Below are 57,088 nucleotides of genomic sequence, written 5' to 3' on the forward strand. Positions count from 1 at the left end.
GCCGATAATGACATGGGTCGCGCCTGCTTCTTTCAGCATTTCAGCCGAAATATCACCGGTATGTGCGCCGGAAACCTTGAAGTGGCTGTCCTGTCCGCCGAGGCCGACCGTGGTTTCGCCAGAGAGCGTTTCGGCAGCGCGTGACAACAAAGTGGCAGGTACGCAGATCACCGCATCGAGTTTTCTGCCGAAATCGGAGCTCAGACCGGCTGCAATCGCGCGCAGTTCGGTAAGAGATTCTCCCGTGCCATTCATCTTCCAGTTGCCAGCGACCAACGGACGGATACCCGGAGTCATTGCGTTCTCCTCGCCTTTCATGAGCATAATCCGACCGGAGTGAAACGAGGATCGATAAGATTATGCGTCGAACTGAACATTCAGAGCGTCGATCCGATCCATTCGGATCGAAACACGCTCTAAACGGCAGGCGCTTCCAGCGAATAACGCATGGCTGCGCCGAATTTTGCCACTGACTAAGCATATTCGTGTCGCAATGCAAATGTTCTTGGTTGCAGAGCCTCAATGAGACCTTGCATATGGGGCTTGCTTGGGGTTATCCCCTGAACGGTTCAATTCAACGACTGGCTCAACTCAACCAAAGCCGAGCTTTATTTCATAATCGAAGGGTTTCCCATGCTCGACAGCCTGCGCTCTGCCTCTCGCTCCTGGATCTCCAAGCTTCTGCTTGGTGTGCTCGTCCTGAGCTTCGGCGTCTGGGGTATTGCGGATGTTTTCCGCGGTGGCATGACAGGTAACGCCGCACTGACAGCAGGCGGCTCCGAAGTCAGCGCAACTGACTACCGCTTCGCTTATGAACAGCAGGTGATGCGCCTGTCGCAGCAGTTCCGCCAGCGGTTGACGCGTGAACAGGCAAAATCCATCGGTGTTGAAAATCAGGTTCTGGCGCAGCTCGCAGCCGGCGTTGTGCTCGACGAAGGCGCACGCAACATGCAGCTCGGCCTGTCAAAGGACGGCATCGCCCGTCTGACGGCGGAAGACCCGGCATTCCAGGACGCCAGCGGCAACTTCAACCGTGCGCAGTTTGATGCGGTTTTGCGCCAGTCCGGCATTCGCGCGCAGGATTATCTCGATAATCGCGCCAAGGTTGCCCGTCGCCAGCAGATGGTGGAAGCAGCGACCGACGGCATCAAGATGCCTGACGCCATGCTCAAGGCACTGGCGCTTTATCAGGGCGAAAGCCGCAGCGTCGACTACATCACCATTCCTGTGGAAAAAGCGGACGCGATCCCTGCCCCGTCGGATGATGCCCTCAAGGCCTATTTCGATGCGCATAAGGATGAATACAAGGCGCCCGAATACCGCAAGATCAGCTACGTCAAGCTGGAGCCTGCCGACATTGCCGATCCGGCAGCCGTGACGCAGGAAGAAATCAACGAGTATTACGAGAAGAACAAGGCGCGCTACGGCACAATCGAACAGCGCACCATCGAGCAGATCAGCTTTGCCGATGAAGCCGCTGCCAATGCCGCGCAGGAAAAGATTGCCGCAGGCACCAGCTTCCTCGACATCGGCAAGGAACAGGGCAAGACCGAAGACGATCTCAAGCTCGGCACTTTCGAGAAAAGCGCTATTCCTGACCAGACCATCGCCGACGCAGCCTTTGCGCTCGCCGAAAACGGCGTAAGCCCTGTCGTCAAGGGTGGTTTTGGCCCGGTCATTCTGCGCGTTACCAAGATCGACCCGGCGCATGTTAAGCCGCTCTCGGAAGTCGAAGGTGAAATCCGCACGACCCTTGCCAACAACATCGCGGCAAGCAGCATCAGTGGAATCCACGATTCCTATGAGCAGCAGCGCTCCGATGGCGCGTCGATGGCCGACGTCGCCAAGGGTCTGAGCCTCAAGACCGTCACCGTCGATGCCGTCGACGCCGAAGGCAACGATCCATCCGGCAACCCGGTTGAATTGCCGAACGGACAGGCGCTTCTGGCCGCCGCTTTCCAGGCGGAACAGGGCTTTGACAATGACGCACTGACCATGGGCAATGTCGGCTATCTCTGGTACCAGATCGACGGTATGACCCCTGCCCGAGACCGCACCCTCGACGAAGTCAAGGACAAGGTTGTGGCCGCATGGAAGGGCGAAGAAGCCGTCAAGCGCCTCAATCAGCGTCTGGAAGACCTGAAGAAGCGTCTCGATGGCGGCGCGACGCTCGATGCGATTGCATCAGAGCTTGGCCTTGAAAAGCAGACCAAGCGTGGCGTCACCCGCTCGACAAACGACGCGGATATCGGCTCGGCTGCGGCAGCGCAGATTTTCCGTGGTCCTGACGGTTTCACCGGCACGGCTGCAGCGCCTTCCGATGATGCGCAGATTCTCTTCAAGGTGACGGAAGTGACCGAGCCTGCAAGTGCAGGTCCGGACGCGATTCCTGAACAGCAGCGCAACTATCTGGCAACCGCCCTTTCCGACGATGTGCTGGAACAGATGGTTGGCGAGCTGCAGAAGCAGTATCCGGTGAAGATCAACCAGACCGTCATCAACAATGCACTTGCGTTCTAGGTTCTGCTGAACAGCTGAACGCGAGAATTCACATAAACAAGCGGCAGAAAGAAAATGGCTGATCTGAAACCATACATCGCGAAAGCGGCCTCCGGCGAACCACTGAGCCAAGAGGATTCCAAGGCCGCGTTCGACATCATGATGTCCGGTCAGGCAACGCCTTCGCAGATCGGCGGCTTTCTGATGGCTTTGCGCGTGCGCGGCGAAACCGTGCCGGAAATCGTCGGCGCGGTCGCTTCCATGCGGTCGCGCATGCTGCCGGTCGTCGCCCCGGCAAACGCCATCGACATTGTTGGCACCGGCGGCGATCAGTCCGGTTCCTATAATGTTTCGTCCTGCTCGGCCTTTGTCGTGGCTGGCGCTGGCGTTCCGGTTGCCAAGCACGGCAACCGCGCCCTGTCCTCGCGCTCCGGCGCTGCAGACACGCTTGCCGCACTTGGCGTCAATATCGAAGCCGATGCGGAAACCATTGGACGCAGCGCCCGGGAAGCCGGTCTCGGCTTCATGTTCGCCCCGATGCACCATTCCGCCATGCGCCACGTCGGCCCTTCCCGCGTGGAACTTGGAACCCGCACGATCTTCAACATACTCGGCCCGCTCGCCAATCCGGCAAGCGTGAAGCGCCAGCTTTTGGGCGTATTCGCGGCCCAATGGGTTGAGCCTCTGGCGCATGTGCTCAATGAACTCGGCATGGAGGCCGTCTGGGTCGTTTACGGGGATGGTCTGGATGAGATGACCACCGCAGGTACAACGCAGATCGCAGCGCTTGAAAACGGCACCGTCCGCACATTCACGATCACGCCTGAGGAAGTCGGTTTGCGCCGCTGCAAGCCGGAAGAGCTTAAGGGTGGCGATGCTGCGGAAAATGCCAAGGCCCTGATCGCCGTTCTCGAAGGCGCCAAGAACGCCTATCGCGATATCGTTCTTCTCAACTCCGCCGCAGCACTCGTGATCGCAGGCAAGGCCGAGGATCTGAAGGACGGCATCGCTCAGGCAGCCCATTCCATTGATAGCGGCGCGGCATTGGCCGTTTTGCAAAAAGTAATCGCTGTCTCAAACGACAAGACAGTCTGACGAGAGGAAGCGCATCATGTCCACCGACATTCTCCGTAAGATCGAAGTCTATAAGCGCGAGGAAATCGCTGCTGCCAAGGCGCGTCACACGGTTGAAGACCTGAAGGCGCGCGCCAAGGATCAGGCCGCACCCCGCGGTTTTCTCAAGGCGCTTGAAGCCAAGCGTGCAGCCGATAAATTCGCACTGATCGCCGAAATCAAGAAAGCCAGCCCTTCCAAAGGTCTGATCCGCCCGGATTTCAACCCGCCAGCGCTGGCAAAGGCCTATGAAGATGGCGGCGCTGCCTGCCTTTCGGTTCTGACGGACACGCCATCCTTTCAGGGTGCGCCGGAATTCCTGATGGCAGCGCGTGCTGCGTGCAATCTGCCCGCTTTGCGCAAGGATTTCCTGTTCGATACCTATCAGGTCTATGAAGCGCGCAGCTGGGGTGCGGACTGCATTCTGATCATCCTCGCAAGCGTCGATGATGATCTGGCCAAGGCGCTGGAAGAAACCGCATTCGAACTCGGCATGGATGCGCTCATCGAAGTGCATGATGAGGCCGAAATGGAACGTGCGCTCAAGCTTTCCTCGCGTCTGCTGGGCGTCAACAATCGCAACCTACGCACGTTTGAGGTCAGTCTGACCGTTTCCGAACGTCTGTCGAAAATGGCCCCTGCCGACCGTCTGCTGGTTGGCGAAAGCGGCATCTTTACCCACGATGACTGCCTGCGTCTGGAAAAATCAGGCATTGGCACGTTCCTCATCGGCGAAAGCCTGATGCGCAAGGACGATGTGGCCGCCGCCACACGCGAGCTTCTGACCGGCAAGGCGTAATGGCATGACCTCGGACGCGGCCAAGCTCACCCATCTCGATCAGTCCGGCGCTGCCAATATGGTGGATGTCGGCGCCAAGGACGAGACGGAGCGTCAGGCCGTTGCCGAAGGCAGCGTGACCATGAAACCGGAAACACTGGCGCTCATTCTGGCGGGCGATGCAGCCAAAGGCGATGTAATCGGCACAGCGCGTCTTGCAGGCATTATGGCTGCGAAAAGAACCGCCGACCTCATTCCGCTTTGCCATCCACTCATGCTGACCAAAGTAGCGGTCGATATCACACCGGACCACGCATTGCCCGGCCTGCGCGTGCGAGCGCTTGCCAAGCTGAAAGGCCGCACCGGCGTTGAAATGGAAGCGCTGACAGCAGTTTCCGTGACCTGCCTGACGATTTACGACATGGCCAAGGCTGTCGATCACCATATGGAAATCGGCAATATTCGCGTTGTCGAAAAGAGCGGCGGCAAATCTGGCGACTGGAAGGCCTGAAGCGGCCTCACAAAACTGAGTTTGAGAGGAAATACGATGTCCCTTCTCCCGGTCGAAGATGCTCTGGCGCGTATACTCTCCTCCGCAGAACCGCATGGCCTTGAAACTGTTACGCTGAACGAAGCAGGCGGGCGCGTCGTTGCCCGCGCCGTTGAGGCCCGTTTCCTGCAGCCGCCTTTCGACTGCTCGGCCATGGATGGCTATGCGCTGATAGCGCCTGCGGAAACCGCCTATCCGTGTCAATTGACCGTTATTGGTGAGTCCGCTGCTGGAAAGCGCTTCGAAGGCGCCTTGCAGCCCGGACAGGCTGTGCGCATTTTCACCGGCGCTCCGATGCCTGAAGCTGCCGATACGATCGTCATTCAGGAACATACCGAACGCTCCGGCGATCAGCTGACCATTCTGGAAGGCATGGAACCCGGTCGTCACATCCGCCGGGCTGGTCTCGATTTTGCTCCCGGCAAGACCGTCATATCGGTCGGTCGCGAACTGGACGCACCCGCGCTGTCACTGGCTGCCGCGAGCGGCAATCCAACGCTCGATGTGTTTTGCAAGCCGCGTATATCCATATTGGCGACCGGCGATGAGCTTGTCCCTCCCGGAGCGGAGCCCGGACCGGACCAGATTGTCGCCTCAAACAGTGTCGGCATTGCCGACATCGTGCGCCGCGCTGGCGGCAAATCCGAAGATATGGGAATCATCCCGGATGATCCCGCACAGATCGAAGCGGCTATTGCTACCGCTCTGAACCGAGGAATTGATGTTCTGGTGACCATCGGCGGCGCATCGGTCGGTGATCGCGATTATGTACATAGCGCTTTGCGCAATTGCGGTGTCGATCTCGACTTCTGGAAAATTGCCATGCGCCCCGGAAAGCCGCTCATGTATGGGCGCAAGACGGTCGACAGCAAAACTGTTCACGTGATCGGCCTGCCCGGAAACCCGGTTTCAAGCCTCGTCTGCAGTCTCGTTTTTCTCCGCCCGCTCATTGCGAAGCTCGCCGGCACCGATCTGACAGCAGATATCCGCCCGGCGAAACTCGGCCAGCCGATGCCTGCCAATGACCATCGGCGCGATTTTGTGCGTGCCACGGTCGAATCACAAAGCGATGGAACACTGCAGGCGACACCGTTTCCAGTACAGGATTCGTCCATGCTGACAGCACTCGTCGGTTCCAATGCATTGCTCATTCGTGACGAAAACGCCCCGGCAGCAGATGAAGGCAGTTCGTGTCGCGTACTCATGCTACGTTAAAACCCAGCTGTGTGAACGCTTGCGCTTCTTAGAAACAGAACAAAGCAAGCGCTGTAATGAATTGAAATAAAAACACTTCATTGAATCTCAGATGCCGCGTTAGCCCGCCCTGTGAACATTCCGGCAACGAGCTGGCCGCCCGTTAATCATTTTAAAACCATTGCAGAACAAGACTGGAACATATAGTGTTCGTTCTGGTTTTGTTTTTCTCGATTCTTATCTGGCCGGAGGGTGTCGCGCATGTTGACCCGTAAGCAGCACGAGCTTCTGCTGTTCATTCATGACCGTCTGAAAGAAACAGGTATTCCGCCCTCTTTTGACGAGATGAAGGAAGCGCTCGACCTTGCTTCCAAGTCGGGCATTCATCGACTGATCACCGCTCTGGAAGAACGCGGCTTTATTCGCAGGCTACCGAACCGTGCGCGCGCGCTGGAAGTACTGCGTCTGCCGGATTCGATTGCACCCGGACTGAACGCGCAGAAGAAATTTGCGCCGAGCGTTATCGAAGGCAGTCTGGGCAAAGCACCTCCTGCGCCTGTGCAGCCATTACGCTCTGCGCCTGTTGCGACCAATGATGATGTGTCTGCAACGGTATCGGTGCCGGTCATGGGCCGCATCGCCGCTGGTGTGCCGATCTCAGCTATCCAGAGCCAGACGCATTCGCTCAGCCTCCCTCCGGAGATGATCGGTGCTGGCGAACATTATGCGCTTGAGGTCAAGGGCGACTCGATGATCGAGGCCGGAATTTTCGACGGCGATACAGTGATCATCAAACGCGGTGACATTGCCAATCCGGGTGAAATCGTTGTCGCGCTAGTCGATGATGAAGAAGCGACCTTGAAGCGTTTTCGCCGCAAGGGCGCATCGATTGCACTCGAAGCCGCAAATCCCGCCTATGAAACACGCATCTTTGGCCCAGACCGCGTTCGCGTGCAGGGCAAGCTGGTCGGATTGATCCGCCGGTACTGATCGTTAGGTCCGAAAATGGAACCGCGTTTTCGGACGGACATGCGTGAAAAGACGGCTTGATCCGCCGACTAATTGAATCGCAACGCGCTCAAAACACTATTATCATTCGCATCTGCCCGGCTCCTGATCGTCAGTGGCCGGGCATTGCGTTTCTGCCTTTTGAGCAGGCTGCTTCTTCTTATATTCCCGATCAGGTAAGCCACGTGCCGCGCGTGAATAGAGCCTGAACAGATGCCATGGACGCCGTGGCTCATCGATGGCGAAGGCTAGCCTGTCGTCAAAATGCGGATCGGTAAAATTATGCCGCTGAGGCGTGCTGTTGTTTACGGACGTCAGATCGCCAGCGAGAGCCGTGAAGGAAGTGCCTGTCGGGTCCTTCTTATCGCCCAGCCTCATTTCGACGGTGCCTCGCAATGCCAGATCACGGCGGTTGATGACGAGCTTCTTCTGATGCGCACATCCCGGTGTTTTTCCGGCTATCGCGAGGATAACGATATCGCCGACATCGCAGGCGACGTCCTGAACGGCAGGGTCAGCCGTATAGGCCAGTACACGCCCATCGCGTAATGTGATCGTGCATAATTCGTCTTCGCAGATAAAGCCGTCGGTCGGAATTCCCCGCATCCTGTCTTTTGCATGCTGCGGTATCAGAAATTGCGTTGCGAGATAGGCGGTTTTCCAGTTGTCGACGGTGAACTTCGACGGTCTGTCGCGGTTCATAGCAAAGCGGCCATCGGGCAGACGAACGCCAACCAGCTTTGCATCTTCCGAGATCACCACATCCGGGAATGGCTCATGCAGGAAGGCGATAAATCCCGCTAAAACAAATGGTAGTGCCAGAATTTTGAGTCGCGTTGTGAACAATACCGCGATCACGAGTGCTACGGTCCAGAGGGTTAGAGCCACGACCGGCATTGCTCCGGGATTGCCATCAGGCGACCAGGACGCGATGACACCCGCAAGAGCGCGGACGATCCAGATACCAGATCCGGCGATTGTCAGAGGCAGCCAGTCAAGGCCGAGCGGCATCAACACGAGGCCCAGAACCGAGAATGGCATCACCAAAGTTGCGATTACCGGATCGGCCAGCACATTGCCAATCAGCCCGAACGGTGCGGTATTGTTGAAATGATAGGCGGCGAATATGCCGCTCGCAATTCCGGCTACCAATGACGTTCCGGCAGCAGCAACGGCTGATTTAACGATCTTCGTTGGCAAACCAACCGTTGGCGAAGCCGCGCGCCTCTCCACATCCTGCGATTTTTTGGCCCTACGCATCCCCCACCAGGCATAACCGGCAATCAGCGCAGCCGTTGCCGAATAGGACATCTGAAAGCTCGGCCCGAGTATTTCATGCGGCGAAATCGCTATGGTCACCATGCCTGCGATTGCCAGATTGCGCATGCTGAGTGCCGCGCGGTCGAACAGCAAAGCGCTGAGCATGACGGCAATCATCATAAAGCTGCGCTGCGCTGCAACATCCGCGCCAGACATGGCGAGATAGAATGCGCAAGCCAGCAAGGACAGGAAGGCGGCATATTTCTTGACCGGGTGCCGAACACTGAAAGCCGGAAAGAGCGCAAAGGCAGACCGAAGCGCAAACATGACGACACCTGCCGCCAGCGCCATATGCAGGCCAGAAATGGAGAGAATATGTGCCAGACCCGCCTTGCGCAGGTCGTCATTGGTTTCCTCGCTGATGCCACCACGCGTCCCGGCGATCAATGCGGCAGTGACATTGCCGTCTTCCCCGCCTATCACTTCTTCGACCCGTTCCGAAACACGTACACGGAGCAAGGCAATCCATTCGCTGATTTCGGCCACAAGGCTTGTCAGTGGCGGAACGTTTGCTGTCTTTGGGTTCCCCAGAAAAAAGCCGTTTGCTCCAATACCGTTGAAATAGGCATGAAAGGAGAAGTCATAATTGCCGGGGCGAACCGGGCCTGACGGCACCCGCAGCCGCGCAAAGCCGGTCAAGCCGCCGCCAATCGATGTGTCCGCCGGTATATCGCGGGCATTGATGCGAATGCGTGTCGGTGAAAAGCGCAGCGTTGGGCGTTCTGTTGTCAGCAAATCGAGTGTGATGCGCCAGCTTCCATTATCCTGTGCATCCAGCGCCACAACCCGGCCAGTCACGCGCGTTGATACATCGGAACCGAGCATTGGTGTCGCCATGCGTTCGGTTTCCCACTTTCCGCTGGCAAGCCCCAATTGGAAAGCAAGCGCGAGCGTCAGCACCTGCCCGGCAAAAAAGTGCTTCCGCGCCAGTATGCGAACAATTGCCAGCCCAGCCAGCAGGGCCAGAATGGGCGTCCAATCCGGCTCGAAGGAGAAGGTGAAATAGACCACTGCGCCCAAGCCGCTGAAAATCGGAATGAGCAGGAAGAAAATTCCACGCGCCGTTTCGAGTTGGATAGCTTCCTCAAAAGCCGCGGGAGCGTTTCTCGCAACGTCGGCGACTGTGTCGCGCCAGCCGGTTGGTTTAACATCAGGCGGCTGGTCCTTATTATCATGATCGGCAGGCGTGGTTGCAGGTTCGGGCCAAGGTTCGGGGAGATAAGAGCGCGTTAGGCCATCGGGCAGGCTTTTGACAAGCACCCGCTCATTGGCCTCATCCGAGACCTTGGCCATATCACCTAAGCGCGTCATGCCCCCGCCTGACTGCAAAAAAGGTCTTTTTGTCGAAATACCCCAAAAGAACAATGCCGCAAGGAGCCGAAACAAACGCGAAGCCCTTGCGCGTAGTGCTGCCTATGCTACATGAACGCCAGTCGAAATCGAGAGGCTTTCGTTATAGAAATCCTCGTTCTCGCTCTTGGCGGCGAGCATCAGAATTCAGGTTTGCGCCCCTGCCCCGGCAATTGCCGCTGTCTTGACGGGCGCGCAATAGAGTGGAGCTACCATGTCGAAACCGGTCGTCACCCGTTTTGCCCCTTCGCCCACGGGTTATCTTCATATCGGCGGTGCCCGTACAGCCCTGTTCAACTGGCTCTATGCCAAGCATACTGGCGGCAAGATGCTGCTGCGTATCGAAGACACCGACCGTGAACGTTCCACCGATGCAGCCACCGCCGCCATTCTTGACGGCCTGACATGGCTTGGCCTCGATTGGGAAGGCGATGCGATCTCGCAGTTCAAGCGCGCGCCGCGTCACCGCGAAATCGCCGAAGAACTCGTCGCTCTAGGCAAAGCCTATTATTGCTACACGACGCCGGAAGAGCTGGAAGAAATGCGCGAAAAGGCGCGTGCCGAAGGCCGCCCGCCGCGTTATGATGGTCGTTGGCGCGACCGTGATCCCTCTGAAGCGCCTGCAGGCGTAAAGCCGGTCATTCGCATCAAGGCCCCGCAGGAAGGCGAAACCCTCGTGCGCGACGCCGTACAGGGCGATGTGCGCTTCCCCAACAAGGATCTCGATGATTTCATCATTCTGCGTTCTGACGGCACACCGACCTACATGCACGCGGTTGTCGTTGATGATCACGACATGGGCGTCACGCACATTATTCGCGGCGACGATCATTTGACGAATGCAGCGCGTCAGACCGTGATCTATGACGCCATGGGCTGGGATGTGCCGCAGATGTCGCATATCCCTCTGATCCATGGTGCGGATGGTGCAAAGCTTTCCAAGCGTCACGGCGCTCTCGGCGTGGATGCCTATCGCGCCATGGGCTACCTGCCCGCAGCGCTCCGCAATTATCTGGTACGTCTTGGCTGGAGCCACGGCGACGACGAAATCATGTCGACCGAGCAGATGATCGAATGGTTCGACGTGACGGATATCAACAAAGGCGCTGCCCGTTTCGACTTCCAGAAGCTCGAAGCGATCAACGGCCTTTACATGCGTGGTAGCGACGACAAAGCCCTGTTCGATGCTCTGATTGCAGTTCTGCCGGAAATCGAAGGCGGCAAGGAACTGGCCGCAGCGCTTGATGACAAGCGCAGCGCTCAGCTCCTCGCGGCAATGTCCGGTCTGAAGGACCGCGCCAAGACGCTCGTTGAACTTGCAGATGGCGCGAAATTTATCTTTGCTGCCCGCCCGCTCGATCTCGACGAAAAAGCCGCCTCGCTGCTCAACGAAGAAGGCCGCGCCGTTTTGAAGTCCGTGCTGCCGGATCTGGAAGCTGCCGGAGAATGGACCATTGAATCACTGGATGCGGTGGTTCGCGCCCATGCAGAGAAAACCGGACTGAAACTGGGCAAGATTGCGCAACCACTGCGTGCCGCCCTGACCGGTCGCGCTACCTCGCCGGGCGTCTTTGATGTGCTTTTTGTACTGGGTCGCGACGAGTCTTTGGGCCGTATTCGCGATCAAATCGGTTAAGGTGCTATCATTCACGCTGACGTGACATAGCTCGCTTAAATAGTTCAAATTTCGCATTGCATCGCGGACGGTTTGGGATAGTTTGGCGATCAAAATCGTAGCCGTAATGCGTTAAAAATCGGGCATCCCGTCATTTTGGGACGCCCGCCAAGAGATACAGACAAGTTATAGCAGCGAATACAATACTGCCGCCAACGGCGGCAAAGTGGACATGAAAGGAAACATGATGTCAGCCAAGACAGCCAGCTTTACTCTCGACGGCAATACGTTCGATCTGCCTGTGCGACAAGGCACTGTCGGGCCGGACGTCGTCGACATCGGTCCGCTTTACAAGAATTCGCATGCGTTCACTTACGATCCGGGTTTCACGTCGACTGCTTCTTGCGAATCCAAGATCACCTATATCGATGGCGACGAAGGCACCCTGCTCTATCGCGGCTATCCGATCGACCAGCTTGCCGAGCACGGCGATTTCCTCGAAACCTGCTACCTGCTGCTTTACGGTGAACTGCCGACTGCAACCCAGAAGTCCGATTTCGATTATCGCGTGACCCGTCACACGATGATCCACGAACAGATGACGAAGTTCTTCACCGGCTTCCGTCGCGATGCGCATCCAATGGCCGTCATGGTCGGTTGCGTTGGCGCTATGTCCGCCTTCTACCACGACTCGACCGACATCACCGATCCGCATCAGCGCATGGTCGCTTCGATCCGCCTGATCGCCAAGGTGCCGACGCTCGCTGCAATGGCCTATAAGTACCATATCGGCCAGCCGTTCATGTACCCGAAGAACGATCTCGATTTCGCATCGAACTTCCTGCACATGTGCTTTGGCGTTCCTTGCGAGGATTACAAGGTCAATCCGGTTCTGGCCCGCGCCATGGACCGCATCTTCATCCTGCACGCTGATCACGAGCAGAATGCATCGACCTCGACCGTGCGTCTTGCCGGTTCGTCGGGCGCCAACCCGTTCGCTTGCATCGCAGCTGGTGTTGCCTGCCTCTGGGGTCCTGCCCATGGCGGCGCAAACGAAGCAGCGCTCAACATGCTGGCTGAAATCGGCTCGGTGGATCGCATTCCTGAGTTCGTCGCTCGCGCCAAGGACAAGAACGATCCGTTCCGTCTGATGGGCTTCGGTCACCGCGTCTACAAGAACTACGATCCCCGCGCCAAGATCATGCAGAAGACCTGCCATGAAGTTCTGGGCGAACTGGGCATCAAGGACGATCCGTTGCTCGACGTCGCAATGGAACTGGAAAAGATCGCACTGACGGACGAGTACTTCATCGAGAAGAAGCTCTATCCGAATATCGACTTCTATTCCGGTATCACGCTGAAGGCTCTTGGCTTCCCGACCGAAATGTTCACCGTTCTCTTTGCACTCGCCCGCACCGTCGGCTGGGTCGCACAGTGGAAGGAAATGATCGAAGATCCGCAGCAGAAGATCGGTCGTCCGCGTCAGCTCTACACGGGCGCGACGGAACGCGACTACGTGCCGGTTGCAAAGCGCAAGTAAGCGCTACAAAGGCTGAAAACAAAAACCCCGGTTGCCAATGGCAACCGGGGTTTCTTTTTGATCTCGGAACAGTTCTGTTTCAACGGGACCGCGTAACGGCTCCAGTCGAACTGTTTAGCCCTTGCGGCCTTTCTCGATAACATCAAGCAAAACCCGCGCGCCGATCTCGCCGGAAGGTCGCTCGGTCGACATGACCGAAGCCACGGCGTCAAAGCCGTCCAGCTGCGCCTGACGCGCCGATCCGGGACGCATCAGGCACTCTAGACTACGGGCCAGCATTCCGGGGCGCACGAATTCGTTGAAGAACTCCGGCACCACCGGTTCATCAGCAATGATATTGGGCAGCGCTGCGCTCCAGATGGTGATCTTCGGCATCAGGAACTTACGCGCAAACCAATCCGCCTTGTAGGAAAGCACACTTGGAATGCGCGATAGCGCCAGTTCCAGCGACACCGTTCCGGAAGCGGCAAGCGCGGCATCAGCCCGCGCAAAGGCCTTCCACTTCTCTTCGTCTCCGACGACGATCAGCGGCTTTACCGTCCAGTCGCGCGAAAGATCGCGCACCATGGCCTCGATACGCGGCAAGGTCGGCAGTATGACCTCAAGCTTTTCCAGGCGCGATGCAAGTTGGTCAACCGCTTTGCCGAAGGGTTCCATCAGCATCTGGATTTCGGTGCGGCGCGAGCCAGGCAGTAAAAGCAAAGTATGTTTGCCGGCTTCCGACCTTTGCGGTTCCAGCGCAAGCTGCGCAGCGCGCGTATCGAGTATCGGCGCATAGCTCGACAGGCGATGCCCGACATAGGTTGACTGAGGGCCGTTCAGCCGCTCCATCACGTCAACCTCGAACGGCAACACCGTGAGAACATGGTCGATATAGGCGCGCATCGCGCGAGCACGCTGCGGACGCCACGCCCAGACACTTGGGGCGATATATTTGACAATCGGGATGGAAGGATCGGCTGCCCTGATCTTTTTCGCCACCCGATGGGTGAAATCCGGACTGTCGATCAGAAGAACGCAATCCGGCTTCTCCGCCACGATCTGACGCGCTGTCTGACGGATGCGCAATACCAGTCCCGGCAGGTTCTTGATGATAGCGCCCAGCCCCATCAAAGCAATTTCATGCGGATCGAAAAAGGACTTCAGGCCACGCGCGGCCAGATGGTCGCCGCCCACCCCGACAAGATCAACCAGTCTGTCAGTCTGCTGACGCAGGGCGTCAATCAGGTCGGCACCCAGAAGATCGCCGGATTCTTCACCGGCCACGATTGCTATTTTCAATGGCCGGCTGGTGTTGCTCACCCTTATGTGTCCTTCCCGTCCCGACTGATCGTCTGTATGAAGAGGCCGCTTTCATTGGCGGCCGCTATCGTCTCGCCGAAGCCTAGAATAAATGTACGTCCTGCCTCAACCGCAATTCCTGCGAGACCGGCGCATTTGGCCTTGTTCACGGTGGAAATACCAATGGCTGGCAAATCTGCCCGTTCGTCCTGTCGAGGTTTGGCCATTTTCACAAGGACGCCGCCGCGTTTGGGAATACGCCCAGCTTCCCGCAGCTCTCCGACACGGTCAATCATAAGATCAGTGCCCTCCGCCCCCTCCAGCGCCACGACACGACCGCCAACGGCAATTGCACCCTGCCCAACATCGAGATCACCAAGCCGCAAAGCCGACTCCATAGCCAGCTTAATATTTGCGGCTTCGCGTGCGTCCGGTTCAGCTTTGGTGATAATGCGAGCAGGCGAAGGAGACAGGAGATCGGGCACTACTTCATGCGCGCCGACCACCTTGAAGCCAAATGATTCGAGAAGACCGATGAAAGCACGCAGCAGCGCATCGTCGCCCTGCCCTAGCGCCCGAAATACATGCGGAACGGCCCGCAACGTCGGCCAGTCGAGCTTCAGGTCACTGAGATGCGGCCTGCTGCGCACACCGCCCGCCAGAACGACCCGCGAAACGCCAGCCGCTTTCATCGACCGAATCAACTTTGCGAACTCGACAACCGAAATTTCCTGATGCTCGTAATTATAGAGCACCCGGTCTGCTTCTTCACGCAGAGGAACAAGAAATGGTGGAGTGCCTGCTGATTGTAGCGCTTCGGCCACGACAACGGGCAACAAGCCGTTGCCCGCGATAATGCCGACACGCCCGCCCGCCAGAGACGGACGCGATAGTGTGTCAGCTTTCGTCGCTGTCATGCCCGGCCCCGCCATGAACCGCATCGAGCGGCGGCGTGCAATAGGCGCGCTTTGTATCGACATTGATGAAGTCGATCATGTCGATGACAGCCGGAGAGTTTGGAATTGCTTCCAGCACATCAATAGCGCGTTCACGAATCGGCTTGGTACGATCAAACAGCATGCGCACGGCATGGCGCAGATTGTGGATTTCCTTGCGCTCCATGCCAGAACGCTTCATGCCGATAATGTTGAGACCGCCCAGATGAGCATGAACGCCGATGGCCATGCCGTAGGGGATCAAATCGCTCACCACCGCGGCCATTCCGCCAACAAAAGCATGATGACCGACGCGGACAAACTGGTGCACAGCCGCACCGCCGCCCAGAATGGCGTGGTGTCCGATAGTCGTATGACCGCCGATCATGACATTGTTCGAAAAGGTGACGTAATCGCCGATATCGCAATCATGCGCCACGTGGGCATAAGCGAGGAAGGAACAGTTGTCGCCAACCGTTGTATAACCGCGTGCGCTGTCGGATCCGCGATGCATGGTAACACCTTCGCGGATGAGGCAATTCGTGCCGATCGTCAGCGTGGTGGGACCACCCTTGTGCTTGTTGTTCTGCGGATCACAACCGAGAACAGCGTGCGGATAGACCTTCGCGCCCGCGCCAAGCGTAGTCGCGTCCGTGACAACCACATGGCTCATCAGAACGGAATTGTCGCCAATGACGGCGCCCGATTGAATATGACAGAAGGGGCCGACAGACACACCCTGGCCCAGTTCCACACCCGGCTCAACAAGAGCGGTGGGGTGAATGATTGTTTCTTTCATCGTAATGCTCACTGGCTTTCTTCACCGGCATTAATCATTGCCGCGACTTCCGCTTCAGCAACTTTCACACCATCAACCTCAGCCACGCATTCATATTTCGAAATATTGGCGCGCTGTTTGACTTTCTTGACATGCAAAAGAAGACGATCCCCCGGAACGACCGGACGGCGGAACTTCGCATTGTCGATGGTCATGAAATAGACAACGCCCGGGCGACCGGTTTTGCGCTGAAGCAGCGAAATTGCACCGGCAGTCTGGGCCATAGCCTCAATGATCAATACACCTGGCATGATCGGCTTTTCCGGAAAATGTCCGGTAAAATGCGGCTCATTGATCGTGACATTCTTGATGCCAGTCGCCGAACGATCACCATCGATATCAACGATTCGATCAATCAACAGAAAAGGATATCGATGCGGCAGTACCGCCAAAAGATCCTGAATATCCGCCGCTTCGAGCTTCGTCTGTTCCGTATCACTCATCTGAGGATTGCTCCTTTCTTGATTGCCCGATGCTGCGAATGTTCGCGATATCGCGGAACCACTGCTTGATAGGACGTGCGGGAAGCCCCCCCCAACGCTCTCCATCGGGTATATCGTTCATAACGCCGCTCGCAGCTGCAATCTGCACGCCCGAGCCGATGATCAGGTGATCCGCAAGACCGACGCGACCACCAAGCATGGTCCCGTCGCCGATCACACAGCTTCCGGAAATGCCGCAATGCGCGGCAATAAGACAAAAACGACCGATACGCACATTATGCGCAATCTGGACGAGATTATCGATCTTGGAGCCCTCGCCGATGACCGTGTCGCTCAGCGATCCACGATCAACGGTGGTATTGGCTCCAATCTCCACATTGTCCTGTATAATGACACGGCCAATCTGCGGGACTTTCTCAAGTCCGGCAGCGCCGGGCACATAACCGAATCCGTCTTGTCCGATGCGGACACCTGGATGCAACAACACACGATTGCCGATAAAGGCGCATTGGATCGTCACGCCAGGCGCGACATAGCTATCGCGTCCAATCTGGCAGTTTTCACCGATCACAGCCGTCGCGGCGATCAAGGTACCCGAACCGACAGTAACGCCCTTGCCTACAACGGCACCCGCTTCAATCGTTGCGCCATCTTCGATATGCGCCGATGGATGAATGAAAGCTTGCGGAGAAATGCCGGTTTCGCCGAACCAGCTTTCAAGCTTGGCTGACGTTGGAAACAACATGCGTCCGACAGCGGAAAAATCGCGATGCGGGTTGCGGGTAATCAGGGCAGCCATATGCGAAGGCACGCTTGGAGCCACGTCTTCCTTGCAAAAAACACCAGCAGCCTTGATTCCGGCCAGCGCCTCGGCGTTCTTCTTACCTTCCACGAAGATAAGCGAACCCTCTCCGGCATCCTTCATGGAAGCCAGGCGCTCAACAGAACGCGGTGCAAGCTTCGGGTCACGAAGTCTTGCACCGGTGAAATCAGCCACGTCGCCAATCGTGAGTTCACGAGAAGGCGAGAAAAAGACAGGATCTGCCATCAGTACACTTTCTCTCCCGGGGCGTAGCCGCCCCGGGGAAAGGCAAATCGGTTAGAACTTGGTCGAAACACCGAAGTTGAAGTTCTGAACCTTATCGGTATCAGCCTTCGCGACCGGGAATGCATAGTCGAAGCGCAGCGGACCGAACGGCGAAGCCCACATCAGGCTGAGACCGACCGAAGCGCGAAGCTTCTTGTCGTCACCCAAAACCGGCGCGCCGCCCAACTCGTCTGCACCACCATAGAGCATCGCCGCGTCCGCAAAGAATGCACCACGAATACCAAGGCTTTCAGGTACGACAGGCATCGGGAACTGCACTTCGGCAGTACCGTTGATATAGGTCGTTCCACCCATCCAGTAACGCTGACCAGAAACCGAATCCTGGTAACGACCGATGCCGTTAAACTTGAAGCCGCGAATGATGTCCGAATTGTTCTTGAACAGATCGAAGATACGGACGCCGTCGCTACCAAATTCATGGATATAACCACCGCCGAGACCCAGCATACCGACGATGTCGGCTTCCTGAGCAAGGGTCTTATAGTAATTACCCTTGAAGGTCGTCTTCATGAACTTCGCATCGCCGCCAAGGCCCGCGAATTCCTGCGTGAACTTGCCATAAAGGCCATCATGCGGGTTCTTCATGTCATCGATGGAATTATAGGTCAGCGAGTAGCTGACAGACGAACGCAGCCACGGGCTGTTTTCGGCTGCTTCGACCAGAGCCGGAGCGTAGTAACCATTGATGTTATCGCGGAACAGGTCATACTTTTCCTGAACCAGGTTATACGCGAGACCGACCGAGAAATTCTCCGTAATCGGAAGACCGAAACGAATCGTGCCACCAGTCTGCTCGACATCATAGTCGTCGTTCACGCGATAGCTGCGACGGAATACGTCGAAGCCTGCCGACATGCGATAACCGAGGAAGTACGGCTCCGTGAAGGACAAGCCGTAGTTACGCATATCGTCCTGGCCGGCGCCGGCGCTAAGACGGATATACTGGCCGCGACCGAGGAAGTTACGCTCGGTGATCGCGCCTTCGACAGACGCACCCGGCGTTTCGCCGCCCGTGGTGTAGCCACCACCGATGGAGAATTCACCCGTCGACTTTTCGACGACATCAACAACCAGAATCACCTGATCCGGCTCGGAGCCCGGAGCCGTCGAGATATTGACGGTCTGGAAGAAGTCCAGAGCTTCAAGGCGACGCTTGGCGCGCTGCACCATGACCTGATTGAAGGCATCGCCTTCGTTCATGTCGAACTCGCGACGGATCACGTAATCGCGGGTCTTGTCGTTGCCGCGGATTTCAATGCGCTGAATGTAAGCGCGTGGACCCTGATCAACGCTATAGACAACCGAAATCGTGCGATTTTCGAAGTTACGATCACCGCGTGGCTCAACCTTGGCAAAAGCATAACCGCTACCGGCAACGCTTTCGGTCACAGCCAGAACGGAATCTTCAACTTCCTTGGCGCTGTAGGCGCGACCCGAACGGGTCTTCACAAGACCACCGAGCGCGTTGGTATCAACGCCGTCAACGGTGCTTTCGACGCTCACGTCACCGAAGGTATAACGCTGACCTTCATCGACCGTAATCGTGATCGTGTATTCGTTGGTGGACGGATCGAGAACCGCATTCGACGAAACGACGCGGAAATCGGCGTAGCCACGATTGTAATAGAAGCGACGCAGCGATTCTTCGTCAGCCTGCAAACGACCTTCGTCGTAAACGTCGTTACGGGTCAGCCACGACAGCGGGTTCGAACGCTTGGTGGAAATGACATCACGCAGACGGCGGCCGCTATAGGCCTGATTACCGACGAATTCGATATTTTCAATCTTGGTGCGCGAGCCTTCGTTGACTTCATAGACAACGTTGACGCGACCCTGACCGAGATCGACAGTGCGTGCATTCACGGTCGCATCGCTGCGTCCGATATGCGCATAGGCAGCCTTGATAGCTTCCTTGTCCGATTCCATCGTCGCCGCATCGTAAGGCGAACGCGGCTTGAGCTGAACGGCGCGCGTCAGATCAGGATCCTTGATCTTCTTATTGCCCTGGAACAGGACATTGTTGACCACGGAGCGCTCATTCACGGTCACGACAAGCGTGCTGCCGGACTGATTGATGCGGACATCCGAAAACAGACCCATGGCGAAAAGACGCTTCACCGCGGCATCGATATCAGCGCTGGTGAAGGCTTTGCCTGGACGAATGTCGATATTGTCGCGAATGGACTGTGCATCAACACGCGTGTTGCCGCGAACGTCGATACGGCTCACAACGGCAGCTTCCGCGACATTCACGGATGCCAGCGAGAGCGCTGCAGTACCCGAAGCCACTAGAGCCACCGACATGGCGAGCGCGGACGCGGCGCCAAAGAATTTAGAACTTGCCGTCATAGGCTTTCCGAACCTTCGTTTTCTGTCCCCGGGACGATTAACCCAGAAAAATGCGTACAGATACAACCGTATTATCCGGTTTTTCCATACAAGCAAGCGTTGCGGTTAAATTCTGTTTACTTAGGCAACAAGCGTGGCATCCGTGCCACGCGAATTGTGAGTTATGGTAAACAGATTGCTTAGCTTTTCCGGTCGTCGCTCCCAATGTTCACTTCTGTTTAACACCTTGCCCGGCCTCCGTCGGACAAAGCGTCGCCTCACTGCAGTCAGCTTAACCGGACAAGCCGGTCTAACCAATAAACCCCAAGATCGTCATCCCCCAAGATTTCAATTCCTAGGACCGCTGCCTGAGACAGTCGGCAATTGATCTAGCAGGCAAAGAGGTCGTTGAAAAGTACGAACCCCATAAATCCCATCACAAGAAGGAATCCGATGCGGTAGAAAATCTCCTGCGCTCCCGGTGACACCGGGCTGCCCTTGATTGCTTCCACAGCGTAGAAAACCAGGTGCCCGCCATCCAGCGGCGGCAGGGGAAACAGGTTCAAAAGCCCGATCCCGATGGAGAGCATAGCCGTCAATTGTATCAACCAGTCGAAGCCGGCACTTGCCGCCTTGCTCGCCATATTGGCGATTTTGACCGGTCCACCCAGTTGGCACTTATCCTCACGGCCAAAAGCGAAACGTGTGAAAAACTCACCCGTACGGCTGATGATGAAGCCGGTTTCCATCACCGCCTGCCCGACTGATTCGAGCGGGCCGTATTCAATGCGGCGGAAATTGCCGACCGCTTCCGTGGTTTCCACGCCAATCGCGCCGAGCTTCACCTTGTTGCCAAGCGGATCTACACGCTCGACCGTGGCGGGCGTTGCCTTGAGATCAACCATCTTGCCGCCGCGCTCAACCGTAAAGTCGAGCGTATCGCCTGCCCGGCCCGAAACGATGCGCTGCACATCGGCAAAAGTGGTGATCTTCTCTCCCTCGACGCTGATAAAGCGATCACCGGGTTCGAAACCCGCTGCGGCTGCGGGGCTGTTAGGCTGTACGCCAGCAATCAGCGGATCAGCGATCTGGCGGCCGTAGAGCGCAAAGAAAACGCTGAAAATGACAATCGTCAGAATAATATTGAAGGCGGGACCGGCAAAAACCGTTGCCGCGCGCTTCCACACTGGCTGCGTATGGAACGCACGCTTGCGGTCTTCTTCGCTCAGCGCATTGTTATCCACACCGACAGGCGAACTGGTTTCGCTTTCATCGCCGATGAACTTCACATAGCCGCCAAGCGGAATCGCAGAAAGCTTCCAGCGCGTGCCGCGACGATCCGTAAAGCCGAGCAGTTCGGGGCCAAAGCCGATCGAAAAGGCCTGCGCACCGATGCCGCACCATCGTGCGACAAGATAATGCCCCATCTCATGTACGAAAACGACGACTGTAAGAACGAAAAGGAACGGTACGATTGTCCCGACAAGCAGGCTTTCACCGCCGAAGAAAAAGGCCAGAGCCTCCTGCAAATCACTACTCCTTACAAATCACCCGTTGATCGACTGCGACCGCGACTGGCGCGTCGATCCTCGTACTCTACGAATCGCTGGCCGCTTAGAAACTGAAGAAGATTGCAGATGGCACATCCGGCTCTGCAATCACGGCACCAAAGAGGTATAGAAGTGCAGCGGCGGCGACAAGCCCGTCGACGCGATCAAGCACCCCGCCATGACCCGGCAGAAGACGCCCGGAATCTTTCGCACCGAACTGACGCTTCACCCAGGATTCGGCCAGATCGCCGATTTGGGAAACGATGGAAAGCAAGAAGGCCAGAAGCGGGACGATCAGGCTGCCCGGTGTTGCCACCAGTGAAGCAACCAGAATGCCGCCTGCAACAGCCGCCGCAGCGCCGCCAATGGCGCCAGACCATGTCTTGTTGGGGGAAAAACGCGGCGCCAGCTTCGGGCCGCCCAAGGCGCGGCCATTGAAATAGGCCGCAATATCGGTGGACCAGACGACAGCAAACAAAAACACAATGGCCGTGAAGCCGAAAGGTTCGTCACCACGCAACAGTGAAAGCGATATTGCCGAAAACCCGGCATAGAAAAGCCCGGCTGCGGGCCAGCCCCGACCGGTTTTCCACTGGGTGGCGAGAAGAATCAGTGTTCCAAGCAGAAGCGTACCGATAGTCAGCAACGCGCTGCGATCGAGAATCAAAAGAACGCTCGTCAGAACCAGCCAAGCCCAGCCGAACATCCGGGAAAACGAAGTTTGGCGCGGAGCGCTCAGTGCCGTCCATTCGTAGAACATCGCCAGACCGATAGCGATTGCGAAAAGCGTGAAACCCAACCCGCCTACCCAGGTCAGCCACAAGGCCGCTGCGCCGAGTACGATGGCGGTGAGAATACGGGTTTGCAGATTGGACATTGAGACCTTTCGGCTTGCGCTGCGTCAGGGCATGCGATGCGATGGAACACGGCAACAGAAAAGCATGGCTGCGAAACGAACAGTCATCACATCTATTGCCCGATAGCCCGGCTGCCCTCTTCGCAATCTTCGAGGCTGGTTTCAAGATTGCTCCGCGCCTCGACGCCACCAAAGCGACGTTCGCGCTGGCGGAACACTTCATAGGCAGCATCAAGATCCGCCGGACGGAAATCCGGCCAATGCCCGGGCATAAACAGGAATTCCGCATAGGCAGCCTGCCAAAGCAGAAAATTCGACAGGCGCATCTCACCGCTGGTGCGGATGATGAGGTCCGGGTCGGGCATGGAAGCGGTATCGAGATTGGCTGAGATCAGCTCGGCGGAAATCGACGACGGGTCCAGAAGACCGGCAGCGACATCGCGCGCCAGGCTCTTGACTGCGCGGACGATCTCGTCGCGTGAACCGTAATTGAAGGCAATCACCAGATTGAGGCCGGTGTTGCGGCGGGTAAGGGCTTCCGCCTCAGTAAGCAGACCACGAATATCGTCGGTCAGCCCTTCCCGCTCACCAATAATGCTGACCTTCACATTGTTACGATGAAGATCGGCAAGGTCGCGGCGAATGAACAGCTTGAGCAGACCGAGCAGGTCATTGACCTCACCGCTCGGCCGCGACCAGTTTTCGGAAGAAAACGCAAAAAGCGTAAGATAGCCAAGACCGCGGTCACCTGCCGCCCGCACCGTTTCGCGCAAGGCTTCGACGCCAGCACGATGCCCGGCGCTACGTGGCAGGCCACGCGCCTTCGCCCAACGGCCATTACCATCCATAATAATGGCGATGTGGCGCGGATCGGACATTCCTGGCTCTCCCTATACGATAATCATGCAGGTCCTAGACCTGCATGATTTCGCCTTCCTTGACGGCAACAACCTTATCCATTTCAGCAATGGTGTCGTCGGTCAGTTTCTGCACTTTTTCGGACAGAACGCGGCTGTCATCCTGACTGATGTCGCCGTCCTTCTCCAGCTTTTTCAGCGTGTCCATGCCATCGCGGCGCACGTGACGTGCGGCGATACGGCCCTGCTCGGCATATTGATGCGCGATCTTGACCAGTTCCTTACGGCGCTGTTCGTTCAGCTCCGGAAGCGGAATACGCAGCGTCATTCCGTCGGTAATCGGGTTGAGGCCCAGACCGGAATCACGAATAGCGCGTTCGACAGCGCCAACCATGCTCTTGTCCCACACGGAGACCGAAAGCATGCGCGATTCAGGAACAGTAATATTGGCAACCTGATTGATCGGCATCGTCGCGCCATAGGCTTCGATGGTGATCGGCTCAAGCAGGCTGGCGGAAGCACGACCGGTGCGAAGACCGTTCAGATCATGCTTCAAAGAATTGACTGCGCCTTCCATGCGGCGTTTCAGGTCGTTGATGTCAAAAGCATCACTCATGCATATTCTCCTTCGATACGCAGCAAGACATGTGAACGATCATCGTTGATCAATTATCGGAAACGATCGTGCAACGTCCCTTGCCTTGCAGAATTTCGGCCAAGCCGCCGTTTTCATGGATGGAATAGACTATTATCGGAATGTTGTTCTCGCGCGCAAGGGCGACGGCAGCCGTATCCATGACAGCCAGGCCGCGATCGAGAACTTCCTTGTGGGTGAGTGTGTCGAAACGCGTCGCGGTCGGGTCCTTTTTCGGATCAGCCGAATAGATGCCGTCGACCTGCGTGCCCTTCAACAGCGCATCCGCTTCAATCTCTGCCGCGCGCAACGCAGCAGCAGAGTCGGTCGTGAAGAATGGATTGCCGGTACCGCCAGCGAAAATCACCACTTTGCCCTCGTCCATATAGGCCGTAGCCTGACGCTGCGAGAAGCTCTCGCAGATTTCCGGCATTGCTATGGCGGAGAGAACAACGGCATCGACGCCGATCTTGTGCAGCGAGGTGCGCAGCGCCAGCGAATTGATCACCGTCGCCAGCATGCCCATGTGGTCGCCGGTTACGCGGTCGCCGCCCTTGGAAGCCACTGCTACACCGCGAAAAATATTACCGCCGCCGATCACCACGCCGACTTCGATGCCCAGCATACGGGCCTGCTTGATATCGTTAGCGATCCGGTCTGCAACGGATACATCGATGCCGAAACCCTGACTGCCCATCAATGCCTCGCCCGAGGCTTTCAAAAGGACACGCTTATAGGCGGGCTTGCCGGACATGGGATGCTCTCCGCTGATCGAAATAAAGGATTGTGTTGGGTTCCGATACACGAAGGGCACCGCGTTGTCACGCGATGCCCTTCATAATCAAAAGCCTTTTCAGGCTAAAGCCTGTTCTGAAAGCATAAAGTCGCTTTCAGAGGAAGAAAGAGCTGATTAGCCCTTGGCAGCAGCAGCGACTTCAGCAGCGAAATCGCTTTCTTCCTTTTCGATGCCTTCGCCGAGAGCGACGCGGGCAAAGCCGACGATCTTGGCCGGAGCGCCAATGGTCTTTTCAGCTTCCTTGAGGGCAGCTGCAACCGTCAGGTCCGGATTGATGACGAAAGCCTGCGAAAGAAGAACAACTTCTTCGTAGAACTTGCGCATACGGCCTTCGATCATCTTTTCGATGATGTTGTCCGGCTTGCCGGATTCACGAGCCTGCTCGATGAAGATCGACTTTTCGCGTTCAGCGGCAGCCGGATCGACGTCTTCAGCGGTCAGCGCGAGCGGGTTGATAGCAGCAACGTGCATGGCAACCTGACGACCGAATGCGTTTGCAGCTTCTGCATCGCCAGCGGTTTCGATAGCAACCAGAACGCCGAGCTTGCCGAGACCGTCAGCAACGCCGTTGTGGATGTAGGTTGCAACGGTACCCTGCGAAACGCTGAGGGCAGCCGAACGACGGAAGCTGATGTTTTCGCCGATGGTTGCAACTGCGTCCTTGGCAGTTTCGGTGACGGACTTGCCGTCGACATTGGCGTTGGCCACAGCTTCGGTCGAACCGTCGGTTGCCAGGGCAGCCTGAGCGATCTTGCGAACCAGATCCTGGAAAGCGTCGTTGCGGGCAACGAAGTCGGTTTCGGAGTTGACTTCAACGACAACAGCCTTGTTGCCGGAAGATGCAACGCCAACCAGACCTTCAGCAGCCGTACGGCCAGCCTTCTTGTCGGCCTTTGCAATGCCCTTGGCGCGCAGCCAATCAACAGCGGCTTCGATGTCGCCATTGGTTTCTGCAAGAGCTGCCTTGCAGTCCATCATGCCAGCGCCGGTCAGTTCGCGGAGTTCTTTAACCTGAGATGCGGAAATGCTCATTGTGTCGCCTTTCACGAAAGCGAAGGCACACCGAATGGGTGTGCCAACTTTGAACCGGCGCCATTTTGACGTAGCGTGTTTTGCCCGAAAATCGTTAACCGTGCTTCGGAATCACGCATCTGCGCCGGAATGAAACGAGATTATCCATCCGCCTCTATCAGAGATATGACGGATGGATCAAATCATGCGCTGATTAAGCGCCTTCAGCCGGAGCTTCGAGAGCGGGCTCAACCGGAGCTTCAGCCTGCGCACCGATGTCGATGCCCATTGCGCCCTGCTGGCGAGCAATACCGTCGAGAGCGGCGCGTGCAATCAGATCGCAATAGAGCGAGATAGCGCGTGCGGCGTCGTCGTTGCCCGGGATCGGGTAGTCGATCTGGTCCGGATCGCAGTTCGAATCGATCACGGCAACAACCGGAATGCCAAGACGCTTGGCTTCCTGGATAGCAATTGCTTCCTTGTTGGTGTCGATGATGAAGATCAGGTCAGGAACCGAACCCATGTCCTTGATACCGCCGAGTGCGCGGTCAAGCTTTTCACGCTCACGCTGAAGGTTCAGAAGTTCCTTCTTGGTGAAGCCCTGGCCTTCGCCAGCCAGAAGTTCGTCGAGCTTGCGCAGACGCTGGATCGAGTTGGAGATCGTCTTCCAGTTGGTCATCATGCCGCCGAGCCAGCGGGCGTTGACGTAGTACTGAGCCGAACGGTTTGCTGCATCGGCAATGATGTCCGAAGCCTGACGCTTCGTGCCGACGAACAGAACGCGACCGCCGCGAGCAACGGTGTCCGAAACGATCTTCAGCGCGTTGTGCAGCAGAGGAACGGTCTGGGACAGGTCCATGATGTGGATGTTGTTACGAGCGCCATAGATGAAAGGCGCCATCTTCGGGTTCCAGCGGTGGGTCTGGTGGCCGAAGTGAACACCAGCTTCCAGAAGCTGGCGCATGCTGAAATCAGGCAATGCCATCTTTATTTTCCTTTTCCGGTTTAACCTCCACGGGCTGAGGCGATTGCTCGCCACCGGAGGTTCTTGCCGGATTTCTCCCGGCAAAAGCCCAATCCCGTGTGTGGAATAGGCGCGCTGTTAACCGATCACGCCATGAATTGCAAGTCGTTTGGCCAATATACCTCAATCCGTCCGCAGGGTGAAAGCGTTTCAGCGCCCGCGTCCGATTACAGGCTTATATAAGCATCCTAAGACAGAAATTCTACGGAAAAGAAACGCCGAGTAAAGACATCAGCAATGCAAAGAATATCTTTTTCATATAAAAATCCAATAAATATAACAAAAAAGACTACAATGCAGAACATTGTAGTCTCAATATAAACATATGTCACTTTACATTTACTATTTGCAGCTGACCTTCTGATCAGCCTTGTCGAATACATCTAGTTTCACAAGCTTGCCGCGCATGGCAAAGTCACCATAGTCCATAGTGAGATCGCGCGTGATACCATTGCGGTAAAGCTTGAAGTTGATGCGGTAGATTGGCAGTCCGTCCTGCTTTTCCTTGTCATCGAAATAGGCAATCGTCACAGGCCAGACCGGATCCTTGGAAAATTTGCCCATGAACTTGGTTTCGTCATCGGCTGGATTCTGCCCTTTGCCGACAACGACCGTGGTGGCGACCACGCGGTCGGCATCTTCAGACGCATCGAAAAGTGATGTCTGATAGAACTTCGCGCCTGCTTCCGCCTTGCCGATCAGCTCTTCCATATGCTGGGTCGGAAACTGCGTTGCACGCAGATCGATCTTGTTTTCCTTGGGCTTCGAAAGCTCTACAACTGTCTTGCCGCCTTCAAGCTTGGCATCGCCGCGCACTTCCTTGACAAGATCCTTGTCAACGAAGGTCTTGTTGACGAAACGGAAGCTTTTGCCGTCATTACCTTCAAACGTTGTCGTCTGCTGATCGGTCACGCGCTGCGGCTGTTCTTCCATGTCGATCCGGGTCACGAAACGGAAGTTCGTCGTATAACCTTCGCAGGCTGAGCCGTTGAACTCATAAACCATGCGCCCGGTCAGGCCACTGATTCCGGACTTTTCATCGGCGCGGTCCAGCGTCAGATCGTAAACGGCGCGGTGCGGCACCAGCGTTACCGTCGAAGCCGCCTGGGCCACGCTCGCAAGTCCAGCCCACACACAGGCAGCGGTTCCACTTGCAGCTACAGCAACCTTAAAACCCGGCTTCAAAAAACGCATACATGAATCTCCCGATGAGTTGACAAGCATGATAAAAAAACTCGTGGCGGAAGCGAGGCAAAAAACGCACCCTTCCCAAAAGCTTCACCGATTCTGCCTATAGGTTGACGGAGAAGTCCCTTTGCAAGCAAGGATTAATGCAATGACCGACACGATCGAAAGCCGCCTGAAAAATCTGGGTATATCCCTGCCGGTAGCGGCTGCACCTGCCGCAAACTATGTCCCCTTTGCTGAAACAGGCTCGCTTTTGCTCACTTCGGGCCAGCTGCCGCTGGAAAATGGCAAACTTGTGCACACTGGCCAGGTTGGCGATAAACTGACGGTTGCCCATGGTCAGGTCGCAGCGCGCGCCTGCGCCGTGAACATTCTGGCGCAGGCCAAGGCCGCACTCGGCGATCTCGAGAAGATCAAGCGGATCGTGAAGATCACCGTTTTCGTCTCGTCGACGGCGGATTTCGTTGAACAGCATCTCGTCGCCAATGGCGCGTCCGATCTGCTCGTCGCCGTTCTGGGCGATGCTGGCAAACATGCGCGTTCCGCTGTGGGTGTCGCCAGCCTGCCGCTCAACGCACCGGTTGAAGTCGAAGCGATTATCGAGGTTGCATAATGTCCTCCATCGAATGGCTCGCAAAGCGCCCAATAGCGCATCGCGGATTGCATGATCAGAACAAGACCCGTTGGGAAAACACGCTGGCTGCCTTTGAAGCTGCCGCCAAGGCTGGCTTTGCCATCGAATGCGACGTGCACCTGACGAAAGACGGCGGTGTGGTCGTTTTCCATGACGACGACCTGCAACGCCTTGCCGGTCGCGAGGGCCGCATCTCCGATCTGACGCTGGCGGAAGCAACCGCGCTTCATGTCGGCGGCACTGAAGAGCGTGTACCGACACTTCGGCAAATGCTTGATCTGGTCGATGGCCGCGTTCCGCTGGTGATCGAGCTGAAAGGCATTGAAGGTCGTGACGATGGGCTGGTCGCAGCCGTTGCGCGTGAACTCACCAGCTACAAGGGCGAAGCCGCCATCATGTCATTCGACCATCACCTGATCCGCCGCTTTGCAAGCGATGCGCCGGGCATTCCGGGCGGATTGACTGCGGAAGGCACGCGCATACAGGATTTCGAGGCGCATTTCTCCATGCTCGCGCATGGCATTTCCTTCGTATCCTATAATGTGCACCATCTGCCGAACCCGTTTGTCACCTTCGTGCGAGAGAAACTGCAAATGCCAGTGATCAGCTGGACCGTCCGTGACCGCGAAATGCAGAAGCACAGCGAACTCAATGTCGAGCAGATAACGTTCGAAGGGTTCGATCCCCGCGCACTGGTCGCCTGACAACAAAGGAATTGCGGTGAACGACGAAGATCCGCACAGTGAAGAAAGCTTCGTTCTTCGCATCGTTGAAAATATCAGCGAATTTACAGAAGACGAGTGGAGCAGTCTTGCCGGGGCTTCCCGGCAGGATGCGAACTACAATCCTTTTACAACCCGCGCTTTTCTGTCCGCTCTGGAAGAGTCGGGTTCCGTTTCCCGAAAAGCGGGCTGGCTGCCGCGTCATCTGCGTCTCGAAAACAATCGTGGCGAATTACTCGGCGTCGTGCCGAATTACCTCAAGGGACACAGCCAGGGCGAATATGTGTTCGACCACGGCTGGGCGGATGCATTTGAACGCGCGGGTGGGCGTTACTACCCGAAATTTCAGGCAGCGATCCCTTTCACCCCGGCAACCGGGCCCCGTCTGCTCAACCACATCGCCTATGACGGCGAAGCTGTGCGGCTGGCGCTGGCAGGCGGTTTACGCGAGCTGACGGATCAGGCAGGCGTATCTTCAGCCCATGTGACATTTGCCCTGCCCGATGAAATCGTGGCGCTCGAACGTGCGGGCTTCCTTCATCGGACGGACCAGCAGTTTCATTTTATAAACAATGGCTTTTCCAATTATGATGACTTCCTGAGTGAGCTTGTTTCACGCAAACGCAAAGCGCTCAAAAAGGAACGTCGCGAAGCGCTGTCCGACGGTATTGAAATCGAATGGCTGACCGGCAGCGACCTGACGGAAGCGGTCTGGGACGATTTCTTTGCATTCTACATGGATACAGGCAGCCGCAAATGGGGCCGCCCCTATCTCAACCGCCAGTTCTATTCGCTGATCGGCCAGACCATGGCCGAGGATATTCTGCTGGTCATGGCAAAACGTGCTGAGCGTTATATCGCAGGGGCCATCAATTTCATCGGCGGCGACAGGCTGTTCGGCAGGCACTGGGGCTGTATCGAGGATCACCCCTTCCTGCATTTCGAGGTCTGCTACCATCAGGCCATCGATTTCGCCATTGAGCGCAAGCTGCGCGTGGTGGAAGCAGGCGCGCAAGGCGAACACAAGCTCGCGCGCGGCTATGTACCTGTCACCACCCATTCCGCGCATTATATCGCCAACGAGAGTTTTCGGGATGCCGTGCGCGACTATCTTGATCGGGAACGGCGCGAGGTCGCGCAGATTCACGAGGCGCTGGAGGAACATACCCCCTATCGCCACGAAGACTGATCCAACGAAGCTTGCCTAAATGCGCTCCGTGCGGTCAAATTTGGTCGAATTCCAGCATTGGAGAGAATCGCATGTCTGCCACCTATGACGACAACAACATCTTCGCAAAAATCCTGCGCGGTGAAATTCCGTCTACCCGCGTCTACGAAAACGACGATGTCGTCGCCTTCATGGATGTCATGCCGCAGGGCACCGGCCACACGCTGGTCGTGCCGAAAGCACCGTCGCGCAATCTGCTCGACGCCAAACCCGAGACGTTGGCTGTTGTTATTGGAACCGTGCAGAAAATCGCACAGGCCGTGAAGAAGGCTTTCAACGCCGATGGCGTCACCGTCATGCAGTTCAACGAACCGGCTTCCGGCCAGACCGTCTACCATCTGCATTTCCATGTCATTCCGCGTTTTGAGGGCGTCGCTCTCAAGCCGCATACCGGTCAGATGGAAGACCCCGCCGTTCTTTCAGCAAATGCTGAGAAAATCCGCGCAGCGCTCTGATAAGACTCTTTTTTAAAGCGTGAGCAACCCGGCAACCAGCAGGATTTCTGCGACCACGATGCCGACAAGCAACCGCTTGCCGGCCATCAGATAAGCGGCGAATCCTGCACTGGCTGCTCCAACCCGCAGCCAGATCGGCGAATCAGCAAGAGCGCCGTTCGGATAAAGAATGAGCTGCGCAATCACGCCTGCGACCAGCGCTGTTGCAACACAGCGCACCAGTACGAGAAGCTCGGAATCCTCGCGCACCCGCCCGCCGACGATCACGCCCATGACCCGGAAGATATAGGTCGGCAGCGATCCCGCCAGAATGATGAAGACGAACGGCCACCACCAGCTGTCGAAACTGTTCCAGTTCATAGCGCCTCCTCCTTCGCGGGGCTGCGCTTCCTATGGAAGCCGAAGGCGATCAGACCACCGACAATGCCGGTGCAGAGCAAATCATATCCCGGCGCAATCTGGTGAAAGACCGGAAACAGCAGCAGACCGGACGCCATCGCAACCTGCCCTGCCCGTTCGCGCGCCGACCGCCAGAGCGAGGTTAGAAAATACATCGGCGTGAGCAGGAAAAGTGCAGCAAACACAACCGGCGGGAACGAAGACGACAGCATATAGACAATGGCGACGACCAGTGCATTGGTTCCAACCAGAACCGAGCCGATCCCGGCGAAATAGCTGGTGCGCATGTCGCGCGGGATGTTGCGCAACTCTTCCATTGCCATGACCCAGGCCGTCACTGCCACGAAATGGCACAGCGCCGCCAATGTCAGCTTGCGCGTCTTCGGTCCTTTGAGTTCAGGCAGAAGCGCCACCACCATCGGCATAAGCCGCACCGACGACAAGCCGACTGCAAGCGCGGCGGCGGGTAGCGACACGCCTGCACTGATGGCGCCGATCAGCACGACCTTGGCAGGAAGCGCCCAGATGGTCAGTGTCATGAACACCGCCTGCCCGACCGAGATACCGCTTTCAATGGCAAGTCCCGCAAAGCCGACGAACGAACTCATCAGCAGGATCGACGGAATACTGAAAATGCGCCCGCAACCACGCAAGAACCAGCGCAGATGCTGGCCACTATGCGCTGAAGCTGTGTCGTGTTGGGGAGATTGATCGGGAAGTTGAGTCGCTGGCATGAAGTCACGTTAGAATGCATACCGAAAAGTGTGAAACGGTTTTCGGGTAACAAGGCGCGTTAAAACAAAATTCTAACGCGATAAGCGCCACTTCAAGAAAGACCACCTTCAGACGCCCGCCGCTTTTCAAGACGAATGTAATCCGGCCCGACAGTCTTATCGTTCCCCCACCCCATGCTCCGATAGAAGCCAGCAGCTCGCGTTGACGCTCCTGTCTCAAGCCAAATTAGTGCGTGACGCTTGAACAGTTCTTGCTCTGCGATTTGCACCAACCGCTTTCCGATGCCTTTGCCTTCATGTCCCGGGAGAACGAATGCCGCAAAAAGCGAGCCTTCAGCGTTATCAATCATCGAAAAGCCGACTATTTCATTGTCGTATAGAGCGACCCAACAGCAAAGAGACGCCAGCATCATTTCTGAGACGCTTGCTTCGGTAATCCCCATATCGGCCATTTGCTCTACAGACAGATGGTTTTCTCTTACCGAAGTTCTGACATGCGTTATGCGCGGCATATCAGACGGCGTGGCCGGTCGAATTTCGAACTGCATATTCCCCCCATAAACAAAAAAACGGCCCCTCCGAAGAGGGGCCGCCTTATCAAGCTTTACTTCTTGCGCGGTACTTTCGGTACCGACGACTTGGTGGCCGAAGCTTTCGGCGCCGCCTTGGCGGCTGGCTTCGGAGCTGGTTCGTCCTTACCGGCCAGAACCTTTTCCTTTTCAGCCTTCTTCGGAGTGGCCTTCCGACGGGGAGAAATCTTTTTCTCCGCCGGAATGTCCTTCTTCGGCTTCACAGGCTGCTCGGCAACCGATTCCAGCGACAGGTCGGTCTTGCCGTCTGCCTTGGTAATCACGTCGACGCGCACTGTGCCGCCATGCTTGAGCTTTCCAAACAGAACTTCATCAGCCAGTGGCTTCTTGATGTGCTCCTGAATAACACGTCCAAGCGGACGGGCACCCATGCGCTCATCGTAGCCCTTGTCGGCAAGCCATGCGATTGCACCTTCAGTCAGTTCGAAGGTGACGCCGCGTTCGGCAAGCTGTGCTTCGAGCTGAAGAACGAACTTCTGCACGACCTGATGAATAACCGGAACCGGTAGCGGACCGAACGGAATGATCGCATCGAGACGGTTGCGGAATTCCGGCGTAAACAGCCGGTTGATCGCTTCCATATCGTCGCCTTCACGCCGCGTGGAGCCGAAGCCAATTGCCGCCCTGGCCATATCCGACGCACCGGCATTGGTGGTCATGATCAGGATCACATTGCGGAAATCGATCTTCTTGCCGTTATGGTCAGTCAGCGAGCCATGATCCATGACCTGCAACAGAATGTTGTACAGGTCCGGATGGGCCTTTTCGATTTCATCGAGCAGCAGCACGCAATGCGGATGCTGATCGACGCCATCGGTCAAGAGACCACCCTGGTCGAAGCCGACATAGCCGGGAGGCGCGCCGATGAGCCGCGAAACCGTGTGGCGCTCCATATATTCCGACATGTCGAAACGCAGAAGCTCCACACCGAGCGAAGCGGCAAGCTGCTTGGCAACTTCCGTCTTACCGACGCCGGTTGGGCCGGAGAACAGATAGGAGCCGATTGGCTTGTCCGGTTCGCGCAGACCCGCACGGGCCAGCTTGATCGAGGCCGACAGCGCTTCGATAGCCAGATCCTGACCATAGACGACGCGCTTCAGTTCCGCATCGAGATGCGAAAGGACCAGTTCGTCATCCTTCGAGACGGACTTCGGGGGAATGCGGGCCATCGTCGCGATGGTCGCTTCGATTTCCTTTACGCCGATGGTCTTCTTGCGCTTGTTCTCCGGCAACAGCATCTGGCTGGCACCGGTTTCGTCGATCACGTCGATTGCCTTATCGGGCAGCTTGCGATCCGAAATATAGCGCGCAGACAATTCCACCGCCGACTTGATGGCGTCGACCGTGTATTTGACCTTGTGGAAATCCTCGAAGTAAGGCTTCAGCCCCTTCATGATCTCGATAGCGTCCGGGATCGACGGTTCATTGACGTCGATCTTCTGGAAGCGACGTACAAGGGCCCGATCCTTCTCGAAGAACTGGCGATATTCCTTATAGGTCGTCGACCCGATGCAACGGATTGCGCCGGAAGAAAGTGCTGGCTTGAGCAGGTTCGATGCATCCATCGCACCGCCCGAAGTCGCACCGGCTCCGATGACCGTATGAATTTCATCGATGAACAGAACCGCGCCCGGAAACTCTTCGAGTTCCTTCACGACCTGCTTCAGACGTTCTTCAAAGTCACCGCGATAGCGCGTTCCGGCCAGAAGCGTGCCCATGTCGAGCGAGAAAATCGTCGCATCGGCGAGCGCTTCGGGAACCTGTCCTTCCACGATACGCTTTGCGAGACCCTCGGCAATGGCCGTCTTGCCGACACCGGGATCGCCCACATAAAGCGGGTTGTTCTTCGAGCGACGGCAAAGGACCTGAATCGTCCGGCTGATTTCGCTGTCGCGACCGATCAGCGGATCAATACGACCGGCCTTGGCTTTGTCATTGAGGTTGACGCAGTAAGCGGACAAGGCGTCCTGCTTCTTCTTCGGTCCCTCTTCCTGCTCCACGCCGGGGCGTTGCTCTTCGCTCGGATTTTCCGCGCCTCGTGGCGAACGGGTTTCGCCGCTTTGAGGACGCTTGGAAATGCCGTGCGAAATATAGTTCACGGCGTCGTAACGGGTCATCTGCTGTTCCTGAAGGAAGTAGGCAGCATGGCTTTCCCGTTCCGCAAAGATGGCGACGAGCACATTGGCACCCGTGACTTCTTCGCGATTCGACGACTGGACGTGAATAACGGCGCGCTGGATTACTCGCTGGAAGGCGGCCGTCGGTTTGGAATCCTCGTCATAGCCGGTGACGAGATTATCGAGTTCGCGGTCGATATAATCGGTAACGACGCGCTTGAGGTGGTCCAGATCGACGTTGCAGGCGCGCATCACTGCGCCCGCATCCTGATCGTCGATCAGGGCAAGCAAAAGATGTTCGAGCGTAGCATATTCGTGATGCCGCTCGTTTGCGATTGTCAGGGCTTGATGCAGTGCCCTTTCAAGGCTGGGAGAGAACGATGGCATATGACCTCACTTTTTCTCCATCACGCATTGCAGCGGATGCTGATTCTGGCGGGCAAAATCCATGACCTGGCTCACTTTGGTCTCGGCGACTTCGTATGTAAATACACCGCATTCACCGACACCGTGATTGTGAACATGCAGCATGATACGCGTGGCATCATCAAGGCTTTTTTGGAAAAAACGCTGCAGGACATGTACGACAAACTCCATGGGGGTGTAGTCGTCGTTTAGAAGCAGGACACGGTAGAGGCTGGGCTTCTTGGTTTTAGGCTGCGTGCGCGTGACCACAACGGTGCCGTTATCCGGCCCGTTCCCGCCATCGGTCTTGCTTTGCATGATTGTATTGAAATGCCTCATGAAACCTGTACCCAAATGCCCATCTGCCGACCCCGCCCTGCGTCAATATGTAGGTCTTTTCCTGCTGATTTTAAGCCCTTCAGTGGCACTTGCAACCGAGACTTATTACCAGCGAGCCCCTTGACACAACTAATATAGGTCAAGGCCCGGATTGCTAACGCTTTCTGCAAAAAACCGCTCCCGCATTTTGTCCAAACGGGTTCCTTTCAGGCGCACAACGGTCTTCATAAATGCGTGATCAAAGGTGGGACCGACACCGGGCGACCAAAAAAAATTTCGGATAATTATGAACGACACGCTTACCATAAACGGATTGGTAACGCTGATGACATTAGGGTGGAGGAATTAGATCGCTGTGTGCCTTTTGTGCCGCAGCATAAAAGTTCCGGCAAGGCCAGCTCATAGGCCAGCATTCAGATAGGTCATCATCGTGCGTTTGGCATTCAGTAAAGTCGCATATGCCCTGAAAAAAGCGGCGCAAGCTACGCTCCTTCTCGCGACCGTGACGGGCTGTTCGACAGCCTCCACCACGATACCGGCTATTGCCGCAAGCGACAGGTATGCTGCAATCGTCGTCGACGCGAACACGGGCAAAACGCTTTTTGCTGCGAATGCCGATGCGCAGCGTTATCCCGCTTCGCTGACCAAGATGATGACGCTCTACATGCTGTTTGAAGCCATGCAGGCCGGGCGCATCAACCGTGATACGCCGATTCCGGTGTCGGCTTACGCCCGCGCGCGTCCGCCAACAAAGATCGGCTTCCGCCCTGGCCAGACCATTCGCGCCGAAGATGCGGCGCTCGCCATGGTCACCAAATCCGCCAATGACGCGGCCACCGCAGTCGGCGAGTATATTGGTGGCTCGGAAGAGCGCTTTGCCCAGATGATGACCGCCAAGGCGCGTCGTCTCGGCATGCGCAACACCACATTCCGCAACGCATCCGGCCTTCCGAACATGGCGCAGCATTCCACGGCACGCGACATGGCGATTCTCGGCATTGCGCTTCGTCAGCATTTTCCGCGTGAGTTCGGCTATTTCTCACGCCGCAGCTTCGTTTATCGCGGTCAGACCATCAACGGTCACAACCGCCTGCTCGGTCGCATTGAAGGCGTGGACGGCATCAAGACCGGCTATACCAATGCTTCCGGCTACAACCTTGTTTCGTCGGTCAATCTCGATGGCCGCCGCATCGTTGCCGTCGTCATGGGCGGCAATACCGGCGCAAGCCGTGACGCCCATATGGCGCAGCTGATCCGTCAGTATCTGCCGAAGGCAACACGCGGTCGCAGCACCGACGCCCTCATTGCCGCGACGAATGACGTGCCGCAAACCGTTGCCGCTGTCGATCTGCCAAAGGCAAGACATGCGCCGGTGCCTGTTGCCCGCGTAGAAACGGTCAACGACACGATCAATAGCGAATCCGGTGAAGGCGATGCGGATCAACCGCAGGTGCTGGCACTGGCTGCGCCGACCGCCCGCCCGGCAGCGCTCGCCGCACAGGCAGCCATTCGCCCGACACCGAAGGCCGCTATCCCATCGGGAACACTTCAGGCTCAGGCACAAGCGCAATCCCAGCAGGATGTTGACCCGGTTACGACCGCTTCCGCACCATCTGCCGGCGGCTGGGCCATCCAGATTGGTTCGCTGCCGAGCGAAGGTCAGGCCCGCGACATGCTTGCCAAGGCTTCCTCGTCTGTCGGTGGCGCGCTGCGCAGTGCATCGCCCTACACGGAAACCTTCAGCAAGGGCAACGCAACCTACTACCGCGCCCGCTTCGTCGGCTTCAATTCGAAGCAGGCCGCATGGGATGCCTGTGCATCTCTCAAGAAGAAGAGCTTCGGCTGCTATGCCGTCGCTAACTGATCAAGCGCGAGGGGACTTTCGCCCCTCGCAACAGCTTCAAACCCGAATTTTGTAAAGCGTAGAGGGTTTCGAGATGTCCAATATGAAAGACACTTACGTACAACCGTCGCTGAAGACCGTTTGGTCTCATGAAGAAAACCGCGCGCCTGCACTCGGCGGGCTGTTCTCGGTGCAGACACTCAAGCAAGCCGCATTGCGGATCGCCGATGTGCGCCGCGGCACCGGGTTTCAAACCCGCGATCTCGTCGGCCTGCTGGTCAGCCACGCAGCCCGCAACAAGCGCCTTTCCCAGCCACGCGCACGGATGCGCATGACGCTGCCGGTCAATTCCAACACGATCACCGTTCGTGTGACGATTGAGAACTGACCGGAACCGAGCTTCACAACAAAAAGCCCGCCGATTGGCGGGCTTTTTGTTTTAAAAGACATTCAAATCAGAGAAGTCCAAGTGCGGCCAGTTCCTGACGCAGTTCGGCGGGAAGTGCCGCTCTGCCCGATTTTCCGGCTGCTTCATCACGCGGCGCTTCATTGTCGCTCAGATATCGCCACCCCTGAAACGCGCGGCGCGGTTGCCATTCCGTCGGAACGATCTTCGGTTCCAGCACGAAATGGCAGCGGCTGATACCTGCTTCATCCGTAAAGGGTCGGACATCCAGCAGTCGCTGGCGGCACTGGATATTGCCCTTGATGACCCAATAGAGCGAACCGCCTTCAAGCAACTCGTCAATGCGCTTCGGCACCATCCGCGTCGTGTGGGTCTGTTCGGGCACGAGCCCAGCGCCCCGTTGTTCGGCGAGGCGGAAATCGATCCAGGCTGCGAGATCTTCGATACTATCGCAACCAACACAAAGCTTGACGAGATTGAGAGCCATGGAAGCGGTTTAGCCAAGGGACGCGATCGCTTCAAGCGTGAAGAATCGCGTTCTCCTAAAATTGAGCGCTCAGCAGGCCACCACGTTCACAGCAAGACCGCCCTGACTCGTTTCCTTGTAGCGCTCGCTCATGTCATGGCCGGTCTGGCGCATGGTTTCGATGCAGGCATCCAGCGGCACGAAATGCTTGCCATCGCCCTTCACTGCCAGCGACGCAGCGGTCACCGCCTTCACGGCGCCCAGCGCATTGCGTTCGATACAAGGCACCTGAACCAGTCCTGCAACGGGATCGCAGGTCATGCCCAGATGATGCTCAAGCGCGATTTCAGCAGCATTTTCGATCTGTTCAGGCGAACCGCCGAGAACAGCGGCAAGTCCGGCTGCTGCCATTGCCGATGCGGAACCCACCTCGCCCTGACAGCCGACCTCAGCGCCGGAAATCGATGCATTGTGCTTGATGACGCCGCCAATAGCCGCCGAGGTCAGCAGAAAATCGCGTATGCCCTTCTCGTCGGCATCGTCGTGGAAATGCAGATAATAGCGGAGCACTGCCGGGACTACGCCCGCAGCGCCATTGGTCGGCGCCGTCACCACCCTGCCGCCCGAGGCGTTTTCCTCGTTGACCGCCATGGCATAAACCGACAGCCAGTCATTGGCGAGCAGTGGATTGCTGCGATTGTTCCGCCAGTCGTCCTGGAGCTTGTCGTGAATATGCCGCGCACGACGACGAACGCCGAGCCCGCCGGGCATGATGCCTTCACGGCTCAGGCCGCGCTCAATGCAGCCGCGCATAGCGCCCCAGACGCGATCCAGACCTGCGTCGAGTTCGCTACGCGACATATGCACTTCTTCATTGGCGCGCTTCATTTCAGCGATCGACAGCCCGCTATCATGGGCCATAACCAGCATCTCGGCTGCATTGCGGAAAGGATAAGGCACATCGGCCTTGTCATCCTGCTTCGCTCCGCTGCGCTGGACGCGGCTCAGCTCTTCCTCGGTGACGACGAAGCCGCCGCCAATGGAAAAATAAGCGCGGCGCAACAGGAGATTGTCGTCGCGGTCATAGGCAGAAAATGCCATGCCATTGGCATGACCGGGAAGTGGCGTCTTGCGGTCGAGAACAAGATCGACCGCTGGATCGAACTGATAGGACGGATGGCCTTCCGGCTGCACCTTCTTGGCTGCCAGAACCTTCTCGACTTCCGTATCCATGATATCGGGGTCGATTGTGTCTGGCAGAAAACCGCAAAGGCCAAGTATGACCGCGCGGTCGGTCGCATGACCAACGCCGGTATAAGCCAGCGAACCATGCAGGCTCGCTTTCAGGCGAACGATCCTGGAATGCGCAGGCCGAGGCCAGTTGCCGTTGATGATCTCATTGAGAAACATCCGGGCGGCCGTCATGGGCCCCATCGTATGGGAACTGGAAGGCCCAATACCAATCTTGAAGAGATCGAAAACCGACAGAAACATTCCACACCCTCTACAGCCCGCCGACATGCGAGGACTGACCAAGCTTTGACCGTAACGCTGGCCCTGTCAGGACTGCTGTATGCGCGAACGAATACAACACGCGTTTCGGTACATTCATATCAGATAGTGTAGGAAAGGAATAACGCAAACCGATTGCCGAAATGCGGCATCAATTTTCCGGAATGCGTAGCTCTGTTTCCGCGCTGCCGTCGGATCAGTCTGATCCTCAGCGCCTCAACAATCAGACAGAGAAGAGATAGGCCATGAGAATGATAGCGGCGAGCCCAATGACTGCCCAGAGCGTAACGCCCCAGCAGGATTTTTGAACGGTTTCGTCCATGGAACTTTTCATAACCCTATTGTGTAACGGTCCGAATAACAGTGGTTTTGATCACGTCACTGTTACCAGTCATATAGCTATGTGAAGCGCGAAAAGCAACGGCGAAAAGCGGCTGAAATGAGGCAGCCTGTTCAAACTGCCGGCCCCGCACTTCAAAAATATATTTTCAATCAAAAGCTTACCAAATTTTTTCGTTAACAAAACCTTTATAGTGGCGGCAGAATTGCGGCATCAGGGTTGCGGCAGGAACATATCTGTCTTGCCTGTAAAGCGATAAGCGGCCAGCCCCATCCACTCCCGCATCGCCACACTGAAGCGCGACAGGGCATCATTGGGTGACTCCAGATAGATGGAGAACTTCTCGTTGAGGCGCGTCTTGTAATCGACCGGCCATGCAATCACGTCGAAACCGGCCTTGCGAAAACAGCCGACAGAACGCGGCATGTGATAAGCGGAGGTCACCAGCAACCACTTTTCACCCGGTTGTGGCTGTGCCAATTCCTTCGAAAACACCGCATTTTCAACCGTGTTGCGCGACTTGTTCTCGTAAATATAGCGATCCCCGGAGAAACCAAGATCATTCAAAAGCGCGCGAGTCGTGTCGGCCTCACTGCTCGATTCTTCGAAAAATGCGCCCTCGCCGCCGGAAACGATAATTTTCGCATTGGGATAAAGCCGCGCAAGCCGCATGGTCTCGACGATACGGTCGGCAGCACTGTTCAGCTCAAATCCCGGTCGTCCCGCATTGATGTCACCGTTCATATAACCACCGAGAACAACGATGCCGTCGACATGCTCTGGCAAAGCAGCTTTGGAGAAACGATCTTCCAGCGGCGCGAGAAACAAAGCGCCGAGCGTCGTGAAGGCGCTGACAAACAGGATGAGCGCAGCCACTCCCGACGCAGCAAGGCCGGTTTTGCGAAAACCGACCAAGACAGCCACCACGCCAAGCAAAACGAACAGGAAAATGATCGTAAGCGGTTGAAAGAAAAGCCAGAAAAGTTTTGAAAAACTATAGAACACTATGAAGCCCCAAGCGAACCGATCAATACGGGATCGAATCCCGCCTATCGCAATACTATAGAATTGGGCTCAGGCTGTGTTAGAGATTTGCGAGGAATCGGAGCCGGAAAGCACCATGCAGAACACTGCCGAAGCGGAAACACCTGCCACCCCTCGCGCCTCACTGGGGCGTCTCGGGCGTATCGATATAGCGCGCGGCATCGCGCTGATCGCCATGGCGATCTATCATTTTGGCTGGGATCTGGAGTTTTTCGGCTATATGGCCCCTGCAACCACCGCGCAGGGCGGCTGGAAACTGTTTGCGCGCTGCATTGCCTCCAGCTTCCTGTTTCTTGTCGGTTTCAGCCTCGTTCTGGCCCACGGTCGCGGCATACGCTGGCGCTCGATGGGCATACGCCTGGTACAGATCGTGGTCGCCGCGGCGGCTATTACCGGCGTTACCTATCTGATGTCGCCGGAGAGCTTCATCTTTTTCGGCATTCTGCACCAGATCGCACTGGCGAGCGTTCTCGGCCTGCTCTTCCTGCGCCTGCCGTGGATTGTGACACTGATCGCGGCGGCCTTGGTCATCGCAGCGCCCTATTTTGCCCGCGCCGATATCTTCAATCATCCCGCACTGGCTTTTGTCGGACTTTCGACTGTCACAGTGCGCTCCAACGACTATGTGCCGTTGTTCCCATGGTTTGGTGCTGTTCTGGTGGGGATTGCGGCTGCGCGTATCGCAGAGCGCTACAATTTGCTGGCACTGCTTGCGGGAGGCATCAAGCCCGCTTTCCTGCAAAAGCCGCTCACCTTTATCGGCAGGCGCAGCCTTGCCTTCTACCTCATTCACCAGCCAGTGCTCATTTCACTGGTCTACGTGTTTGTGCAGATTGCGCCGCCTGCCCGACCCGCGCCCAGAGAAGCCTTTACCCAGTCCTGCGTGGCGGCCTGTTCGCAAACAGGCAGCGAAGCGCTTTGCAAGGAATTCTGCGGCTGTGTTGTGAGTGAACTCGACAAGGCGCAATTGTTCGACGATGTGTTTACCGGCAAGGCCGATCAGCAGAACAACAGCACGGTGAGGGAAATCGCGAATATGTGTTCACCGGTTCCCGATACGCAACCGGAATAAGCGGTGTTACGTGCTGACGCCGAGTTCCGCCAGCCGCTCGATGCAAGCTTCTTCGATCTGATCCAGTTCGCCGACCGTTTCGTCGATATCGCGGCGTTTCTGGCGCAGGTCGTCGCGCTTTTCTTCAACGCGCTTCATCAAAAGCTTGAGCTGGCCCGTTTCGCCGGGCGGCTCGCGATACATCTGGATGATCTCGTGAATCTCGGCGATAGAGAAGCCCAGACGCTTGCCGCGCAAAATCTGCTTGAGAAGGTGGCGGTCCGACGGGCGGAACAAGCGGGTCCGACCACGCCGAACAGGCGCAATCAGTCCCTCGTCCTCATAAAAACGCAGGGTGCGGGTCGATATCCCGAATTCCCGCGTCAGCTCCGTAATCGTATAATATTCGCGCACCACAGCAATCACGCCTCAACCTTAAGTGATTGAATGTTGTGCAACTGCATTTACGTAAAAGTCAACATCAATCCGTCACATACTAAAATATTGGCATTCTTTTAGGAGCCGCAATCTTGGGCTTATAAAAGACGGAAATCAGTGAGAACACGCGAAAATTGACAGAAAAGACGCATTAAAACAGCAATATAGCGCTGTATCCGGCTAGGCGATCTTGCCATGATATTGCCGATCATGCGTTATAGCGACATCACAAAACAAGTATGACGGCAATTTATGCGGCGCTCGGTAAAATACACATTGATCGGACTCATCGTCATCGCAATCGGCGGTGCGGTTCCATTTGCGGTCGAGCCCATCGTCGTCAAGATTGGCGAAGGGTCGATTCGCCAGCTCGCTCGCGATGGCAAGTTCTGTAAAACAGACACGTGTGACGACGGCATCCAATATGTGACGGCTTTTCTGGAAACCAATTATGGCCTCTCGCCGCACGATGTTAAATGGTGTATGGGCGTCGATGTCATCGCGCATTACGAATTGCCGTTCGGCAATGGTCTCAAAAAATCCGTTACAGACCGTATGTATGCCCGATGCGGAGATCCCAAGCAGGACGAACCTGATGAGGGAGATCACAGCGAAGAATAGAGCCGGATAGAGGACATAGTTTCATGAAGCGTCTGTTGCGCATTGTTGCCTGGCTTGTCCTCGTCTTCATCCTCATCGTCACGGTCGGCCCAATCAACTTGCGCCCGATCAGTGGTGAGCCAGCGAATGTCGAGCGTTTCGGAGCATTCTTTGTCGTGGGTGCGCTTTTTTCCCTCGCCTACCCCCGCCATTGGCTATCGGTGCTATTGCTGACAGTTGGCTGCGCGGGAGCATTCGAGCTTTTGCAGCGTCTGGCGCCCGGGCGTCATGGGGAAATTGCGGATTTTCTGTTCAAGGCTGCCGGCGCCGTCTGCGGCACGACTGTAGGCTATTTTCTAAGCCTGCTTATCCCATCCCGCAAATCATAATCGATCAGGCGACGGACATCAGGCTCAGCCTGTCGCGCGCGGTCTGGCGCATGAATTCCTGATGGATTGAGCGCAGCAACGCAAAGAGATCGTCATTTGCAGCCAATTGTCTGCTTTTGCCAGCGGTTTCAAGCATCAGGGCGGAGACTTCCACTGGGCCAAACTTGCTGCGTCCGCTGGCAACAGCGCGCCACGCCTCTATGGCTGCGATCAGCGCGGCGTGGGTCGCATCACCCAGCCCGGCTGAACGCAACAGCGCAACCAGCGCCGCAGGGCGTCCATGCGAAATGATCGAGCAGATACGGTCTTCATCCAAATCAGACAGCGATGCCATCAGAGCCGCGAACAGGTCGATACGACCGCCCGCGACAACGCGAATGATGAAAGTTGTCGTCACCTCACCGCGCAGACGCAGATGCTCCACCACGGCTGGCAACTCCTCATGCGAGCAGGTTTCGGCAATATCGATGGAGGCACGCATGGCGGCATCGCCAACCAGCTTCGCAGCGCGGCGCTCGCCAAGCAGGCGACTGACCAGCGGCATTTCTTTCAAGGCATCGCCAACCTTCACCACCAGCAAGTGACGGCAATCGGCGGGCAGTTGCGGATGCGCCAGTAGCGCCTCACGCACATGGGGTTCATGTCCGCAACGCTCCGCGATCCGACGGAATGACAGCGGGGCAATCCGTGCGCAACCGTTGCGAAGCAGTTCGGCGACCGCTTCAAACGTGCCGACTTCTGCAATAGCGGCAGCAAGCGCGATTGAAACTTGCGGGCGGGCCGCGACCAGCAACTGGATTAGCGGCGCACCAAAGGAAACACGGTCGATAAGGTCCGCCTCGCTCAAAAGCGGCGAGCGGGCGATAATATAGCCCGCCACTTCAGGCTGATCGGCAGCAAGCGCCGTGACGATATGCAATGGGGAATGCGCACTGGTGGACAGAACATCGGCCATGGCGATACGCACTTTGGGCGACGGATCATCCAGCATCAACGTCAGGCTTGCTTCGGCAAAAGCGCGTGATTGCGGCGGTTCCTGCTGATCAATGCAGCATTGCGCAAGCGCTGCGGCTTTGACGATACGTGCTGAAACCGGCTCGCTTCGGCTGATAGGCGCACCATTCTCGATATACATTCTGGCCCCGCTCCAGACAGTTCATGTATTCGAAATTGGTAAATTAAAATGGTTTATGATCCGTTTACCATAAGCCTCGCGAGTGGTCTGAAATGGAATGGAACCGAACGGCCTTCCGCACGTTTTCCTTGCATCAATAAACGGAGACGACAAATGGCCGAAGACAAGACCACCAACGATATCCAGCAGGCTTTGGAAAAGCAGATCGCCGATATGCGCGGTGAGTTGAAACGTCTTTCCCGTACGCTTGCCTCCCAATCCGGAGAATTCCGGGAGCGTGCGGAAGACGCAATGGATGACGTATCGGGTCGGCTGCGGCACACGGCGCAAGCTGTTCGTGATCGCGGACAAGTGGTGGCGGAAACGATACGCGAGAACCCCGGAACGGCGACTACGCTGTTCGGGACGGCCGGCATTCTCGGCATTCTGATCGGCGTGGCCATCGGATGTGCGATCTCGGATCGCCGCTGAGCATATTCTGAAACGTCTGGAACGGTTTTCGGAATATGCGTTAAAGCAAGCCGATTGAAGCCGGTTTAAGGAAGGCCCGCGCCGCCCCCTCGCGCGGGCCTTCCTGTATTCATTTTGCTTTACGCCCGCACGGCTGGCTGGTAGTCAGCCGCATCGGCAATTTTGCCACCGGTCGCAGCCTACCCGGTCAAAACAAGGACAAGAGCCAAGCAGCAATGCTTGAGCAGCGCGCATAAGCGCGAAACTGGCTGCGCCGTAACCTGACGAAAGGCGCTTAAATGTCAGAAAACACAATATATTCCGGCCTTACCCAGCTGGGTTCGGCCACCGGCGTGCCAACCTCGCCCGAAGAAGCAGTTCTCGAAAAAGTCGCCAATCCGCAGCATGGCACGCGCTATTGCGTGCGTTTTACCGCGCCAGAATTCACCTCGCTCTGCCCCATGACCGGCCAGCCGGATTTCGCTCATCTGATGATTGATTACGTGCCGGACCGCTGGCTGGTGGAAAGCAAATCGCTCAAGCTCTTCCTGTTTTCATTCCGCAATCACGGTGCTTTCCATGAAGATTGCACCGTCACCATCGGCAAGCGTCTGGTTGATCTGCTGCAACCTGAATGGCTTCGCATCGGCGGATACTGGTATCCGCGCGGCGGCATCCCGATTGATGTGTTTTACCAGACCGGCGCAGCACCACAGGATGTGTGGATCCCCGAACAGAATGTGCCAAATTATCGAGGAAGAGGATGATGGAGGCCTCGCCCTGGGTTTGAACCAAGGACAGGGGAGTTTGCAGGCTCCCTGCGTTGCATTCCGCCACGAGGCCATTACCGATCGGTACTACGACCTAGAACTTGCTGACCGGTTAATGGTTGCAATCATACCCGATTAATCGGGCGAGAATGTGAACCCTTAGGGGTATGCGAGGTTAACGGAGCGCAACCGCTCTATTGTTCTGCCTGCGACCCGTACCTATTATCATGTCAGCCTACAGCGCCTGTCCAATTTCGGGAAAAGCATCATGAAACGACCCGGTATAGTCATCTCCCTCACCCTGCTATCCGGCATTATCCTCACCGGTTGCGGCGGCGCGGGGAAAGCAGCCATGGATACGGGCAAGAGTTTTGACCGATTCGGCTGTATGTCTCGCAACTTCAAGGGAGAGCCGCCCTGCCCGCAGCCGGATCAGGCTCCGCCCAAGGCTCAGTAGTCACTGTGCCTGCAACAAGAGACGAAAAACCAGAAAAGGAGGCCCCCAATGGCTATTGAACCGCAAGATGTGCTCAAATTCTGGTTTTCAGCCAAGATGCGTGAAAACTGGTTCACGAAAAGCGATGCTATCGACGAAGAGATTCGCGAGAAATTCGCAGCCGCTTATGAAGACGCGCGTGCTGGCAAGCTCGAATCCTGGAAACAACAGCCGGAAAGCGCACTGGCCCTGACCATTCTGTTCGACCAGTTCCCGCGCAATATGTTCCGCGGCTCGTCCCGCTCCTTCGAGAGCGATGGTCTGGCGCTCGATGTCGCCATGCAGGCGCTTGACCACGATTTCGACCGGCAGCTTTCCGCTGATGAGCGGCAGTTCTTCTATCTGCCCTTCATGCATAGCGAAAATCTGGACAACCAGCGCCGCTGCGTCGATCTTTATGAAAAGCTCGGCGATCAATATTCGCTCGGCTTTGCCCGCGAACACCACAATATCATCGAGCAGTTCGGACGTTTCCCGCACCGCAACAAGGTGCTAGGTCGCAGCACGACGGAAGACGAAGCCGATTTCCTCAAGGAACATGCCGGTTTCTAAAGCACATCCCGAAAAGTGTGAAACGGTTTTCGGATAAGATGTGCGTCAAAACAAATGGATAGGGTATTTCTGGTTTCAATTGAAACCAGAAATACCCTATCTACATCAGCCGGTAAGGCAGGATACCACGGCGGTCGTGATCGACCGCCAGCCTGCTCTTAAGTGGCGGCACGGCGCGCTGCACACATTCTGCACGGTCGCAAATCCGGCATGAAACCCCGATGGGATCAAAAGCGGACCGCGCCGTGATATCAAGACCATCCGCGTAGACGAAATCATGCGCATAGCCGACTTCGCAGCCAAGCGCGATGGCATAGCGCCGCTGTGGGGCGTTGAAACCCCCTTCGCTCTTCGTCAGTTCTGTAGCCACGCAAAGATAGCGTGCGCCATCGGGCGTTTCCGCCAGCTGACGGATAATCCGTCCCGGCATTTCAAAAGCCTGATGCACATTCCAGAGCGGACAGGCAGCGCCATAACGCGCAAATTGCAGCTTGGCGGCACTGTGGCGCTTGGTGATATTACCTGCGCGGTCGATGCGCGCGAAAAACACAGGGATGCCGCGCTGGCCCGAGCGCTGCAAAGTGCTGAGACGATGTGCAACCTGCTCCAGACTGGTCCCAAAGCGCGACGCCAGCAGTTCAAGATCATGGCGCAACTCTTTCGCCGCTGCGAGGAAAGTCTGGTAAGGCATGACCAGCGCGCCCGCGAAATAGTTCCGCAGGCCGATCTTGCAGATCTCGACCGCTTCAACCGAGCGAAAATCGGCGCGTCTTGCTATCGCATTGACCAGATCTTCCATTTCAAGCTCGGCGATCTGAAACGCAATCTGAAAATGACGCGTGGAAGCTGGCGAATAGGGATTGAGATAGAGAACCCGCGCCACCGGATCGAAGCGGCGCAGAACCGCCTCGTCGGAGCCAGCTCTCGCCAGCCGCACCCGATGCCGCTCTTCCATATATTGCGGTAGGGCTACGCCGATATCCCGTCCGGGAATATCCAGCTGCTCTGCAAGCTTTTCTGCTGCAACATCAATCTCATGCACATAATTGTCGATAAAATGAAAGAAGTCGCGCACTTCCTCATAAGGCGCGGGCTCCGCTATCGATGGTGCGCGCCCCAGCTGGTGATCAAGGCTGGCAAGCTGCTCACTGTTGCGCCGATAAGCCTGATGGCATGCGATCAGAGCATGGGCCAGCCCCGGCGCATTCTGGGTGATGAGTTTCAGTTCCTGAAGGTTCGGCTTGTAATTGTCGAATACGGGATCGGCCAGCGCCTCGGATACCGCCGATAGCAACCGGTCATCATCGCCAAGCGAAATTGCGCCGATATCGATCTGATAGTTTTCAGCCAGCGCCAACAGGACAGCAGCCGAAACCGGACGCTGGTTATTCTCGATCTGGTTCAGATAACTCGTTGAAATACCGAGACGTTCAGCAAAAGCCGACTGCGTCGCCTTATGCTGCTCGCGGATTTCGCGTATCTTCCTGCCGACATAGAGCTTCTTGGGTGCCATTTCGCAATTTCGCATTTTGCTATTTGCAAATTTATAACTTACACAATCGTACCTTTTCAAGCTTTTCTCGACGGCTCACAAGCGCTTTAAGCATTTCAGAAAACGCATCTCACGGCAGTTGCAAATTCGTCAGGCCATGGCGAAAAGAGTGATTTTCGAGTACCGGAGCGGAGCGTACTTCAACGTACGTGAGGACCGGAACGCACAAAATTGCTCTTTGCAGCCCGGCATCACGAAGAATGCAACTGTGGTGCTAAAAATGCCTATCATTTCAGCTTTATAACCGACTTTCGAAGGCCGCAATAATGCAGGAACTCCTAGAACAGCTCGAAGCCCGCCGCGCCGAAGCGCGTCTTGGCGGTGGCCAGCGCCGTATCGACGCCCAGCACGCCAAAGGCAAACTGACCGCACGCGAACGCATCGACGTGCTTCTCGACGAAGGATCGTTCGAGGAGTTCGACATGTATGTCACACATCGCTGTACCGATTTCGGCATGGCGGAGCAGAAAGTGGCAGGAGATGGCGTTGTCACCGGCTGGGGCACGATCAATGGCCGCCAGGTTTACGTGTTCAGCCAGGATTTCACCGTGCTCGGCGGCTCACTGTCGGAAACCCATGCCCAGAAGATCTGCAAGATCATGGATATGGCGATGAAGAACGGTGCACCAGTCATCGGTCTCAACGATTCCGGCGGTGCGCGTATTCAGGAAGGCGTCGCTTCGCTGGCCGGTTATGCCGATGTGTTCAAGCGCAATGCCGATGCTTCGGGCGTCATCCCGCAGATTTCGGTCATCATGGGCCCGTGCGCTGGCGGCGCGGTCTATTCCCCGGCCATGACGGACTTCATCTTCATGGTGCGCGACTCGTCCTACATGTTCGTCACCGGCCCTGATGTGGTGAAGACCGTGACGAATGAGATCGTCACGGCGGAAGAACTGGGCGGCGCGCGCACGCATACCGCAAAGTCGTCGGTCGCTGACGGCGCTTATGAGAATGACATCGAAGCGCTGGAACAGGTGCGCATCCTGTTTGACTTCCTGCCGCTCAACAATCGCGACAAGCCGCCGGTTCGCCCGGTCCATGACGATCCGTCGCGGCTGGAAATGCGGCTCGATACGCTGATCCCCGACAGCGCAACCAAGCCTTACGACATGAAGGAACTGATCCTCGCGCTGGCCGACGAAGGCGAGTTTTTCGAAATTCAGGAAGCCTTCGCCAAGAATATCATTACCGGCTTCCTGCGTATTGAGGGCCAAACCGTCGGCGTCGTCGCCAACCAGCCCATGGTGCTGGCAGGCTGCCTCGACATCGATTCCTCACGCAAGGCAGCGCGCTTCGTGCGCTTCTGCGATGCTTTCTCAATCCCCCTCCTGACCCTAGTGGACGTGCCGGGCTTTCTGCCGGGCACAGCGCAGGAATATGGCGGCGTCATCAAGCACGGTGCAAAACTGCTGTTCGCCTATAGTCAGGCGACGGTGCCGATGGTCACGCTCATCACGCGCAAGGCCTATGGCGGCGCTTATGACGTGATGGCCTCCAAACATATCGGCGCGGATATCAACTATGCCTGGCCGACGGCGGAAATCGCCGTAATGGGCGCCAAGGGCGCAACGGAAATTCTCTACCGTTCGGAGTTGAGCGACCCGGAAAAGATCGCCGCACGCACGAAGGAATATGAGGCGCGTTTCGCCAATCCGTTCGTGGCTGCCGAACGCGGCTTCATCGACGAGGTGATCATGCCGCATTCCTCGCGCCGCCGCATTGCACGCGCTTTTGCCAGCCTGCGCAACAAGCAGCAGAGCACGCCTTGGAAAAAGCACGACACCATTCCGCTGTGATCCGGTTCAGTTGAGTAGATAAAATGATCAAGAAAATCCTCATTGCCAATCGCGGCGAAATTGCCTGCCGTGTGATCAAGACCGCAAAGAAGATGGGCATTGCGACGGTGGCGGTTTATTCCGACGCCGACCGCAATGCGCTGCATGTGAAAATGGCCGACGAGGCCGTTCATATCGGCCCGGCACCTTCCAACCAGTCTTACATCGTCATCGACAAGATTCTGGATGCGATCAAGGCGACCGGTGCGAATGCCGTGCATCCGGGCTACGGCTTTCTGTCGGAAAACCCGCGCTTTGCCGAAGCGCTGAAGGCGGCCAATGTCACCTTCATTGGACCACCGGTGAACGCCATAGACGCGATGGGCGACAAGATCACTTCCAAGAAGCTGGCCGCGGAAGCAGGCGTATCCACCGTGCCGGGCCATATGGGTCTGATCGAGAATGCCGACGAAGCGGTGAAGATCGCAAGCATGATCGGCTATCCGGTGATGATCAAGGCGTCTGCCGGTGGTGGCGGTAAGGGTATGCGTATTGCGTGGAACGACGAGGAAGCCCGCGAAGGCTTTCAACTGTCGCGCAACGAAGCCAAGGCCTCCTTCGGCGATGACCGCATTTTCATCGAAAAATTCATCACGCAACCGCGCCATATCGAAATTCAGGTGCTCGGCGACCAGCACGGCAACGTCGTCTATCTTGGCGAACGTGAATGCTCCATCCAGCGTCGAAACCAGAAGGTGATCGAAGAAGCACCCTCGCCTTTCCTCGACGAAGCAACCCGTAAGGCCATGGGCGAACAGGCCGTCGCGCTTGCCAAGGCTGTGGGATATTATTCTGCCGGTACGGTTGAGTTTATCGTCGATGGCAGCCGCAATTTCTATTTCCTCGAAATGAATACGCGTCTGCAAGTGGAGCATCCGGTGACGGAACTCATCACCGGCATCGATCTCGTGGAAGAAATGATCCGCGTCGCCGCCGGTGAAAAGCTGCGCTTCGGTCAGGCAGACGTAAAGCTCAACGGCTGGGCCATGGAGAGCCGTCTCTATGCCGAAGACCCATATCGCAACTTCCTGCCATCGATCGGTCGCTTGACCCGCTACCGGCCGCCTGTGGAAGGCCGTCGCGAAGATGGAACCGTCATCCGTAATGATACTGGCGTGTTCGAGGGCGGCGAAATCTCGATGTATTACGATCCGATGATCGCCAAGCTTTGCAGCTGGGGTCCGGATCGCCTTGCCGCAATCGACGCCATGGGCCATGCGCTCGACGCATTTGAAGTTGAAGGCATCGGCCATAATCTGCCGTTCCTGTCTGCGGTCATGGATCACCAGCGCTTCAGAGCCGGTGCGCTGACCACGGCCTTTATCGCCGAGGAATATCCTGATGGCTTCGCTGGCGTGACACCGTCAGAAGACGATGCGCGTCTGCTGGCCGCTGTCGCAGCCCATATCAATCTCACCGTCGTCACCCGTGATGGACAGATTTCCGGTCGTATTTCCGGTCAGGACGTTAAGCCGGGTAACGACTGGGTTGTGAAGATCGGCGATCATCTGGTGCCCGTTCGCCTTGCGGATGGCGAAGGCGGCGCAACGGTGAATTTCGCCGATGGAGGCGACCTCACCATTGCCAGCGACTGGCACCCCGGCAGCCAGCTTGCCACATTCACGGTCGGTGGCAAGCCGGTCAGCGTGAAGGTTGCTCGTGTGGGTTCCGGCTGGCGTCTGCGCTGGCGCGGCATGGACCTGACGGCGCATGTGCGCAAACCGCGTGTTGCGGAGCTGGCAAAGCTGATGCCAATCAAGCTGCCACCGGATACGTCGAAAATGCTGCTTTGCCCGATGCCGGGCGTCATCACCTCGATTCTGGCCGAGGAAGGCGCTACGGTGGAAGCCGGGCAGCCGCTTGCAACAGTCGAAGCCATGAAGATGGAAAACGTGCTGCGCGCAGAGCGCCGCGCCACCGTCAAGCGCATTGCGGTCAAGGCCGGAGAGAGCCTTGCTGTCGATGAGCTGATCATGGAATTCGAGTGATCTTGGAGACGGCGCTTCGCGCCTCCTCCAGCCGTAGTTTCCTCATCCTGAGGAGCGCCTGCAGGGTGCGTCTCGAAGGATGGGGAAGCCGGACAGGATCGATATACTGACGAACTGGACCCTCGCCCTTTGAGGGTCGCTACGCTCCCACCTCAGGGTGAGGGCAAGATGGGATGGAGAATAAGCCAATGACGCAGAAAACCCGCGCGGATTGGGAAGCGTTGGCCGAGAAGGAACTGAAGCGTCCGGCGGATAGCCTTGTCTGGCATACGCCGGAAGGCATTGACGTGAAGCCGCTCTATACGGCGGACGATCTGCAAAATGTTGACCATCTGGACAGCCTGCCGGGCTTCGAGCCTTTCGTTCGTGGCCCGCGCGCCACCATGTATGCCGGGCGTCCGTGGACCATCCGCCAATATGCCGGCTTCTCCACCGCCGAAGCATCCAACGCCTTTTACCGCAAGGCGCTTGCCGCCGGGCAGCAGGGCGTTTCGGTTGCTTTCGACCTTGCCACCCATCGCGGCTATGACAGCGACCATCCGCGTGTCGTTGGTGACGTTGGCAAGGCGGGCGTGGCCATCGACTCCGTTGAGGACATGAAAATCCTCTTCGACGGCATTCCGCTTGAGAAGGTCTCCGTGTCGATGACCATGAATGGCGCGGTCATCCCGATCCTCGCCAATTTCATTGTTGCGGGCGAAGAACAGGGCGTGTCGCGCGACCTGCTTTCCGGCACCATCCAAAACGATATTCTCAAGGAATTCATGGTCCGCAACACCTATATTTATCCGCCGGAACCTTCCATGCGGATCATTGCGGACATCATCGCCTATACCGCAACGGAAATGCCGAAATTCAATTCGATTTCCATCTCCGGCTATCACATGCAGGAAGCCGGCGCGACGCTGGTGCAGGAGCTGGCCTTCACGCTGGCCGACGGACGCGAATATGTGCGTGCGGCATTGCAAAAGGGCCTGAATGTCGACGACTTCGCCGGTCGCCTGTCGTTCTTCTTCGCCATTGGCATGAATTTCTTCATGGAAATCGCCAAGCTGCGTGCTGCACGCCTGCTTTGGACGCGCATCATGAAGGAGTTCGAGCCGAAAAAGCCGGGCTCACTGATGCTGCGCACCCATTGCCAGACGTCTGGTGTATCGCTGCAGGAACAGGACCCCTACAACAATGTCGTGCGCACGGCATTCGAGGCCATGTCGGCAGCGCTGGGCGGCACGCAATCGCTGCACACCAACGCCTTCGACGAAGCCATTGCTTTGCCTACCGAATTTTCGGCACGTATCGCCCGCAACACGCAGCTCATTCTCCAGAATGAGACCGGCGTGACGAAGGTGGTCGATCCGCTGGCGGGCTCCTACTACATCGAGAGCCTGACCAATGAACTGGCGGAAAAAGCCTGGGCGCTGATCGAGGAAGTTGAAGGTCTGGGTGGCATGACCAAGGCCGTTGAAAGTGGCCTGCCGAAGCGGCTGATCGAAGAAGCTGCCACCCGGCGGCAAGCTGCAGTCGACAAGGGCGAGGAAGTGATCGTCGGCGTCAACAAGTTCCGTCTGGAACAGGAAGACGAGATCGACATTCTCGAAATCGACAATACCGCTGTGCGCCAGTCGCAGATTGCCCGCATCGAGCGTATCCGCCAGACGCGTGACAAGGCCAAGGTGGAAGCGGCTCTTGCTGAACTTGAGAAAATCGCGACCAGCGGTGAAGGCAATCTTCTTGCCGCCGCTGTGGAAGCTTCCCGTGCTCGCGCCACAGTCGGCGAAATCTCCGACGCCATGCGCCGTGCTTTCGGTGACCACGCTGCCGAGCCCAAAGTCATTCGCAAGGTCTATGGCGACGCCTATAAGGACGAGCCGGAATATCAGATGCTGGTATCGCGGCTGGAAGAATTCTCCCAGCATAGCGGCGCAAAGCCAAAGGTGATGGTCGCCAAGCTTGGGCAGGACGGACATGATCGCGGCGCGAAGATTATAGCGTCGGCCTTCGGCGATATCGGTTTCGAAGTTCTGGCCGGCCCCTTGTTCCAGACACCCGACGAAGCCGCCGACATGGCGATCAAGTCGAAAGTGCATGTCATTGGCGTGTCGTCGCTCGCCGCCGGTCACAAGACCTTGCTGCCGCAACTTGTCGAAACCTTGAAAGCCAAGGGCGCTGAAAATATCGTCGTGGTCTGCGGCGGCGTGGTGCCACGTCAGGATTATCAGTATCTTTTCGACCACGGTGTGGCGGCTGTATTCGGCCCCGGCTCGAATGTGCTGGACTGCGCCCGCGCTGTTCTGGACATTCTGGAAGGCAAGCGTCGTAATCTCTGATTTTTTCTATAATTCAATAAGTTATACAAAAAAAGAGATTCACTTTATCAACATGAAAAGCCGGAGCAGATGCTTCGGCTTTTCTGTTTTCATCATCTCAGGATTTCGGATCGGCGGATGCGGGTATTGCAGAACTGGTCACGGACACCGGATCGCTCGCGGGGAACGTATCCTCCAGCCCCTCATCCAGCTGACGTTCCAGTTCTGCCCGGTCACCTGCACGCCTTGCGCTTGGGCGCGTCAGCAACCGGTCCGGCTCGATCCCGCACTCCATGGCTGCCACGCCAAGCGCCGCCCCAAGCCTGACCGCTGCACGACGAATGGCATCATCGCGCTTCAACTCTGCTCCGGTTTCATTCTCGAAAGTCACGAACACTTTTTCATCACCCTCGGCGATAAACTCGACCGTGTAGAGCTTAAAACCACCAATCGAACCGATACGAGTTTCAACGATTTCCATGTGCTGATCTCCGCGCTTATCTCCAGATGAGATAACGGGAAGTCATCGTGATAGTTCCATGGCTGAGAATGGAGCGGGCGTTGTAAAAGGAGCGACATAAAAACTTAAATCACGCTCTTTCCGGTCCAGAAGGCAGGCCTATATCCCTATTGGGATTTTACGGGAACTGCTCTTTTAAGGAAAGGATATCCCATGGCCGTCAGCAGAAAGGATCAGGCGCGTGCGCTCAATGCAGACGAGAAGGAGCTGGTTGAAAAAACCCAGCATCCGCATTTGCAGGAAGTGTCTGATGAAGAACTGGCGCAACTGGCAAAACTGATCCGCGAACGCCGCCAGAAGGCACGCGATCAGGCCAACCAGCGCCGTCGCGAAATGCGTGGCAAGTCGGCTGCCCGTGGCGCTACCGCCTCAAAGCGCGATGATGGCTCCCATCTCAAGGTTGCTGTTCTTGCAACGGCTGTGGCCCGTATCAATGGCGAAGTCGAACGCCGCGAACAGATGGCTGCTGCTGACGATCTGATCGCCAACGCCCAGAAGGCGCTTGCAGCAAAGCTCGCCAGCGAAAGGAAGGGCAAGACCTTCAATACGCGCCACGCACATCTGGGCATGCGCAATGTTCCGAACGAAAAATCCAGCACGTTCACACGAACTGCAGATCGCGGACGCAACCGCAAGACGGCAAGCGTGCGGCAGGCAAAGAAAGACTCTCGCTAACGCGCCGCTCATAAAATCAAGTGCTTCTGAAACACAGAAAATTCGTTAAAATAAATAGTTATAGCGAAAACCTGATTCAATCTGACAGGATATTATCAGAGCATCTCCAGCGCCACTTTTCGCGAAGGTGGCGCAAAAGCCTGGTCAAGACGCGCCAATTGCTCTCCGGAAAGCCGCAGATCTGCGGCTTTTCTATTGTCCCGAACGTGGTGCGGGTTCGATGATTTCGGAATGGCAATGACATTGCCTTTGCGCATAGTCCAGGCCAGTGCGACAGCGGCAGGGGTAACACCGCATTCGGCACCAATCTCCGCCAAAACGCGATTGCCGAGCAACCGCCCCTGCTCAATAGGCGAATAGGCCATCAGCGGAATATGATGCTGATCGCACCAAGGCATGAGGTCGAATTCCGGTCCGCGCCGTGTGAGATTATAGAGGATCTGGTTGGTCGCGACAGCCTGACCACCCGCAACACCGGACAGTTCCTTCAGATCAGCCGTATCGAAATTGCTGACACCCCAGGCAACGACCTTGCCTGCCTGCTGCAACTCATCGAAAGCGGCCACTGTTTCCGCCAACGGATGACGTCCACGCCAGTGCAGCAGATAGAGATCGATACGATCCGTGCCAAGGCGTTTCAGACTACGCTCGCACGCCTCAATCGTGCCACGACGCGACGCATTATAGGGCAGAACCTTGCTCACCAGAAACACATCGTCGCGGCGACCCGTTATGGCCTCGCCCACAACGTCCTCGGCCTCGCCATCGGCATACATTTCCGCAGTGTCGATCAATGTCATGCCAAGATCGATACCATGCCGAAGCGCCTCGACCTCATGGTGACGCTTCCCGGCGTTTTCCCCCATATACCAGGTGCCTTGTCCCAAAGCGGGAACGGTCTGACCTGAAGGAAGGTTGATCTGCGGTATCGTGCCGGTCATCTTTTTTCCTTATCGATGGATCACAGGCATGATCGCGTAACATCAGGAAAATTCAAGGCCTTAAGAACAAGACTTATGCGAATTGCAGTCCAAATCCCTGCATCAGCCTGCGGACAGCATAATCGGGCTTCTGCGAGGTGAATACCGCCAGATCGTCGTGATGATGCAGCTCCAAATCGCCCTTGCGCGGCGGCAGCAGCGATACGGTTCGGCGCGCAATCGCTTCCGCCGGATCGAGCCAGTCAACCGGCCACGGCGCCAGACGGCGGAAAACATTGGCAAGGAACGGATAGTGGGTGCAGGCGAGCACAACAATATCGGTACGTCTGCCATCCTT

The 57,088-nt window shown here is 56.8% G+C and carries 55 protein-coding genes (2 of these 55 running past the window's edge); 25 read left to right on the plus strand and 30 right to left on the minus strand.

Annotation, left to right across the window (positions count from 1 at the left end):
• On the minus strand, window positions 1-297 hold the beginning of the coding sequence (gene tpiA / locus QBD01_RS18615) for a triose-phosphate isomerase (RefSeq protein WP_280994052.1). It extends 471 nt beyond the left edge of the window; the window shows 297 of its 768 coding nt (coding positions 1-297); the start codon lies at window positions 295-297; its stop codon lies off the left edge, out of view.
• Between the two features lie 336 nt (window positions 298-633).
• Here tpiA and QBD01_RS18620 point away from each other — a divergent pair, with 336 nt between their 5' ends.
• The 6 genes from QBD01_RS18620 (at window position 634) to lexA (ending at window position 7,124) form a co-directional block, all read left to right on the plus strand.
• Window positions 634-2,520: a peptidyl-prolyl cis-trans isomerase gene (locus tag QBD01_RS18620; protein WP_280994053.1), complete on the plus strand. Its 1,887-nt coding sequence runs from the start codon at window positions 634-636 to the stop codon at window positions 2,518-2,520.
• 54 nt (window positions 2,521-2,574) lie between these two features.
• Window positions 2,575-3,594: an anthranilate phosphoribosyltransferase gene (gene trpD / locus QBD01_RS18625; protein WP_151589505.1), complete on the plus strand. Its 1,020-nt coding sequence runs from the start codon at window positions 2,575-2,577 to the stop codon at window positions 3,592-3,594.
• Window positions 3,595-3,610: 16 nt separating this feature from the next.
• The gene (gene trpC, locus QBD01_RS18630) at window positions 3,611-4,411 is read left to right on the plus strand and encodes an indole-3-glycerol phosphate synthase TrpC (protein WP_280994054.1); all 801 of its coding nucleotides are present in this window, start codon (window positions 3,611-3,613) and stop codon (window positions 4,409-4,411) included.
• 4 nt (window positions 4,412-4,415) lie between these two features.
• On the plus strand, window positions 4,416-4,901 hold the full coding sequence (moaC, locus tag QBD01_RS18635) for a cyclic pyranopterin monophosphate synthase MoaC (RefSeq protein WP_280994055.1): 486 nt from the start codon (window positions 4,416-4,418) through the stop codon (window positions 4,899-4,901).
• 36 nt (window positions 4,902-4,937) lie between these two features.
• Window positions 4,938-6,155 carry a gephyrin-like molybdotransferase Glp gene (gene glp, locus QBD01_RS18640; RefSeq protein WP_280994056.1) on the plus strand — a complete coding sequence of 406 codons (1,218 nt, stop codon included), beginning with the start codon at window positions 4,938-4,940 and terminating at the stop codon, window positions 6,153-6,155.
• 240 nt (window positions 6,156-6,395) lie between these two features.
• Window positions 6,396-7,124: a transcriptional repressor LexA gene (gene lexA / locus QBD01_RS18645; RefSeq protein ID WP_078340389.1), complete on the plus strand. Its 729-nt coding sequence runs from the start codon at window positions 6,396-6,398 to the stop codon at window positions 7,122-7,124.
• A 102-nt stretch (window positions 7,125-7,226) separates the two neighbouring features.
• Here lexA and QBD01_RS18650 read toward each other — a convergent pair whose 3' ends face one another.
• A complete protein-coding gene (locus QBD01_RS18650) occupies window positions 7,227-9,773 on the minus strand; it encodes a ComEC/Rec2 family competence protein (protein ID WP_280994057.1) in 2,547 nt (848 codons plus the stop codon).
• 253 nt (window positions 9,774-10,026) lie between these two features.
• Between QBD01_RS18650 and gltX the strand changes: the two genes are divergently transcribed.
• Complete coding sequence (gltX, locus tag QBD01_RS18655; RefSeq protein WP_280994058.1) at window positions 10,027-11,448, plus strand: glutamate--tRNA ligase; 1,422 nt, start codon at window positions 10,027-10,029, stop codon at window positions 11,446-11,448.
• 226 nt (window positions 11,449-11,674) lie between these two features.
• Complete coding sequence (gene gltA / locus QBD01_RS18660; RefSeq protein ID WP_182521919.1) at window positions 11,675-12,967, plus strand: citrate synthase; 1,293 nt, start codon at window positions 11,675-11,677, stop codon at window positions 12,965-12,967.
• A gap of 114 nt (window positions 12,968-13,081) precedes the next feature.
• Here the strand turns inward: gltA and lpxB are convergent, their stop codons facing one another.
• The 14 genes from lpxB to eipB all read right to left on the minus strand — a co-directional run bounded on the left by lpxB (window position 13,082) and on the right by eipB (window position 27,822).
• On the minus strand, window positions 13,082-14,269 hold the full coding sequence (lpxB, locus tag QBD01_RS18665; protein WP_280994059.1) for a lipid-A-disaccharide synthase: 1,188 nt from the start codon (window positions 14,267-14,269) through the stop codon (window positions 13,082-13,084).
• Between the two features lie 2 nt (window positions 14,270-14,271).
• Window positions 14,272-15,165, minus strand: a complete 894-nt coding sequence (locus tag QBD01_RS18670; protein ID WP_280994060.1) for an LpxI family protein — start codon at window positions 15,163-15,165, stop codon at window positions 14,272-14,274.
• Entirely contained in the window at window positions 15,146-15,982 is an 837-nt protein-coding gene (gene lpxA / locus QBD01_RS18675; protein WP_182521842.1) for an acyl-ACP--UDP-N-acetylglucosamine O-acyltransferase, read from the minus strand. Before lpxA ends, QBD01_RS18670 begins: the two co-directional genes overlap by 20 nt.
• 8 nt (window positions 15,983-15,990) lie before the next feature.
• Window positions 15,991-16,464 (minus strand): 3-hydroxyacyl-ACP dehydratase FabZ, encoded by a 474-nt coding sequence (fabZ, locus tag QBD01_RS18680; RefSeq protein WP_280994061.1) that lies wholly within the window; start codon window positions 16,462-16,464, stop codon window positions 15,991-15,993.
• Complete coding sequence (gene lpxD, locus QBD01_RS18685; protein ID WP_280994062.1) at window positions 16,457-17,512, minus strand: UDP-3-O-(3-hydroxymyristoyl)glucosamine N-acyltransferase; 1,056 nt, start codon at window positions 17,510-17,512, stop codon at window positions 16,457-16,459. The genes fabZ and lpxD overlap by 8 nt, the downstream gene beginning before the upstream one ends.
• A 51-nt stretch (window positions 17,513-17,563) precedes the next feature.
• Window positions 17,564-19,921 (minus strand): outer membrane protein assembly factor BamA, encoded by a 2,358-nt coding sequence (bamA, locus tag QBD01_RS18690; protein ID WP_280994063.1) that lies wholly within the window; start codon window positions 19,919-19,921, stop codon window positions 17,564-17,566.
• Window positions 19,922-20,289: 368 nt separating this feature from the next.
• A complete protein-coding gene (rseP, locus tag QBD01_RS18695; protein WP_182521838.1) occupies window positions 20,290-21,429 on the minus strand; it encodes an RIP metalloprotease RseP in 1,140 nt (379 codons plus the stop codon).
• An 85-nt stretch (window positions 21,430-21,514) separates the two neighbouring features.
• The gene (locus tag QBD01_RS18700) at window positions 21,515-22,327 is read right to left on the minus strand and encodes a phosphatidate cytidylyltransferase (protein WP_280994064.1); all 813 of its coding nucleotides are present in this window, start codon (window positions 22,325-22,327) and stop codon (window positions 21,515-21,517) included.
• Between the two features lie 92 nt (window positions 22,328-22,419).
• A complete protein-coding gene (locus QBD01_RS18705) occupies window positions 22,420-23,184 on the minus strand; it encodes an isoprenyl transferase (RefSeq protein WP_280994065.1) in 765 nt (254 codons plus the stop codon).
• Window positions 23,185-23,218: 34 nt separating this feature from the next.
• Window positions 23,219-23,779 (minus strand): ribosome recycling factor, encoded by a 561-nt coding sequence (gene frr, locus QBD01_RS18710; protein ID WP_078340836.1) that lies wholly within the window; start codon window positions 23,777-23,779, stop codon window positions 23,219-23,221.
• 49 nt (window positions 23,780-23,828) lie between these two features.
• Complete coding sequence (pyrH, locus tag QBD01_RS18715; protein ID WP_280994066.1) at window positions 23,829-24,551, minus strand: UMP kinase; 723 nt, start codon at window positions 24,549-24,551, stop codon at window positions 23,829-23,831.
• 156 nt (window positions 24,552-24,707) lie between these two features.
• Complete coding sequence (tsf, locus tag QBD01_RS18720; protein WP_182521835.1) at window positions 24,708-25,625, minus strand: translation elongation factor Ts; 918 nt, start codon at window positions 25,623-25,625, stop codon at window positions 24,708-24,710.
• Between the two features lie 193 nt (window positions 25,626-25,818).
• Window positions 25,819-26,589 carry a 30S ribosomal protein S2 gene (gene rpsB, locus QBD01_RS18725; protein WP_113533587.1) on the minus strand — a complete coding sequence of 257 codons (771 nt, stop codon included), beginning with the start codon at window positions 26,587-26,589 and terminating at the stop codon, window positions 25,819-25,821.
• Window positions 26,590-26,970: 381 nt separating this feature from the next.
• Window positions 26,971-27,822 (minus strand): cell envelope integrity protein EipB, encoded by an 852-nt coding sequence (eipB, locus tag QBD01_RS18730; RefSeq protein ID WP_280994067.1) that lies wholly within the window; start codon window positions 27,820-27,822, stop codon window positions 26,971-26,973.
• A 142-nt stretch (window positions 27,823-27,964) separates the two neighbouring features.
• Between eipB and QBD01_RS18735 the strand changes: the two genes are divergently transcribed.
• The 4 genes from QBD01_RS18735 (at window position 27,965) to QBD01_RS18750 (ending at window position 30,855) form a co-directional block, all read left to right on the plus strand.
• Entirely contained in the window at window positions 27,965-28,429 is a 465-nt protein-coding gene (locus QBD01_RS18735) for a RidA family protein (protein WP_109369174.1), read from the plus strand.
• Window positions 28,429-29,154: a glycerophosphodiester phosphodiesterase gene (locus QBD01_RS18740; RefSeq protein ID WP_280994068.1), complete on the plus strand. Its 726-nt coding sequence runs from the start codon at window positions 28,429-28,431 to the stop codon at window positions 29,152-29,154. Before QBD01_RS18735 ends, QBD01_RS18740 begins: the two co-directional genes overlap by 1 nt.
• A 16-nt stretch (window positions 29,155-29,170) precedes the next feature.
• Window positions 29,171-30,361, plus strand: coding sequence for a GNAT family N-acetyltransferase (locus tag QBD01_RS18745; protein WP_280994069.1), 1,191 nt, complete (start codon window positions 29,171-29,173; stop codon window positions 30,359-30,361).
• Between the two features lie 71 nt (window positions 30,362-30,432).
• Window positions 30,433-30,855, plus strand: coding sequence for an HIT family protein (locus QBD01_RS18750; RefSeq protein WP_280994070.1), 423 nt, complete (start codon window positions 30,433-30,435; stop codon window positions 30,853-30,855).
• A gap of 12 nt (window positions 30,856-30,867) precedes the next feature.
• On the opposite strand, the gene QBD01_RS18755 is transcribed toward QBD01_RS18750, so the two are convergent.
• The 5 genes from QBD01_RS18755 to clpS all read right to left on the minus strand — a co-directional run bounded on the left by QBD01_RS18755 (window position 30,868) and on the right by clpS (window position 35,439).
• Complete coding sequence (locus QBD01_RS18755; protein WP_280994071.1) at window positions 30,868-31,215, minus strand: AzlD domain-containing protein; 348 nt, start codon at window positions 31,213-31,215, stop codon at window positions 30,868-30,870.
• Window positions 31,212-31,862, minus strand: coding sequence for an AzlC family ABC transporter permease (locus QBD01_RS18760; RefSeq protein ID WP_280994113.1), 651 nt, complete (start codon window positions 31,860-31,862; stop codon window positions 31,212-31,214). Before QBD01_RS18760 ends, QBD01_RS18755 begins: the two co-directional genes overlap by 4 nt.
• A 218-nt stretch (window positions 31,863-32,080) precedes the next feature.
• On the minus strand, window positions 32,081-32,536 hold the full coding sequence (locus tag QBD01_RS18765; RefSeq protein ID WP_280994072.1) for a GNAT family N-acetyltransferase: 456 nt from the start codon (window positions 32,534-32,536) through the stop codon (window positions 32,081-32,083).
• Between the two features lie 56 nt (window positions 32,537-32,592).
• Window positions 32,593-35,082 carry an ATP-dependent Clp protease ATP-binding subunit ClpA gene (clpA, locus tag QBD01_RS18770; RefSeq protein WP_280994073.1) on the minus strand — a complete coding sequence of 830 codons (2,490 nt, stop codon included), beginning with the start codon at window positions 35,080-35,082 and terminating at the stop codon, window positions 32,593-32,595.
• A 6-nt stretch (window positions 35,083-35,088) separates the two neighbouring features.
• The gene (gene clpS / locus QBD01_RS18775) at window positions 35,089-35,439 is read right to left on the minus strand and encodes an ATP-dependent Clp protease adapter ClpS (protein ID WP_078340823.1); all 351 of its coding nucleotides are present in this window, start codon (window positions 35,437-35,439) and stop codon (window positions 35,089-35,091) included.
• A gap of 430 nt (window positions 35,440-35,869) precedes the next feature.
• Here clpS and QBD01_RS18780 point away from each other — a divergent pair, with 430 nt between their 5' ends.
• A complete protein-coding gene (locus tag QBD01_RS18780) occupies window positions 35,870-37,303 on the plus strand; it encodes a D-alanyl-D-alanine carboxypeptidase (protein WP_280994074.1) in 1,434 nt (477 codons plus the stop codon).
• 73 nt (window positions 37,304-37,376) lie between these two features.
• On the plus strand, window positions 37,377-37,670 hold the full coding sequence (locus QBD01_RS18785; protein WP_280994075.1) for a hypothetical protein: 294 nt from the start codon (window positions 37,377-37,379) through the stop codon (window positions 37,668-37,670).
• Window positions 37,671-37,737: 67 nt separating this feature from the next.
• Here the strand turns inward: QBD01_RS18785 and QBD01_RS18790 are convergent, their stop codons facing one another.
• From QBD01_RS18790 to QBD01_RS18800, 3 genes are all read right to left on the minus strand, one after another.
• Window positions 37,738-38,175, minus strand: a complete 438-nt coding sequence (locus QBD01_RS18790; RefSeq protein WP_280994076.1) for a DUF1489 family protein — start codon at window positions 38,173-38,175, stop codon at window positions 37,738-37,740.
• Window positions 38,176-38,244: 69 nt separating this feature from the next.
• The gene (locus QBD01_RS18795) at window positions 38,245-39,648 is read right to left on the minus strand and encodes an L-serine ammonia-lyase (RefSeq protein WP_280994077.1); all 1,404 of its coding nucleotides are present in this window, start codon (window positions 39,646-39,648) and stop codon (window positions 38,245-38,247) included.
• Window positions 39,649-40,219: 571 nt separating this feature from the next.
• Window positions 40,220-41,011, minus strand: coding sequence for a YdcF family protein (locus QBD01_RS18800; RefSeq protein WP_280994078.1), 792 nt, complete (start codon window positions 41,009-41,011; stop codon window positions 40,220-40,222).
• A 115-nt stretch (window positions 41,012-41,126) separates the two neighbouring features.
• Between QBD01_RS18800 and QBD01_RS18805 the strand changes: the two genes are divergently transcribed.
• A complete protein-coding gene (locus QBD01_RS18805) occupies window positions 41,127-42,122 on the plus strand; it encodes a DUF1624 domain-containing protein (RefSeq protein ID WP_280994079.1) in 996 nt (331 codons plus the stop codon).
• 6 nt (window positions 42,123-42,128) lie between these two features.
• Here QBD01_RS18805 and QBD01_RS18810 read toward each other — a convergent pair whose 3' ends face one another.
• On the minus strand, window positions 42,129-42,515 hold the full coding sequence (locus QBD01_RS18810) for a MerR family DNA-binding transcriptional regulator (protein ID WP_078340841.1): 387 nt from the start codon (window positions 42,513-42,515) through the stop codon (window positions 42,129-42,131).
• 276 nt (window positions 42,516-42,791) lie between these two features.
• On the opposite strand from QBD01_RS18810, the gene QBD01_RS18815 reads away from it, so the two are divergent.
• Together QBD01_RS18815 and QBD01_RS18820 are read left to right on the plus strand one after the other, a co-directional pair.
• Window positions 42,792-43,160: a hypothetical protein gene (locus QBD01_RS18815; protein WP_280994080.1), complete on the plus strand. Its 369-nt coding sequence runs from the start codon at window positions 42,792-42,794 to the stop codon at window positions 43,158-43,160.
• A gap of 23 nt (window positions 43,161-43,183) precedes the next feature.
• Window positions 43,184-43,528 (plus strand): VanZ family protein, encoded by a 345-nt coding sequence (locus tag QBD01_RS18820; protein ID WP_182521820.1) that lies wholly within the window; start codon window positions 43,184-43,186, stop codon window positions 43,526-43,528.
• A gap of 4 nt (window positions 43,529-43,532) precedes the next feature.
• Here QBD01_RS18820 and QBD01_RS18825 read toward each other — a convergent pair whose 3' ends face one another.
• Entirely contained in the window at window positions 43,533-44,663 is a 1,131-nt protein-coding gene (locus QBD01_RS18825; protein WP_280994081.1) for a DUF2336 domain-containing protein, read from the minus strand.
• A 153-nt stretch (window positions 44,664-44,816) separates the two neighbouring features.
• Between QBD01_RS18825 and QBD01_RS18830 the strand changes: the two genes are divergently transcribed.
• The 4 genes from QBD01_RS18830 (at window position 44,817) to QBD01_RS18845 (ending at window position 46,931) form a co-directional block, all read left to right on the plus strand.
• Entirely contained in the window at window positions 44,817-45,134 is a 318-nt protein-coding gene (locus QBD01_RS18830) for a YqjD family protein (RefSeq protein WP_078340814.1), read from the plus strand.
• Window positions 45,135-45,412: 278 nt separating this feature from the next.
• On the plus strand, window positions 45,413-45,880 hold the full coding sequence (gene queF, locus QBD01_RS18835) for a preQ(1) synthase (RefSeq protein ID WP_280994082.1): 468 nt from the start codon (window positions 45,413-45,415) through the stop codon (window positions 45,878-45,880).
• 271 nt (window positions 45,881-46,151) lie between these two features.
• Window positions 46,152-46,340 carry a hypothetical protein gene (locus QBD01_RS18840; RefSeq protein WP_280994083.1) on the plus strand — a complete coding sequence of 63 codons (189 nt, stop codon included), beginning with the start codon at window positions 46,152-46,154 and terminating at the stop codon, window positions 46,338-46,340.
• Between the two features lie 48 nt (window positions 46,341-46,388).
• Window positions 46,389-46,931 (plus strand): DUF924 family protein, encoded by a 543-nt coding sequence (locus tag QBD01_RS18845; RefSeq protein WP_078340812.1) that lies wholly within the window; start codon window positions 46,389-46,391, stop codon window positions 46,929-46,931.
• Window positions 46,932-47,031: 100 nt separating this feature from the next.
• Here QBD01_RS18845 and QBD01_RS18850 read toward each other — a convergent pair whose 3' ends face one another.
• A complete protein-coding gene (locus QBD01_RS18850; RefSeq protein WP_182521815.1) occupies window positions 47,032-48,444 on the minus strand; it encodes an XRE family transcriptional regulator in 1,413 nt (470 codons plus the stop codon).
• A gap of 305 nt (window positions 48,445-48,749) precedes the next feature.
• Here QBD01_RS18850 and QBD01_RS18855 point away from each other — a divergent pair, with 305 nt between their 5' ends.
• From QBD01_RS18855 to scpA, 3 genes are all read left to right on the plus strand, one after another.
• A complete protein-coding gene (locus tag QBD01_RS18855; RefSeq protein ID WP_182521814.1) occupies window positions 48,750-50,282 on the plus strand; it encodes an acyl-CoA carboxylase subunit beta in 1,533 nt (510 codons plus the stop codon).
• Window positions 50,283-50,305: 23 nt separating this feature from the next.
• Complete coding sequence (locus QBD01_RS18860; RefSeq protein WP_280994084.1) at window positions 50,306-52,309, plus strand: acetyl/propionyl/methylcrotonyl-CoA carboxylase subunit alpha; 2,004 nt, start codon at window positions 50,306-50,308, stop codon at window positions 52,307-52,309.
• 188 nt (window positions 52,310-52,497) lie between these two features.
• Entirely contained in the window at window positions 52,498-54,636 is a 2,139-nt protein-coding gene (gene scpA, locus QBD01_RS18865; RefSeq protein ID WP_280994085.1) for a methylmalonyl-CoA mutase, read from the plus strand.
• Between the two features lie 97 nt (window positions 54,637-54,733).
• On the opposite strand, the gene QBD01_RS18870 is transcribed toward scpA, so the two are convergent.
• Window positions 54,734-55,096, minus strand: a complete 363-nt coding sequence (locus QBD01_RS18870; protein ID WP_280994086.1) for a hypothetical protein — start codon at window positions 55,094-55,096, stop codon at window positions 54,734-54,736.
• Window positions 55,097-55,288: 192 nt separating this feature from the next.
• On the opposite strand from QBD01_RS18870, the gene QBD01_RS18875 reads away from it, so the two are divergent.
• Complete coding sequence (locus QBD01_RS18875; RefSeq protein ID WP_280994087.1) at window positions 55,289-55,810, plus strand: hypothetical protein; 522 nt, start codon at window positions 55,289-55,291, stop codon at window positions 55,808-55,810.
• 95 nt (window positions 55,811-55,905) lie between these two features.
• On the opposite strand, the gene QBD01_RS18880 is transcribed toward QBD01_RS18875, so the two are convergent.
• On the minus strand, window positions 55,906-56,751 hold the full coding sequence (locus tag QBD01_RS18880) for an aldo/keto reductase (protein WP_280994088.1): 846 nt from the start codon (window positions 56,749-56,751) through the stop codon (window positions 55,906-55,908).
• A gap of 73 nt (window positions 56,752-56,824) precedes the next feature.
• On the minus strand, window positions 56,825-57,088 hold the final stretch of the coding sequence (gene murI, locus QBD01_RS18885; protein ID WP_138786838.1) for a glutamate racemase. 573 nt of this gene lie beyond the right edge of the window; only the last 264 of its 837 coding nucleotides appear in the window; the start codon falls outside the window, past its right edge; it ends in the stop codon at window positions 56,825-56,827.

Source organism: Ochrobactrum sp. 19YEA23, from assembly GCF_029909865.1.
In the GTDB taxonomy this organism is placed as follows: domain Bacteria; phylum Pseudomonadota; class Alphaproteobacteria; order Rhizobiales; family Rhizobiaceae; genus Brucella; species Brucella gambitense.

Coding starts and splice junctions, on each gene's coding strand:
- QBD01_RS18620 (WP_280994053.1), top strand. CDS start 634: ATGCTCGACAGCCTGCGCTCTGCCTCTCGCTCCTGGATCTCCAAGCTT.
- trpD (WP_151589505.1), top strand. CDS start 2,575: ATGGCTGATCTGAAACCATACATCGCGAAAGCGGCCTCCGGCGAACCA.
- trpC (WP_280994054.1), top strand. CDS start 3,611: ATGTCCACCGACATTCTCCGTAAGATCGAAGTCTATAAGCGCGAGGAA.
- moaC (WP_280994055.1), top strand. CDS start 4,416: ATGACCTCGGACGCGGCCAAGCTCACCCATCTCGATCAGTCCGGCGCT.
- glp (WP_280994056.1), top strand. CDS start 4,938: ATGTCCCTTCTCCCGGTCGAAGATGCTCTGGCGCGTATACTCTCCTCC.
- lexA (WP_078340389.1), top strand. CDS start 6,396: ATGTTGACCCGTAAGCAGCACGAGCTTCTGCTGTTCATTCATGACCGT.
- QBD01_RS18650 (WP_280994057.1), bottom strand. CDS start 9,773: ATGACGCGCTTAGGTGATATGGCCAAGGTCTCGGATGAGGCCAATGAG.
- gltX (WP_280994058.1), top strand. CDS start 10,027: ATGTCGAAACCGGTCGTCACCCGTTTTGCCCCTTCGCCCACGGGTTAT.
- gltA (WP_182521919.1), top strand. CDS start 11,675: ATGTCAGCCAAGACAGCCAGCTTTACTCTCGACGGCAATACGTTCGAT.
- QBD01_RS18670 (WP_280994060.1), bottom strand. CDS start 15,165: ATGACAGCGACGAAAGCTGACACACTATCGCGTCCGTCTCTGGCGGGC.
- lpxA (WP_182521842.1), bottom strand. CDS start 15,982: ATGAAAGAAACAATCATTCACCCCACCGCTCTTGTTGAGCCGGGTGTG.
- fabZ (WP_280994061.1), bottom strand. CDS start 16,464: ATGAGTGATACGGAACAGACGAAGCTCGAAGCGGCGGATATTCAGGAT.
- lpxD (WP_280994062.1), bottom strand. CDS start 17,512: ATGGCAGATCCTGTCTTTTTCTCGCCTTCTCGTGAACTCACGATTGGC.
- bamA (WP_280994063.1), bottom strand. CDS start 19,921: ATGACGGCAAGTTCTAAATTCTTTGGCGCCGCGTCCGCGCTCGCCATG.
- QBD01_RS18700 (WP_280994064.1), bottom strand. CDS start 22,327: ATGTCCAATCTGCAAACCCGTATTCTCACCGCCATCGTACTCGGCGCA.
- QBD01_RS18705 (WP_280994065.1), bottom strand. CDS start 23,184: ATGTCCGATCCGCGCCACATCGCCATTATTATGGATGGTAATGGCCGT.
- frr (WP_078340836.1), bottom strand. CDS start 23,779: ATGAGTGATGCTTTTGACATCAACGACCTGAAACGCCGCATGGAAGGC.
- pyrH (WP_280994066.1), bottom strand. CDS start 24,551: ATGTCCGGCAAGCCCGCCTATAAGCGTGTCCTTTTGAAAGCCTCGGGC.
- tsf (WP_182521835.1), bottom strand. CDS start 25,625: ATGAGCATTTCCGCATCTCAGGTTAAAGAACTCCGCGAACTGACCGGC.
- rpsB (WP_113533587.1), bottom strand. CDS start 26,589: ATGGCATTGCCTGATTTCAGCATGCGCCAGCTTCTGGAAGCTGGTGTT.
- eipB (WP_280994067.1), bottom strand. CDS start 27,822: ATGCGTTTTTTGAAGCCGGGTTTTAAGGTTGCTGTAGCTGCAAGTGGA.
- QBD01_RS18735 (WP_109369174.1), top strand. CDS start 27,965: ATGACCGACACGATCGAAAGCCGCCTGAAAAATCTGGGTATATCCCTG.
- QBD01_RS18740 (WP_280994068.1), top strand. CDS start 28,429: ATGTCCTCCATCGAATGGCTCGCAAAGCGCCCAATAGCGCATCGCGGA.
- QBD01_RS18750 (WP_280994070.1), top strand. CDS start 30,433: ATGTCTGCCACCTATGACGACAACAACATCTTCGCAAAAATCCTGCGC.
- QBD01_RS18755 (WP_280994071.1), bottom strand. CDS start 31,215: ATGAACTGGAACAGTTTCGACAGCTGGTGGTGGCCGTTCGTCTTCATC.
- QBD01_RS18760 (WP_280994113.1), bottom strand. CDS start 31,862: ATGAGTTCGTTCGTCGGCTTTGCGGGACTTGCCATTGAAAGCGGTATC.
- QBD01_RS18765 (WP_280994072.1), bottom strand. CDS start 32,536: ATGCAGTTCGAAATTCGACCGGCCACGCCGTCTGATATGCCGCGCATA.
- clpA (WP_280994073.1), bottom strand. CDS start 35,082: ATGCCATCGTTCTCTCCCAGCCTTGAAAGGGCACTGCATCAAGCCCTG.
- clpS (WP_078340823.1), bottom strand. CDS start 35,439: ATGAGGCATTTCAATACAATCATGCAAAGCAAGACCGATGGCGGGAAC.
- QBD01_RS18785 (WP_280994075.1), top strand. CDS start 37,377: ATGTCCAATATGAAAGACACTTACGTACAACCGTCGCTGAAGACCGTT.
- QBD01_RS18790 (WP_280994076.1), bottom strand. CDS start 38,175: ATGGCTCTCAATCTCGTCAAGCTTTGTGTTGGTTGCGATAGTATCGAA.
- QBD01_RS18795 (WP_280994077.1), bottom strand. CDS start 39,648: ATGTTTCTGTCGGTTTTCGATCTCTTCAAGATTGGTATTGGGCCTTCC.
- QBD01_RS18805 (WP_280994079.1), top strand. CDS start 41,127: ATGCAGAACACTGCCGAAGCGGAAACACCTGCCACCCCTCGCGCCTCA.
- QBD01_RS18815 (WP_280994080.1), top strand. CDS start 42,792: ATGCGGCGCTCGGTAAAATACACATTGATCGGACTCATCGTCATCGCA.
- QBD01_RS18820 (WP_182521820.1), top strand. CDS start 43,184: ATGAAGCGTCTGTTGCGCATTGTTGCCTGGCTTGTCCTCGTCTTCATC.
- QBD01_RS18825 (WP_280994081.1), bottom strand. CDS start 44,663: ATGTATATCGAGAATGGTGCGCCTATCAGCCGAAGCGAGCCGGTTTCA.
- QBD01_RS18830 (WP_078340814.1), top strand. CDS start 44,817: ATGGCCGAAGACAAGACCACCAACGATATCCAGCAGGCTTTGGAAAAG.
- queF (WP_280994082.1), top strand. CDS start 45,413: ATGTCAGAAAACACAATATATTCCGGCCTTACCCAGCTGGGTTCGGCC.
- QBD01_RS18840 (WP_280994083.1), top strand. CDS start 46,152: ATGAAACGACCCGGTATAGTCATCTCCCTCACCCTGCTATCCGGCATT.
- QBD01_RS18845 (WP_078340812.1), top strand. CDS start 46,389: ATGGCTATTGAACCGCAAGATGTGCTCAAATTCTGGTTTTCAGCCAAG.
- QBD01_RS18850 (WP_182521815.1), bottom strand. CDS start 48,444: ATGGCACCCAAGAAGCTCTATGTCGGCAGGAAGATACGCGAAATCCGC.
- QBD01_RS18855 (WP_182521814.1), top strand. CDS start 48,750: ATGCAGGAACTCCTAGAACAGCTCGAAGCCCGCCGCGCCGAAGCGCGT.
- QBD01_RS18860 (WP_280994084.1), top strand. CDS start 50,306: ATGATCAAGAAAATCCTCATTGCCAATCGCGGCGAAATTGCCTGCCGT.
- scpA (WP_280994085.1), top strand. CDS start 52,498: ATGACGCAGAAAACCCGCGCGGATTGGGAAGCGTTGGCCGAGAAGGAA.
- QBD01_RS18870 (WP_280994086.1), bottom strand. CDS start 55,096: ATGGAAATCGTTGAAACTCGTATCGGTTCGATTGGTGGTTTTAAGCTC.
- QBD01_RS18875 (WP_280994087.1), top strand. CDS start 55,289: ATGGCCGTCAGCAGAAAGGATCAGGCGCGTGCGCTCAATGCAGACGAG.
- QBD01_RS18880 (WP_280994088.1), bottom strand. CDS start 56,751: ATGACCGGCACGATACCGCAGATCAACCTTCCTTCAGGTCAGACCGTT.